Below are 57671 nucleotides of genomic sequence, written 5' to 3'. Positions count from 1 at the left end.
ATGTGAGGGGTGTTTGGGTTTTGAGATGATAAAAGGGCACGGATCTTGGAGATGCTCAAAATGTGGTCACACTAGCAAGAAAGCGCACATAAAAGCGTTAAAAGATTACAGTATGCTGTATCATTCTACTATCAATAATCAACAAGCAAGGGATTTTCTATTAGTTAACTCAATCTCAATTGCTTCTAAGCTCCTCGTTTCCATGAACTTACCGTATACCGGCACATTTAAAGATAGAAAGTACGACCTGCGGACATTGTTGGATGTAGAAAGTTAGATTTACTGTCCAGTTTTGAGTAAATACTGTCCAGTTAACTTAATTTACTGTCCACTTTTTGAGAAATACTGTCCACTTTCCTGAATTTACTGTCCACTTCTGAAAAAATACTGTCCACTTGCACCTTCTGCTCGGACCACACATAACAAACAAAAAAACACCCAAATTAATGGATGCTTTTCGACGTGCGGCTCACTGATTTACGTTCCCGCTTCTTCTCTTCCACAGTTTCAGTCTCATTCATCCCATAACCAAGCGAAGGATACAAGTTACCCGGTGCTGGATCTACAAACTGAGTCTGATTAAAGTACACGTGCGGTGTCTTCCATAGTGCAACAAGTGCTTTCCAGTGCGGCATCTCGTGATAGCGCTCTGGCCACATCTCTTTAATATGCTTTTTCACGAGCGGGTAATATTTTGGACTCATACCAGGGAACAGATGATGCTCCGTATGGTAAGAGAAGTTAAAATGAATCACATCGATCCATTTTGGAACTGTAACCGTTAAGCTGTTCGCTAACGGATCGTTCACGTCTGTCATTGGGTTCAAGCGGTGGTTAGTTGAGATATAGCTCATTACGATCGCGTTGGCGATCAATAACGGCAGCAATACCGCAAAGAACCATTTAACCGGTCCAAGCCACGCCAGCAAGCCTAGCCACATCGCCCACGGCAATAACAACTGAATCCACACAGAAGGACGTTTGCTCGGTTTGAACTCCGTAATAAATCGTTTGAACATGAAAAGTCCGTGAAGCGTAAACGAGACAGACAAGAAAGCAAAGCTTACGATCGAACGCATCCACATCGGAAGCTTGTACACTTTTTGAAGCAATGGTTTGTGAGACAAGTTCTCTAACGTTGGCCACGCATCCGGGTCTTTCCCGTCGTGCTGTGTATGAACGTGATGCGTCGTATTGTGCCACTTTCGCCAGAGCTTCGGTCCAACACTTAACGGCCAGAAAGCTACTGCTCCTAAAAAGTCACGAAGCCACGGCTTTCGAATAACTGTGCCGTGCAGAATCTCATGGCCTAAGAAGCCCATGCCTGCGAAACACGTTCCTAATATTACGGCGATTCCAATGCCTAACCAAGGGTGAAGATTATTCAATAACCCGATAACTAAAATACCGGCGATTGCGATCAATAGATAGACAAGCCCACCCCATAATCTTGAAGGCACTGGCTTAAAGGCTTCTTTAGGCAGCTTTGGAGCGATCTTTGCTGCATACCAGCCAAACGATTGTAGATCCTTCATTTGCTCAACTCCTCTAATCTGACTCTTTCGAATTCTCGTACAATATAATCGTAACAAGGTTTGTTTTATGAAGCAACCGTTTTTGTTACCTGGTAATAATAGTTGGTATTATATACCCACAAAAAAGGAGCCATCCTGAAGGATAGCCCACTTTTTAAAGAAATAATCTTACATATATTCAAGTTTTAACACGTTTAACTTTTGATTCGTTTCTCGTTCGATAACCTGCAGCAAACGTCTGTCTTTCTGCGCTACAAACGTCACCGCGAGTCCTTTTCCTCCAGCACGTCCCGTTCTTCCGATTCGATGAATATAGCTTTCTGCATCAAGCGCGATGTCGTAATTAAAAACATGCGTGACTCCATCAACATCAAGCCCGCGTGCCGCCACATCCGTTGCTACAAGGTATTGGATCTCCCCTTCACGAAAGCGTCGCATCACGTCCTCTCGCTTCGCTTGAGAAAGATCGCCATGCAGTTCATCAGAGTTATAACCCATATTTTGCAGCGCTTCGTTCAACTTGCTGGCTCTTCTTTTCGTTCGGCAAAAAATAATCGCTAAATACGGACGCAGCAGTCTGATCGTTTGAACGAGATCGTTCTGCTTCCCTCGATCTGTTGTTTCCACGATTCGCTGACGAATTTCCTTTAACGTTATTTGCTTCGTTTTCACATGAATGTCTTGAGGGTCGTTTGTATACGTTTCAGCTAGCTTTTTCACTTCATCAGGCATCGTCGCGGAAAAAAGTAACGTTTGACGATCCTCAGGCACCTCATACATGATGTCTTCTATATCATCTAAAAATCCGATATGCAGCATCTGATCCGCTTCATCAAGCACGAACGTTGAAACATGAGATAAATCGATTGTCTCTCGTCGAATATGATCGAGCAGCCTTCCAGGTGTTGCGACAACAACATGTACCTTGCCCTCTAGCTTATGCATCTGCGCGATCACGTCCTGCCCACCGTAGACAGCAAGCACGTTGATCTCACCGAGAGCTTCTGTAAGTTTGCGTACTTCAGCTGTGATCTGGATGGCAAGCTCACGTGTTGGTGCGACGATCAACCCTTGAATCGCATCACGCTCAGCATCAACTTTTTGCAGAAGAGGAAGCACGAAAGCAAGTGTCTTTCCCGTACCCGTTTGAGCTTGTCCCACGACATCTTTACCTTCTAAGATGACAGGAATCGTTTCTTTTTGAATCGGTGTTGGTTCACCGATTCCGTTTTGAAGCAAAATCTCTATCAATTCATCATGAATCCCTAGTTCTTTAAAACCCATCTACTTTTTCCCCAGTTTCTTTACTTTTTCTGTACAGCTTTCCATCGCTGCTAACACCGCACCACGAAAGCGTTCTTGCTCAAGCGTTGCGACGGCGGCAATCGTTGCTCCACCTGGAGACGTTACTTGATCTTTTAACTCACCTGGATGTTTTCCTGTTTCAAGCACCATCTGCGCTGCTCCTAAAACCGCTTGTGCGGCTAAACGATAGGATTGATCGCGGGACAAGCCTTGAACGACGCCTCCGTCTGCCATCGCCTCAATCATCATGTACACGTAAGCTGGTGAAGAGCCGCTGATCGCAGGAATCGCATCCATCTGAGATTCTACGATTACCTCTACTTTACCGAAGCTGCCGAGCAACTCCTCAACAGTCTGTAGTTCGTCATCCGTTATCTCATCATTAACAGAAACAGCCGTCATACCTGCTCCGACAAGTGATGGTGTGTTTGGCATCGTCCGTACCACCTTTACCTGCTTCCCGAAAGCAACTTCAACGTCTTCTGTTGTAATTCCCGCTGCAATCGTTACGATGATCGCATCAGATTTTACAAATTCCTTTACCTCTTCAATCACTTCAAAATAGGAATATGGCGCAACCGCAAGAAACAGCACGTCAGCCGCTTTTGCAACGTCACTATTAGAAGAGAACGTGTGAATACCATATTGTTTCTCGACGTACAGGCGTGTCTTTTCCGTTCGCATGCTCGCGATAATCTGATCAGGACTGATCAAGCCTGAACTGATCATACCTCCTGCCATCGCTTGCGCCATCTTTCCAAACCCGATAAAACCTATTTTTTTCTCCATACTCTATGCACTTCTTTCTATCTTTTATAAAGGGAAATATCTACTTATACAGAATACACATACCGATAGCTTTACCTTTAGTAAACCACAAATACATAAGGTGTGTGAAATGGATGGAGAAGTTCACTCCTAAAGAATGGCATCGCAAACAAGCTGTAGACAATTTTAATAAAACGTGGGACTTGATCGAAAAAGAGAATCGGAAAAAAGAAGATGACCTAGAGATGATACACACCGCTCACGCCTCGCGCTTTCATTGGGGACAAATCGGAGAACCTCTCCACTTCGCACGTGGAGAATGGCAGCTCTCAAGAGTGTACGCGCTACTAAACATGAGCGAGTCCGCGCTTTTTCACGGGAAACACTCTCTCGAACTCTGTTTGGAGAACAACGTAACCGATTTTGATCTGGCTTTCGCGTATGAAGCTCTTGCACGTGCATATCTAGTAAAAAATGATGAAACCAGTATGGAAGAGTATTTTGCTCTAGCGCTACAAGCTTCTCAGCAGATTATGAAAAAAGAAGATAAAGAATATTTCATTTCCGAGCTGAACTCCATTAAACTAGGAAGTAGAACATAACGTACATAAGGAGGATTTTTGCTATGACAGATAAAATCGTAAATTACTTAAAAGAAAATCGTGACACGCATTTGCAAGAGTTAACAGACTGGCTCGCTGTTCCAAGTGTGAGTGCACTGCCTGAGCACAGAGAAGACGTTCGAAAAGGTGCAGAATGGATCGCAGATAGCCTGACAAATGCCGGTATGGAAAACGTAAAGATCTATGAAACAGACGGACACCCTGTTGTTTATGGAGACTGGTTAAAGGCAGAAGGCAAACCGACCGTACTGGTTTATGGCCATTACGATGTACAGCCTGTTGATCCGATCGAGCTATGGGAATCTCCTCCTTATGAAGCAACCATTCGCGATAACAAACTTTACGCGCGCGGAGCTTCAGATGACAAAGGCCAAACGTTCATGCACGTAAAGGTTTTACAAGCCATCCTTAAATTAGAAGGTACACTGCCTCTTAACTTCAAGTTCTGTATTGAAGGTGAAGAAGAGATCGGCAGTCCAAGTCTTCCAAAGTTTATTGAGGAAAATAAAGACTTGCTAGCAGCAGACGTTATCGTTATTTCGGATACAGGCATGCTAGATCGCGGAAAACCAGCAATCTGCTACGGCCTTCGTGGCATGTGTGCGATGCAAGTGGATGTTACGGGACCAAACAGTGATCTCCATTCCGGTCTATATGGTGGTGCTGTTCAGAACCCGCTGCACGCGATCACAGAGCTTCTTCAATCGTTCCGTGATGAAAACGGACGCATTTTAGTAGATGGCTTCTATGATAATGTACAAGAATTGACGGAAGAAGAAAGAGAAGCATTCCGCGCTCTTCCTCTAACAGAAGAGGCGCTTAAGAATCAGCTTGGCGTAACAGAGCTCACAGGTGAAGAAGGTTATTCTCACATCGAACGTACATGGGCCCGCCCAACATTAGAGTTAAACGGTGTATGGGGAGGCTTCCAAGGGGAAGGGATCAAGACCGTAATCCCTGCAAAAGCACACGCCAAGATCAGCTGCCGACTCGTACCGAACCAAGAACCAGATGAAATCATCGAAAAAGTAAAAGCACACATTGAAAAGCATAAACCTGCGGGCATTGATGTGAAGGTTACCCTTTTCGATAAAGGAGCTCCATACGTAACGCCGTTCGATCACCCAGCCATCCAAGCGGCTGCACGTTCTTATGAAAAAGTGTACGGTGTACCAACAGCATTCACACGTGGCGGCGGATCGATCCCAATCGTAGCAACGTTCGACCAAATGCTGAATATTCCCGTCGTATTAATGGGCTTCGGACTATCAACAGAAAACTTCCATGCACCAAACGAGCACTTCCACCTCGAAAACTTCGACAAAGGCATGGAAACACTAGCAGACTACTGGTTCGAACTCGAAAAATCCATCCAAAAAGAAACAACAACAAAATAAAACAGATGAAGCTGACAGGAAAGAAATCATGTCAGCTTTTTCTTTATATTTGGTATGTGTGGTTGCAAGGAAATTGTCCTTCAATTTTTTAACACCTTTGCAAGTTGATTGGAGTGTAGGGTGCGAGACTCCTGCGGGACAAGCGGTCAGGTGAGACCCTTAGGGCGCAAAGCGGCAAGGGGCTCACCGCCTGCCCCGCGGAAAGCGAAGCACGTGAAACGGAGATCAACTACTTCCAAAACAACCTGTTTATCCATATAACCATTTTTCCCCTTACAGTTTCCCCTGAGACCTTTTCGTTTTCACCACTCAATGTGATATAATCAACCAATCACAACAAAGAAACGGAGAGTATAAACATGCTTTCATTTGAAGATAAAATTGCTTTAATCGAAGAAAACTTCCCAGAGCTCGACATGCACGAAGTATCCCTTGGCCGCTTGAACTTCCACTTTGAAGAAAGTGTACAAGACAAAAAAATCGTCGTGTACCACCTTCACCCGAACGGAAACGGCTTCGTTTATGGTGGACACCTACCACAGAGCGTAAAAAACGATAAAGGCTATGTAAACATCCGAGACTACGAAGCAGAAGAACTCATTGCTCTGATCCAAGACTCCATGGAGTTCTTATCAAAAAAACACGGCTGGCAGCAGCCGAAGAAAGATCGTTCTGATGATGAAGAACGTAAAGAAGAACACTGGTACAGCCACAGCCACGAAGAGATTCGACTCGTAGGAGAAGATGGCATGTGGTTCATCTTTGATGAAGATGATGCACTAGAAGCTGCATTCGAAACATATGCAGAAGCAGAAGGTTATTTAAAAGAAGCAGATTTTAAAAAGAAAAAATAGAGGTGACGAAGATGGCTGAGGAGAAAAAGAAATTAAGCTTTCAAGAAATCGCGAAACAGCGATTAGCTGAAAAGAAAGCACAGCAATCAGGGGGAACATTCAGCAAGGGGCCAGTGAAAGTAGCCAACCAGCTTAAGAACCAACAAACCAAAAAAGCAAACAACCAAGCGCGGAGAACAGGTGTTTAATGCATCGTAAGCGAGCGAATATCACCCCTGGTCTTCCTGTGAACGTGATTTTAAAAGCAGATCAGCGTTCTGGTAAAAAAACAAAAGGTATCGTAAAAGATATCTTAACAAACTCACCTACTCATCCACACGGCATTAAGGTACGCCTTGAAGACGGTCAAGTTGGACGAGTCATTGACATTCTGAATGCATAAAACAAAAGCGGTCACCTCCTCGGGACCGTTTTTTCTGTACATGGAATACATTGGATATCCGTATACTAATTGATAGATTTTTTAAAGGAGTTCTCTTCATGAACATAGATGCTCTAAAAAAACGAATTGATGTTAGTACAAAAAGAATGCCAGCAGATGTTGTAATCAAGAACGGAAAAATTATTGATGTATTTAATCTTGAAATCATTGAAAGAGATATTGCGATCGTTGACGGCTATATTGCGGGTATAGGGCAATACGAAGGACATGAAACCATTGATGCATCAGGTAAATTTATTTCCCCTGCCTTCATCGACGGCCATGTTCACATCGAGTCGTCTATGGTGACACCAGCAGAGTTCAGCAAAGTGTTGCTCACCCATGGCGTTACAACCGTAATAACGGACCCTCATGAGATCGGTAACGTTTCAGGAGCTAAAGGTATCTCTTTTATGCTGGATCAATCTGAAGGGCTTCCTCTAGACGTTAGAGTGATGTTACCTTCATCTGTTCCTGCTACTCCTTTTGAGAATGCAGGGTCTGTCTTAAAAGCATCTGACCTAGAGCCCTTTTTAACTCATCCACGTGTTCTCGGTTTAGCGGAAGTGATGGATTTTCCTGCTGTTTTTAGAGGAGATGAGGATATGCTTCAAAAGATCGTTTCAGCAGCGGCTAAAAACGGCAAGATAGACGGTCATGCAGCAGGACTAGACGCTGATGGAATCAATGTCTATCGCTCTTCACTGATCACTACGGATCACGAATGCACGACGAAGGAAGAAGCACTGGAACGGATCTCTCGAGGGATGTATGTGCTAATACGTGAGGGATCTGTAGCAAAAAATTTAAAAGCGCTCATAAAAGCAGTAACGCCGAAAAACGCTCGCCGCTTTCTATTCTGTACAGACGATAAGCACCTGGATGATTTGGTAGCAGAAGGAAGCGTAGATCATAACGTGAGGCTCGCTATTCAAGAAGGTATGGATCCTTTACAAGCGATTCAACTCGCAACCTTGAACGCAGCCGAATGTTACGGCTTAAAAGAAAAAGGCGCAGTGGCACCCGGTTACAAAGCGGACGTTATCTTGCTTGATGATGTAAATTCTGTAGCCATTTCCAATGTTTTTGTAGGAGGAAAATTGGTCGCTCAGGACGGGAAGTACAAAGGTGCAGAATCTAGAAGTGCGCAGCCATCAGCCGCTTTAACACAGTCGGTAAACATGACGGCGATAGATTCCGAAAAGCTAGCGATTCCTATTACGAATGGTAAGCCCATGCATGTGATCGAAATCATCCCGAACCAAATAGTAACGAGAAAGAAGATATTAGCGGCAACAGCAGAAAACGGAAAGTTCACACCTTCTCACACGAACGATTTATTAAAAATGGCTGTGATCGAACGCCACAATAAGACTGAAAATATAGGACTCGGCGTCGTAAAAGGTCTACTTATCCAAAACGGCGCGATCGCTTCAACGGTTGCACATGATTCACATAATCTTGTTGTTTCCGGAACGAATGATGAGGATATGTTGGTCGCGATTGACGCAATCCGTGACATGCAAGGCGGCTATGTAATCGTGAAAAACGGAGCAGTGCTCGCGTCTGTACCGCTTCCCATTTCGGGGTTGATGTCAGATCGACCATTTACAGAAGTCAACGACCAAATCATTCATCTAAAAGAAAAGTTAAAGGAAATCGGATTTCACGGAGATTTTGATCCGTTCCTGACCCTATCCTTCTTAACTCTTCCTGTAATTCCAGAGATAAAGCTTACAGATCTTGGTCTCTTTGATTTCAAAACCTTTCAGCATATCTCTGTGCAGGCAGAATAAAGCGAATAAAGCGTTACACGAGTGAATGGTTGAAGGCATAGATAACAGCTTGCGTACGATCTTGTACATCCAGCTTACTTAAAATATTACTCACATGTACTTTGACCGTTTTTAAAGCGATGAACAGATCATCGGCAATTTCTTGATTCGTCTTTCCTTTCGTCATCAACAGAAGAATCTCCATCTCGCGCGCAGTCAGCTCTTCATGTGGCTCGCGCGTTTGTTTTTTACGCATCTTGCTCATCATCTTCCCCGTTACTTCCGGTTCAAGAACGGACTTCCCATGATACGTATCGCGAACAGCTTGAGCGATGTCACTCGCTTTTGACGTTTTTAACATATAACTCGACGCACCCGCCTCTAGTGCTGGATATACTTTCTCGTCATCAAGAAAACTCGTAACCACGATGATCTTTGCTTCTGGCCATGCCCCCGTGATCTCTCGTGTTGCTTCAATTCCATCCATCTCATCCATAACAAGATCCATGAGGATGATATCCGGTTTCAGTGCTAGCGCCTTCTCTATCGCAACTTTTCCGTTCTCCGCTTCATCTGTTACCTCGATATCAGGCTGCGCAGAAAGGTAAGCCGCAACCCCGATACGCACCATCTCATGATCATCCACTAATAATACTTTGATCATTGCCTTCATCCCCCGCTTTTAAAATAGGTACTTTTACTTCAAGCCGCGTTCCTTCGCCTGGCAAACTCACAATCTTCAGTGTTCCGCCAATTTCCGCTGCCCGTTCATGCATGTTCTGCAGGCCATAGGAACCTGTTTTTTCTTGATCCATCTTAAAGCCCACACCATCATCTTCAATGCGAAGGATAATCAGATCATCTCTTTGGACGAGCAAGATCTGCGCTTTATTTGCCTGTGCATGCCTTAAAATGTTCGACACCGATTCTTGTAGAATACGAAACAGGTGATCTTCGACTCCTTTAGCAAGAGGAATCGTTTCAATCTTCCATTTTAGTTCGATTGGAACCTTTTGCAGAAGCTCTTGTAAAAGCTCTTCCATCCCCTTCTGCAATGATTTTCCGTTTAATGCAGCAGGACGAAGGTGCAGAAGAAGTGCTCTCATCTCAAGCTGTGTTTGATGAATCGTTTCCTCTACAAGCTTTAACTGTTTGGATTCACGTGAGTCTTCTTCTCTTCGCGTTTCATTTACAGCAGACATGATCATGCTTGCAGCAAACAGCTGCTGCGAAACAGAGTCATGGAGTTCCCTCGCCAAACGATTTCTTTCTTGGGAAATAATCTCTTGAATCCGTTTCTCTTGATCCACCGCTTTTTCCGTAGCCATCTTCTGAGACTGACGAATCTTTTCCCCTAGTTGCTTCTGAATACCTTCCATCCGCTTCTTAATCGTTCGCAACTCAAGACTGCTGACTTCTTTCATGTCTACTTGCCTACCGTCTTCAATGGACTTCAACGTACGATTGATGGAGTTTAGTTGTTTGCGAGACGTGATGCCTGAATTTAAACCAAAGAAAGCGCCCATTATGAACACTAAAAAAGGCAAGATGAAAGCAACGGGGATATCAAGCAAGTGTTTTTGCAATAAAAAATCCCAGTTGTCGATCGGAAAAATCGTGTAAACTATAGTACCTATAAGAATTGCTACAGCAAATGCCGCTACGATCCCGGAGAACATATGACGTAAAACAGTACTCATACCCGTTTCACCTCCAGACTGCCGGCAAACATACTTGTAACAATTTTTATTTTTTTCTCAGCCTCTCCATACCCTTTTGTTCGGTAAAAAAGCGTTTGGTTGAAAAGCTTAGATTCACTTCGGTCAAAAATCCTTGAATTCCCCATAATCATAGAATGGCTGACTGCTGCCTCCATCTCGTAAGGAACATAGATCGTGATGTTCCCGATCGTACCACGGATCAGAATTACCGATTCCCCATCCGGTAAGATGGTCTGATTCAAGTCGATGATCGTATCACCAGGACCACATTGGATGTTAATATCGTTCCATTCATACACATGCTCTGGTGTTTGTTGTGTGCCAAGCAGAATGTTTTTTAACAGCGTTTCTTTTCTATATATATCATCTTGTGACCTAGTAGCATTCGGTACAAACTGAGGTGTAACAAAAACCGGGTTTTGTTTCGTTTGATAAAATTCATAGATCACATAGATGACGAATGCGACCAATAAGAGCTTAAAGGTGAACATGCTTAATACGTTCATGACTGCGATAAAAACACCGAGCCAGAACATGATCTTGCCGGAGCGCTTCGGCATTCGTTTTTTTCCAAAAAACAAGAGTGCAGCACTAAATAAGAGGGAAAATAAGATTCCTCCTCCGTTTAGAGTTGCTTCTAATAACACCAAGACAACCGCTATTAAAAGCCCCCAACTTATGAAATCACTTCTTTTCCGATTCAGCATCTGCACTCACTCACTTTCTGTCATAAACGAGGTAAAAGGCGCAGCAATTTGCGCCTTGTCTCTTATTTTATCGTATCACATACTGCCTCAAACGGTAGTAGATGATTCTTCCTTTTTCCAATCTTTTTCAAGTTTAGCCAGCTTCGCTTCCATCGAACTCGCATGGTAATCAGCGTTTACCTTCTGTTCAAGACGATCCATATAATGTTCTAGCTCATCAAAACGAAAAGCCGATTTTTTCATGGAATGAGACGGATCGATCACACGGTCCATCTTCTGGTGTGCACGTGCTACATTCTCACGCCCCATTAATTCCATACGTTTAATCTGCATATCTTTTAGCTTATGTTTCATCTGCTCATACTTTTGCTCAAGCTCTACAAGGTCCTTTTCTGCTTGAAGCGTAGACTCTTTTAAGTGGGCTGCACGTAATGCATGCTGTTCTTTTTCTTGGACTGCGAACTGATACAGCTCTTGTTCGTTCGCTTGCTGAGCGATTTCAGCTTGATGAGCACGTTTAGCTGCTCTTGCCTCGGCCTCTTCCATCTCACGTACGAACTGCTCTCTTAACAGCTGTTGACGTTCTACTAACTTATGGGCTTTGTTCACTTCTAACTCACACTGTCTTAAATATTGGTTCAGAAGGGATAACGGATTCTTATCCTCTTTTTGATCTAAAAGCTCATGTACATCTGCTGAGATTGAGTTTTTGATGCGTTCAAATAAATTCATAATGATTCGCTCCTTTTAACGTTTGTTTTTAGCTATTTTTAAGTTTTGCCCATTCTCTTTCAAAATTGGTGAAAGGGTCATTACTGTCGTTCTCCTCTAATACCGCTGATTGGTTCCATTTCTTATAGACCACGTAAAGAACATAGATCGCGACAGCGCCTAATATGGCAGGAAGGTTGCTAACGGATACACAGAGTCCTACTACCGATAGAGCACCCCACCAAAATTTCTTTCCTCCACTATGTGCAGCCATCGCCTTCTTAAATGCGTAATACATGACAGCCAGACCGATCCCAAGACCTACCATCGGGCCAAGATTTGCGATCAAAACGATTGCTGCAATTCCTCCAACTACAAGCAAGCCTAATTTTTTCATATTGGCTTCCTCCTTTCGTATCTTTAGCTTACCTTCCTCAGCATTTTCTCAAAACTGGCCGTAGCTGTATCTTTAGATAAGCCTCGAGGCTTAGTGGGGTCTGACCCCACACAAATACAAACACCCCACTTTGTACAAGCGGGGTGGACACTAACATTTACCTGCACGTTACTATCCCTTGAGACGAGTATGAATGATCAGACGGGTTTCCACTTCTTATTTTTCTGCATAGGCTGAAGAGATAAATTGTAAGGGGTGGGTAGTTTTGAAACATAATGATTGCGGAGATGGCTTTCAACCGTTTGTTAGCCCTAATCCGAAGACGACATTTAATCCAATTCAGATTTCACCAACCATTGATCAAAGTTCATTTTTAAGTCCTTTTACTAGCGTAATCGGTGATGTAAGAATCCAAGAGAACGTATATGTTGCACCACTCGTGAGTATTCGCGCAGATGAAGGAACACCATTTTATATCGGCTCTGATACGAACCTTCAAGATGGCGTCATTCTTCATGGATTAACGAATCAGTTCGTCAAAGTTGATGGCCGAAAGTATTCCATATATATCGACAATGAAGTCTCTGTCGCACATGGTGCTCTCGTTCATGGGCCGTGTTTTATCGGAGAAAAGGTATTCGTAGGCTTTAAAGCGATTGTATATAACGCAACAGTCGAAAAAGGAAGCTTTATTTCCTACAATGCAGTAGTGACGAACGGAGTGCGTATTCGAAAGAATCGGTTTGTCCCGCCTGGAGCTTATATCGATTCTCAAAAGAAAGCCGATGCACTTTCCCGAGTACCAACGGATGTAAAAGAGTTTGCACGTGGCGTACAGGTAGTCAACCAAGAGTTCCCGGCTGCTTATCATTTATTGTTCGGTGATAGTCGCTGCTCTTGCGGATTAGCTTATAACAATAACAGCAGTGAAGAAGAATCCGATTAATAATTGGAGTAAAAAAAGGTAAGCAGCGTAAGGTTAAACACACTTTAACCTCTCTACTTACCTTTTCTTTTTAAGAACGGTTATCCACTACAGGAGATTGACCTACTAAGAAATAATCCGGCTCAAAAGAACCTTTCTTCAGCTTTTCCTTCACCACTTGGGGATACAACACATACTCATTTAACTTTTCCAACGGGACCCACTTAAAGACAAGCCGATCTGCTTCTAACACAGTAAATTCCTCTCCATTATGAAGCGGCAACGCTTTATTTTCTGTGATTTTAAAATATAATCCAACTTCGTGAATCTCTTTTTCTGCATATGTAAAAAAGTTTTCAACTGTCCATAAGAAACCATCAACAGTCACGTTTACATCCAGTTCTTCTTTCATTTCACGCTTCAAACTTGTCTGCGCATCTTCACCAAGTTTCACCCGTCCTCCAGGCAATGACCAATTTGTTTCTGCTTTCGCTCGATGCATGAGAACTCGACCTTCTTTAATCATAACGGCAGCCACACGATAATTAAAAACTTGATGTTCCACATGAAACACTGCGTCCATTTTATCTTCCCCCTTCTAGTTAGCTCCTTATTTTACCACTTCGAGCATTTTCAGTGAAAGCCATTCCATTTACAGGTACACTAATAAAAAATACGTAAATAAGGAGCTTGAGAAAATGTCTGTATACGATTTTTCAGTTGAAACGATCAAAGGCGAGAAAACGAACCTAGACACTTACAAAGGCGATGTGCTCTTAATTGTAAATACAGCTAGTAAATGTGGCTTTACCCCTCAGTACAAAGGCCTTCAATCCATATATGAGAGCCATAAAGAGCAAGGATTATCTGTTCTTGGTTTTCCATGTAACCAATTCGGAGCTCAAGAACCCGGTTCAAGTGACGAGATCATGGAGTTCTGCGAGTTAAACTATGGCGTTAACTTCCCGATGTTCGCAAAAGTAGACGTAAACGGTGATGGAGCGCATCCTCTATTTAAATACTTAGCGGCAGAAGCTCCTGGAATTTTAGGATCTAAAGCGATCAAATGGAACTTCACTAAATTTTTAGTAGACCGAAACGGACAAGTTGTTAAACGCTTCGCACCAACGGACAAGCCCGAAACCATTGAAAAACATATACAAGAACTTTTATAGCATCTAAAAAAAGCTGTTCAGAGAAACGACTCTCTGAACAGCTTTTGTTTAAAACATAAGGTGTGCCATTCCCACTACAATCGGAAGTGAGATGAATGTACGCAAGAAAAAGATAATAACTAGTTCTTTAAAGTTAACAGGAATCTTTGAAGCTAGCAGCAATCCGCCAACTTCAGACATATAGATCAATTGGATGACTGACATTGCCGCAATTACGAAACGAGTCAGTTCACTCTCAATTCCTGCTCCGATGATAGAAGGAAGGAACATATCTGCAAATCCGATTACGATCGTCTGCGCTGCATCTGATGCATATGGTACTTGCAGGAACTCTAAGATCGGTACAAAAGGTGCTCCTAGGTATGTGAAGAAAGGTGTGAACTCTGCTACCATCAGTGCAGATGTTCCGATCGCCATTACGATTGGAACTACACCCATCCACATATCAAGAACGTTCTGAATGCCTTCTTTTACTAACGGTGCCGCTTTTTTATTTTGATCAGCGCGTTCAACCGCCTTTTTAAGACCAAATCTAAAAGGTGTGTCACCCTCTGGAATCACTTCATCCGCTACATTTTCTTTTGCGCCTTCATAATACGTATCAGGCTTTCTAGATAGTGGCGGGATGCGCGGGATAATAATCGCACACACGAGCCCAGCTAATACAACCGTCAAATAATACGGAACGATCATGTGAGCGAGATCGACTTGAGCAAGAACAACAATCGCGAACGTTATGGATACAACAGAAAACGTTGTACCAATTACAGCTGCTTCACGTTTCGTATAATAACCTTCTTCATACTGCTTGTTTGTCAAAAGAACGCCAATCGTTCCATCACCAAGCCATGATGCTAAACAGTCGATAGACGAACGTCCAGGCAGTTTAAAAACAGGTCGCATCACTTTTACGAGTAGAGCTCCACAAAGCTCTAATAAGCCGAAATTGAATAACAAAGGTAAGAACAGTCCGGCGAATAAGAATACGGAAAACAATACAGGAATTAAATCAAAGAGTAGAAGCTGTCCTGTATTTTCAGACCATACGGCTTCCGGCCCAAGCTTGAACAGAGTCATTACAGCAAAAACTAACCCTATTAAACGAATCAATTGCCATACGATATTTACATTAAACAAAGTGTTTAAAAATGGTTTATTGATAATAGCTTTCGGTTTGAAAAAGTATGTTCCTAAAGAACCTACGACCGTAATCGCTATGATAGCCGTCATGATTTTCGGAATGTACGCACCGATTCCATCCTGTAACATACCTGCTAAAATCGCTACAGGAATGGTAATTTCTCCATTATACGAGATGGGAATCATGAATAAAAATATACCGATCAAAGACGGAACAATAAATTTAATCAAACTTGAGAAATTCGTTCGCTTCATTTCATAATCCATTTGTTGCTTTGGTAAACCCATGATGTTATGCCTCTCTTTCTACGATGTAAAGCGCTTTCATACACTTTCCATTACAAAGTATATGTGTATTCTACAATTTTCGCAATATTGTAAGAAATGCTAGAATTCTTATAAAATACTAGTTTTTCTTTCCTTTTTTACTAAATCTCTAAACCTTTCTTGAGTTCAATAAGCTCGTCATCCCTTAAATAACGCCACTTTCCGACATCCAATGTATGAAGATGTATATTCATAATGCGTATACGCTCTAGCTTCTCCACTTCATACCCGAGCGTTTTACACATACGCCGAATCTGCCGGTTCAGTCCTTGCGTAAGTGTGATTCGGAAAACATACTTGCTTATGAGCTCTGTTTTCGCAGGTTTGGTTACTGAATCTAAAATGAAGACGCCTTGAGCCATTTTTTCAAGAAACAACTCGCTAACAGGTTGATCGACTGTCACTTCATATTCTTTCTCGTGCCCATAATCGGCCTGCGAGATTCGATTGGCTAACTCCCCGTCATTCGTTAATAAAATCAAACCTTGAGAAGCTTTATCTAACCTTCCAACAGCGAATACGCGCTCTGATAAATCGATATACGCTAGAATGTTTCCAGCAATCTCAGGATTAGATGTGGTCGTGACTCCCACTGGTTTATTAAAAGCGAGGTAGACCGCTGACGTTTTTTGAGGAATGACTTTCCCATCAATAAGGACAGTATCTGTCTCATGTACAAAACTATCTTTATTAGCGATCTCTCCATTTATAGAAATCCGGCCACTGTTCAATAGCCGATTCGTCTCTCTTCTAGAGCAAAAACCCGTTAAACTAATATATTTATGAATGTGCATGCTAATCCTCACTTCAACGTTGTGAATATGCACAACGATTTATAATTATAACTCCAAATGAATATAATTTCGATAGTTTTTATAAATATCCATTATTTTTCACTTCTCTATTCATACTACCATTTTTATTTAAAGCGTTTATGCATGCTTTTTTAGTGAAAAACTTTTCAACTCTCTCGCCGAACTTGTAGTATGGAGAAGTAAAGGGAGGTCGTTTAAAAATGGAACTCAGAGTATTATTAGAATCAGAATTCGAAAAATCCATTCAGCTTTCTCAATATGCTTTTCAGTACATCGTAAAGAAAGAAGATCTGCCAAAACGATATGAAATGATGAAGAGACAAGAGATCTGGGGAGAGTTTGAGAACAAAGAGCTTATCTCGAAGCTTCACATTCATTCTTTAGAAATCTCTATTGAAAATCAGCGTTTTTCGATGGGTGGGATCGCAGGTGTAGCCACTTGGCCAGAACATCGCCGAAAAGGATCGGTCACTCGTCTATTACAACAAGCACTTTTAAGAATGAAGGAAAATGGTCAAAGCATCAGCTTGCTTCACCCTTTTAACATTCAGTTTTATCGCCGTTTCGGATGGGAGCTAACAGCCTCCGTGAACAAATATACACTCAATAAAAGTGATCTCGTGCGATATAAAGATGTCCCTGGGACCATTTCCAGGTTAACGGAGAAAGATGGAAATGAGTTACTGAATACGGTTTACGAAGGTTGGTTCCGTACATACAATCATCTGCTTGTTCGTTCAGACTATTGGTGGAACTATCATGTGTTTACAGAAGGTTATAACCGAATCCTCTATAAAGATGAAAACGGGGAACCTAAGGGATACTTATGCTGCAAGGTCGCAGATAAATTGCTGGATGTTCAAGAGTTTATTTATGTAAGCGATGATGCACGTCGAGCTTTATGGAATTTTATCTGTCAGCACGATTCGATGGTAGACAAAGTGAAAATCATCGCACCATCCAATGATCAGCTTCCGTTTTTATTAAACAATCCACGAATCCACCAAGAGCACTATCCATACTTCATGGCACGTATTGTGGATGTAGAAAACTTTCTAAAGCAATATCCGTTTAAAAAGGTAGAAGGTTCACTTACACTATCCATTACAGACGAAAAAGCAGAATGGAACAACGGTACGTTCACAATCGATGCAAATGGCATCACGAGGGAATCAAAGACAGTAGCAGAAGCATTAGCTATGGATGTACAAACCCTGGCAGCAGCACTTCTAGGCTCACAAAAGCCCCAGTTTTTATTTACATGCGGAAAAATCAAAGGAAACCAAAAAGACGTAGAACGATTTGAAGAAATCATTACAAATAAGCCCGCAGCGTTTCTGGATTTCTTTTAATAGGTTACTGCTAAAAGTCAGTGGCTTATAGATGTTTTTTCTCATCTGTTGCATGTTGATTGTAGCGGAAGGTTGCCGACTCCTATGGGACGAGTGGACTGGTGGAGACTCCTAATGGCGCAAAGCGGCAGGAGGCTCACCGTTCGCCCCATGGAAAGCGTGCAACCTGGAGCGGAAATCAACTACTTTCAAGCACAGCCTTTTCAAAAGCCTTATCCACCATCGGATAAGGCTTATTTTAATTCAGCATGTTTCAGGGAAAACTGAGAGGGAAAAGGATAAATAGACCCTTTTTCTAAAATAGGAGGTATCCATTCATGAGCGACAAAACAGAGAAACAAAAGCAATCAGAAGACATCGCAGAGAAAAACTTTGAACTTGATAAGAAAAACAAATCTAAAACAGATAAGGAATTAGAAACCGTTCACGATCAGATCAACGATACATTTAACGAAGGTACCATTGATCAAAAAGAAAAAACCAAAAAAGAAAAAAAGGATTAATAACGAAAAAAGCCTCCCATTCGAGAGGCTTTTTTCTTATAAGGTTCTAAATGAGTCTGGAAACTGCTTCATGATGCCATTCGTTATTTCATCGGCAAACATCACCATATGGTTCTTATTCTTATCAAAGATCACAATCTCTCCTTCATAATCTTTTTTAAGCCTTGCAACTACTTCATCCGTGACATACTTCAAATGTGTGTAAAGCATATCTTTGACTTGTTGCTCTGACCAGTTCGGATTCGCCTTACTCATAATTTTGGCTATATCATCTGCGTTACGGTACCAATTTTTATTGATGATCGCCGCTTTTGCCGAATCTCCTTTTTTAACAGCATCCACCAACTGCCCTGCAATCACAATATGCTCTGTTAATAATTTTCCGAGTTCGTTCCCGGCTTTATCTCCATAATAGGGCTTGATTGAGTTACCAATATCGGTTTGATTCTGCAATAGCCTCTTTAACACAGCGTCTTGATCTTTGGCCCCTTCAGTAGCACTCACAATATAGCTTCTTGTCCAATAAACATGATCTTTCCACAGTCTTCTTTGCAACGAATACAGATCGATCGCGTTTTGGTTAAAACACGGTCCCTGCACTCTTTGTTTTGCTTTTGCTTCAGCTGTTAAGGATGGACCAAAAACCGGAAACACTATAGCAAGCACCATAATCATGGTTAGTATTTTTCTGTACATATGAAATCTCCTTTATGTTCGTTTTCATATGTAGTTTGTATCTTTGTCATCATTTCATTCCTAAGACAAAAAAAAAGAACAGTGAACACTTAGGCTCACTGTTCTTTCATCCCTAAACTTGACGGTTCCAATGGCGGTGTACGGAAATGGCTTCCGTAAAGTTACTTACGAAATCATCTTTTCCATCTTCACTAACAACACCAGGCTGTCCGGTCAGTTCTGCTTCAATCAGCCATTGCTGACCTTCATGAGTGCCACCAATCGGTTTGAAGTGCGCAAAGGCTTCGTTAACAAAGTGCAGAGCATTCTTCTTAAATGCAGCATCATCACTTCCACCTACGACGTAAATCGCGTCAAAGATGACAGACGTTGCGGTCAAGAACGTATGCATGACCTCTAGTTCTGATCCATCATCCGCTGTGCGTTTACCTAACTTATCACTAATACATTCACCCTGAATACCACTGTCTTTTAACGAGTTCAATATCTCTGCTACTTCGCCACTCACAGTAGACCCAACAATTACCCCTACTTTTCTTGTTTTAGGGCTTTTAACCGTATTTAGCTGGCTGAGAGCTGGTGAAGACTTCGTAACGGAAGAGTCTTCACCTTGAGGAGGGACTGCATCAATTGCTTCTGCAAAAGCAGTCGCAAGCTCCAAGCTCACGTTTCCAAACATATCTACGACTTGCTGTTGGACGGATTTACTCTTCACTTTACCGAGCTCGAAGCTAAAAGCATTCTTAAGATGCTGTTTTTCCGGTTCGCTCATACTGTTCCAGAAGAGAGTGGCTTGAGAGAAATGATCTTTAAAGCTCTCGCTTCTGCTTCTGATTTTTCTTCCATCTACTTTTTCTTGATAATGAACATATCCGCCTTCTGCTTCAGGAGTAGGTGACGGCGTGTTCGCTGCAAGTGAATTTTTATAATAGCTCACTTGTCCTCTATTGATCGTATGTCTTGAAATGCCGTCACGCTGATTGTTATGAAACGGACAAACCGGTCGATTGATCGGAAGTTCGTGGAAGTTTGGTCCTCCAAGACGAGATAGTTGTGTATCTGTATAGGAGAACAAGCGTCCTTGTAAAAGTGGATCGTTAGAAAAGTCGATTCCTGGTACAACATGTCCAGGATGGAACGCAACCTGCTCCGTTTCTGCGAACACATTATCAACGTTACGATTCAACGTCATCTTGCCGACAATTTTTACCGGCACATCCTCTTCTGGCCACAATTTCGTCGGATCAAGAATATCAAAATCAAAGTTAAATTCATCTTCTTCCGCAATGATTTGAAGTCCTAGCTCATATTCAGGGTAATCCCCATTTTCGATCGATTCCCAAAGATCTCTTCGGTGGAAATCCGGATCTTTCCCTGAAATCTTTTGTGCTTCATCCCACACGAGTGAATGTGTTCCTAAGACTGGCTTCCAGTGAAATTTAACAAAATGCGCTTTTCCTTCGTCATTCACAAGTCTGAACGTATGAACGCCGAACCCTTCCATCATACGAAAACTACGTGGAATCGCTCGGTCAGACATCGCCCACATCACCATATGTGCCGACTCTTGGTTGTTGGCTACAAAGTCCCAAAACGTATCATGCGCGCTTGCTGCTTGCGGCATCTCGTTATGAGGCTCTGGTTTTAACGCATGAACCAGATCAGGGAACTTGATCGCATCTTGAATAAAGAATACCGGAATATTGTTTCCAACAAGATCGTAGTTTCCTTCTTCCGTATAAAACTTAGTAGCAAAACCGCGCGCGTCACGCACTGTTTCAGCAGATCCACGTGAACCTGCTACGGTCGAAAAACGCACGAACGTTGGTGTTTTTTTAGAGGTGTCGTTTAAGAATTCCGCTTTTGTGTATTCTCCTAAAGAATCATATAATTCAAACTCTCCATGAGCTGCGAATCCACGAGCATGTACGATACGCTCAGGAATTCGTTCATGATCAAAGTGAGTCATTTTTTCCCGAAAATGAAAATCTTCCATAAGGGTTGGACCACGTTCTCCCGCTTTTAGTGAGAATTCGTCTTCAGCAACTTTTAACCCTTGATTGGTCGTTAACTTTTTGCCTTTGTCATCTGCACGATACTGTTCCAGCTGTTCATTCTTGCTGTTGCCGTTCACTTTGTTCTGATCGCTCATTTAACTAATCCTCTCTTTATGTATTTTCACATCATAGAGAGACCTTTCCCTACCTATGTTGGAAGCAAACTGATTTTTATAAAAGTCCTACGCCCTTAATAGTTACTGTTTCGTGTACCGAAACTGGTCGTAACATATACCTATATGGGTATTTAACTCGTTCAATCCAGAAGTTTTGGAACGCAATCCAGAAATTTCGGCTGTTTATCCACGAGATTAGTCACTCACTCCAAAAGTTTTAGTCTTTTATCCGCAAGTTTACAATCCTCGACAAATTACGCATCTTAATTTCTCTCACATACCCCGTAGATGAAAGCTCACTTTTATCAAAAAAAACGCAGCTGATAATTCAGCTGCGTTTTCGAGTTACTTATTCATATGTGCTAGGAAATCCCCAAGCAAATCTTCCATTTCTTGTTCGGGGCTTACTGATTCTTCTTTTTCTTCAGGCTCGTCTCGCTTTGCGCTGTCCCAATCAAATTGACTAAGATCATCATCGTCAAAGTCATCGGTTGAATGCTCGGTCTCAACTGGATTTTCATACTGATCCAATGAATCCTCGTCGCGCTCTACATCTTCCTGCAGATAAAGGGCTTGGTCTATATCAGTTGCGTTGCTGTTTAAAGCCGCCAGTAACGATGCTGTTCTTACAGGATTGGATATGAGCTGATACAAAATATTGCCTAACAAGGCCTCTGAATGTTCATGCTTCAACCAATCACGCTGCATCTTACTTAAATTTTTCGGCAACGGTATCGTAATCGTTTCTCGATCTCTTTGGATGTCTTGTCCAACACCTTGAAGAACATACTCTGAAATCTTGCTCGAAAAATTGCGCCTCTCCGTCTCTTTCAGCTTTTGAAGCTGTTTGATGACGTGATCTGGGGTGTCAGAGGGGATACGAAAAGCAATCGTTTTTCCTCTTGTAATCTCATTGGATGCTTTTTTGTCCATTTCATCACCCTTGTTTAAGCTTTAACGGCTTTTTTGTCTTTATCCTCGCTCTTTTTCTCTTTTGGCGCAGTTCTTTTTAAGTGATCAGAGATCAGCTTATAATAAGCGTTTGCCATCATCCAGATGCTTTCTTTTTCATCTTCAAAAAAGTCGATGTTGTAGCCATCAAGGTTATTGTTTAACGTCTTAATATAATCTTTAAGTACCGCAGATCCTCCACCTACAAAATAGCAGATTTCAGTTTGCGAATTCTTTTGCCACACGTTGCGAAGAAGACGGTATTGCTTTTTCGCCAAGTCTACTAAAATGCGATCCGTAATATCGTGAACACTCGTACGGCTACCGCGAACCATGATGTGGTTTCGGTTCGTCTTTTTCGTAATGATATCTACTACATCACGTCGGCTGTCTAATTCCACGCCATGCTTAGAGCGTATTTCTTCTCTAATTTGTTCTAGCGCTTCAGAAACACCAAGATTAAAGCCTTGAGCTTTGTCATCATCAACGTTTCTATTCTTGATCACTGCGATATCTGTAGATAGACCGCCAATATCTTGAATTAGGATTGGTTTATCGATCAGATCTTTATTAATAATGTTCAGGTCGTTATCCATAACAAGGTTAATAAAAGCTGCGAATCCTTCAGGATAAACTTTTACTTCTTCAAACTTCAAGTTTACTTTAATCCCTTGATATTTAGGCGTTACTAAGAACTCTACTTGGTGAACTGATCCTAGTAGTTTTGAACGGTAACCCGCGTCCTTACCTTCTTTCACTTCGCGTAGAGGAAGTCCTGTACCTAAAATGTAGCTTGTATCAATCACATTGTTGTTTTTCGTAAATGTTTTAGCATTATCTTCATTTACAGCATCAAGAGCTAATGCAGCAAAAAGCATGATCAATGTTTGATCTTCTTCTGATTTACTGCTTCCTGGATCTAATTCAGTAGAGTTATCGCTCTTAGCAGCAAGCTGACCCACACGATAAATAACATTGTTTTCTTTTAGGGCAGGGGAGTGAACTCTAATATGTATGCCTTCTAAAGGATCTTTGCTGTCTAACTCCTCAATCCCGATAACAGGACGATCCTCAATATCTCTAGCAATTACGTTAGGGATGTTTAATTCATGTTCTAATGTACCGAAAATCCCTTTTAGTGAATCGTTACCTACATCAACTGCAGCAATTCTAGAATTACTCATGGGCGTACATCCTTTCTTTTTTCAAATCTATATTTTGTTGCTATATAAATAGATTAGAGGGTTAATTGAAATTAAACAATGCCTATTTTTCTTTTTAATACATTTGTAAACACGCAAACATTTTCTGTAAACTTGTAAACATCATTGCAAACAAACCACTTAATATGAAACAAACCCTTGTATATCAACATGTAAACAACTTTGCAAACTTGCAAACAAATAAGCAAACAATCGTAAACGTATTTGTAAACTTGTAAACAAAAATGTTTGCATCCAAAAAATAGGTCCTTAAAATGTCTCTCCCCTACTTCTCTTACATGTTGATTATATTATTTTAGATAGGGAAATCATGATTTATAATCTATCTTATAAAATTGAGGTGATCGTCTTGATGCTTTCATTAGATAAACAACATGATCCACTTACAAACAAAAACTTAATAAAACAAATGAGAAAGAAACATGCTCATACAGAATCTATTGATTTAAAAACTTCAGAGAATCTGTTTAAAGATTCGTCTAAAAAATATAGTGCACAGCAAAGAAATTCTCTTGAATGGATCAAATACGCGACAAAAAGCATGGTAATAAAAAAAGCTCCCTATTACGACGTTGATACCACGGATTGGGAAAAAGACGAGCAAGACAATATCTATCCAAGATGGATCTTAAAGCTAAATGGGCAGTACGAGATGCTTTATCGTTATATAAAAGAGGAAGTAAACGTAATTGACTATGGAGCTATTGGAGACGGAATAGCCGATAATACGGAGGCTTTTAGAAAAGCAATCGGTAAAGGAAGAGTCATCGTACGAATTCCAGAGGGGAAATTCGTAACAAAAGGCATTAAATTGCCTTCGTGGACGATACTTTTAGGGGAAGGAAAAGGGAAAACGACCCTACAACTGCATGATGATTGTCCTAAATCAGAATGGCTGATCACGAACAAGAATCACTTTAAAGGTAACCGAAACATAGCCGTAAAAGGAATGACTCTGGATTGGAACATTGAACGGCTAAATCCTGAAGAAAAATCAAGTGCAGGAAACAATCGATCAAGCTGTATGACCTTCGCAAACGTCACTTATGGATGGATGTTTGACCTAGAAGCTGTTAATCCAGGGCTGCACGGGTTTGATGTGTCTTCTTCGCTATATACTTACCTCGGGGACGGTACTCGTTCAAGAGGAGGAAGTAAATACATCTGGTTAGACAATCTCAATGGCTACGGCTTTGGGGATGATGGTATTACCACACACCACAGTGAGTATATCTTTATTTCGAATTCCCATATGTGTGACCCAAGCGGAAGGTCCCATAAGAAAGGATTTTCGAACTCTAATGGCATTGAAATCGATGACGGTTCTCATAATGTTTGGCTACTAAACAACTCAACAGCACGCTGCTTTGGGGGTGTTGAGATTAAAGCACATCATAACGCTTCTGCCGCTTCAAACGTACACATCTATGGTCACTTATCCGTAAATGATAACCGATCCTACAACTTTCGTCATATCGGCCATCATAAGGATATAGATCCTGAATCGAAAACAGCTCATCATATCTCTGCAACTAATCTCTTTAGCATCGCTCCTATTTATACTGAGCTCTATAAAGAATCAACACCTCGTAGCCTTGTGGTATCAGGATATAACCATGTTGTTATCAATGGTTTAACGGTACTCGGTGATCGGACATATAACTATGATGGACACCCGCTAATCGCCATTCAATATCGTGCTCACAACGTCATTCTGAACGATGTTGTCGTAAAAGATTTTACAACCTCTGGACCTGCAGTAAAAGTATACGGAGGACCGCATCGGGCCAATGATGTAACGCTAAAAGGCATTCGTTGCGATCACCATATTATTAAGGCGATAGATATTGCTTCAGACATCGAGAAAGCTGTAACTGATGAGATTGTTATTGAAAAAGAGACATCTAGCAGTACCTAGATGTCTCTTTCCCTTTGTTATAGCGCTTTTTCAAGTTGAATGTCTAATGGCTCTCTTTTGAAGATACACTCATTCACTTCTTCTGCTGGAGAGCACCCTACAGCGCGATAAAACGATTGTGATTCAATAGACGGATGCGCTGCAATATAGAGTTTCTTACCACCTAACCTCTTCGCTTCTTGGCAGCAAAGAGAAAAAAGCTTCTTCCCTATCCCCATACCCCGTATCTCATTTGTGACATGTAGGTATGGCAGCTCTACATATTGCGCTTCGGAACCAAAGCGTTCACTTTCAATATTCGCAAAGCCCACTAACTGCTTCTGTAGCCATGCTGCCACAACCACTCCCCCGCTGCTTACACATCTTCTTAACTCTGCGATGACCTGAATCTTCCTTTCAGGCGACCAGTCATCAATAAAATCATCATCCTTCAGTTTGAATGCTTTACCCTCAACAAACCATACTTGTTTTGTTACTTGATATCTATTGAATTCGTTTAAAAAATTATCCGTTAGTTCCATAACGCCTACTACCCTACACGTGACAAGGTTCTTCATTTAGATCCCTCACTTAGTGATCTTCCCTCTCGATAGAAAGACCTTCAATATGTCGCTTATTCATGGAATTGTTCTTTTTCCTATTTTCTTTTGATTCAAATACAATGTCCATATCATAATTGTCTGGATACAGCATTTTACTCTCAATTTGAAGTTTTAGGCGCTTTTTGTGAATGATATGTTTACTTTCTCCGACTAAAACACCTAGTTCCCCATGGTCGTTCTCCAGTTTATAAACGATTCCTGCAGCCTTTAAACTTGAAACAAACACGCGATCACCAATATGAAAACCTTTCCCTAATTGCTCTCCCGTTTCACTTGGTTTCTCCTGATGTTTTTTTACTTTCGACTGAGCTTTATTACGTAACTCATCTATTCTCCTGAAATCCTCTGTGGAAAACACAGATTCATCACCTTTATCCACATGTGGATAACTTTCTTTTCCTGTAATGAGTTGTGCACGGTGGATAATTTCATCGTCCATCCCCAATTTCTTTGCGATCGAGAAAGCCTGACTCTTCCCTGCTTTGCCTATAATTAAAGAATACGTTGGTTGAAGCGTCTCAAGGTTAAAATCCATCGATCCGTTTTCAAATCCAGGTGTAGCAGAAGCAAATTCTTTTATTTCACTATAATGAGTGGTTGCTAAAATCATACTTCCCTTGCTGTACAATCTTTCAAGAATAGCAACGGCAAGCCCCATTCCTTCAGAAGGATCCGTTCCCGCACCTAGTTCGTCTAAAATGACCAAATCCTGTGGTCCTGCATCTTTTAAAATGGAAATAATCGTTGTCATATGAGAAGAAAACGTACTTAAAGATTGTTCGATGCTTTGCCCGTCTCCGATATCGACAAAAACGTCTCTAAATACGGCAAATTCACTTCCTTCATCAACAGGTACGTGGAGCCCTGTTTGAACCATTAGAGTTAATAAACCAACTGTTTTGATAGCTACCGTCTTTCCACCCGTATTAGGTCCAGTGATGATGAGTGACTGATAGTTTTTGCCAAGATTAAAATGCAGTGGTACACATTTTTCACCGATTAGAGGATGTTTGCCGTTTACAATGTTTATTCTGTTCTCTTGATTTAACGCTACTGATTTCGCATCTAGCGTTCTGCTATACTTCGCTTTTGCAAAGATAAAATCGTAATGAATCATCGCTTCAATCGTAATGTGCAATTCCCTCTCATAACTCGCAACCATACCTGTTAGCACGCCTAGAATCATAGAGATCTCAATCTCTTCTTCCGCTCTAAGCATACTGATCTCGGTTTGAAGTTTACGAATATCATGAGGTTCAATATACACGGTAGCGCCACTTGAAGAACTATCGAGTATTTGACCGTCGATATTACGCTTGTATTTGCTCTTAACCGGAATAACATAACGACCATCTCTCATGGAAACGATCTGATCTTGCAGCATATCACGGTAAATAGAGGACTTCATCATGTTATCAAGCTTGGATTTAATTCTTTCTTCGACAACAGTGATCTTTTTTCTTACTTTCAACAAAGCTTTACTAGCATGGTCATCGACTCCACCGTTACGAATACACCGATAGATCTCCTCTTTTAAATCACTTAGGTCAAACATAGAGTACGCATAAGAAGAGACGCCGGGTCCTACAGAAGTTTTGTCTCTCATGAATCGCTGCATCCGGCTCACGTTTTCTAAAAGTCCAAATATTAATGTGAGTTGTTCGGGAGATAGATTCAATCCCTTCTTCTGTATCTCTAGAACTTGCTCCAAACCGTTTAAATTAGCGATTGGAACACTAGCACTCTTCTCAAGAATGTGTTTTGCCTCTGTCGTATCAAGCATCCATGATTGAATCACAGAAAGGTTTGAAGAAGGTTGAAGTTTTTCTATCTGTTCTTTTGTTACTCTATTTAATGCAAAAGACGCAAGTTGTTCTTTAATTTTGTTATATTCAAGCATGTTTATGGTTTGTGTATTCAATGGAACTACCTCCAAAATTTTTTTATGGCGAAAACAAGTGAATTAATGAATCGTTTATTATCCCCCCTCTTAACAGAGGCCAGGAACGTGCCAATAAAAAAAGACAGAAATGAACTTGTCATTTCTGCCTCATAGATAGACTTCACCCTTAAAAAATGCATAAAAAAATCGGCTCATAAGAAGAGTCCGCAGCATCAAGGGATTGAGTATGATGGCTTGTATCTGACCGCTGTTCTTAACTATTGGTGGCAAACAAAAGACATAGCAAATAAACCGGACAAGCCGTTTCATTTTTTCTTTTGTAGACCGATATCCAAATTGTTTTAGTTAAGAACGACAACGCTCACAAACACACCATCCCTTCCATTGAATTACCATCATCATATGTAATTGTTTTACAGTTGTCAACTTAATAAAAAGAGACCGGTTGAAAAACCGGTCTCTTTTCATTAGGCTGTTTTCGAATTCAATGCTGCTTTTGAAATATATAATTGGACAGATTAATCTTCGAATCAGACAGATTACCGTCACCATCAACAAAACTACCTCTACATAGGAGCATATGGGTAGCGTGCAAACCCCTCAAAGTGTGCTTACTGTCCGCTTTTTAGAAAATACTGTCCACTTTTTGAGTTTTACTGTCCACTTTCGATGAAATACTGTCCACTTTTACACATTTACTGTCGACTTCGCCATTTTTACTGTCCACTTCCATTCACCACGCACTTTTAGGAGTAAACAGCTTTCCATTAAGACTTAATCGATTGATTCTTATCCTTCTTAATCTGTTTACTTCTCAACTGGCCGCAGGCTGCATCGATATCTGTACCATGCTCTTGACGAATCTTACAATTGATTCCGTTCTTCTTGAGCGTATCGTAAAACGCTAGAACCGATTCTTGGTCACTTCGCTGATACTGGCTATGCTCATCTACTGGATTATATGGAATTAAGCTAATATATGTTTTTTTCTTTTTATCTTGGAAAAGAGCTGCAAGTTCTACCGCTTCTTCAACATGATCATTTACATCTTTTAATAAAATATATTCAATCGTAATTCTTCGATTTGTTTTCTCGATATAATAGTTGATCGCATCCATCAACTTTTCGACAGGGAAAGCTCGGTTGATCTTCATAATTTTTGTACGCAGTTCATTGTTCGGTGCGTGAAGGGATAAAGCAAGATTTACCGGGATATTCACATCTGCAAACTCGTACATTTTGTTGACGATACCGCTTGTAGAAACAGTAATGTGTCGTGATCCGATCGCTAGACCTTTTTGATCGATCATGATTTTAAGAAAATCAATCATGTTCTCAAAGTTATCGAAAGGCTCACCAATTCCCATAACAACGATATGACTTACCTTTTCTCCTTCACCTACAGCGTCTAAATGATGCTGCACATTCATAATCTGTTCTACAATTTCCCCACTCGATAGATCACGTGTTTTCGTTAACAGACCACTTGCGCAGAAACTGCAACCGATGTTACACCCAACTTGAGTGGTTACACATACAGATAAACCGTATTTATGTCTCATCAGTACGGTTTCAATTAAGTTGCCATCATTCAATTTAAACAGAAATTTAACCGTCCCATCAGAAGCTTCCTGCTTAACGTGCTCCCGAAGCGTTTGAATCGTAAAGTTTTCGGTTAATAATTCAATACAGTCTGCTTTAATGTCCGTCATTTCCGTAAAAGCGGTTACCCGTTCTCTATATAAATAGTTCCATACTTGTGAAGCACGATATGGTTTATAGCCATGCTGTCCTAGCCATTCTGTAAGTTGTTCAATCGTTAATCCATAAATGGAATTTTTGTTCATGTAAAAAGACCTCTTTTCACTACCTGTAAACTTATTCTTCTATAGTACTAAAAATTTCACTATGTACACAATGGTTGAACCTCTTTCCCAGCACCTTACAATTTTTTTGTTTTTTTGAGCATAATACGTAAGTAAATTTTCGCACTACTTTTATACACCTTTTATAACCGATTTATGCATAGATATAAGCCATTATGCCCATATAGGGTGTAATTTCCATTTACGTATGCATAAGAACCTGTAATAATAGATAAGCCGAAAACTTTTGACAATAATAAATATTTCAAAGTATTATATTTAATGTACTAAGAGGAGGTTGTCATATGTCAGACATCAATAGACAGAAAATTGTGGATAGTGTCCCGCAAAAAGGATTCTTTGGACACCCTAAAGGATTATTCACTCTTTTCTTCACAGAGTTTTGGGAGCGCTTTTCTTACTACGGAATGCGTGCAATCCTAATTTACTACATGTACTATGAAGTTTCAAAAGGTGGTCTAGGGATAGAAGAGTCCACTGCACTCGCAATCATGTCCATTTATGGTTCACTTGTATATATGTCCGGTGTAATCGGTGGTTGGTTAGCAGACAGAGTTTTTGGTACATCTAGAGCGTTATTCTATGGTGGTATTTTGATCATGATTGGTCATATCGTCCTAGCTGTATTACCTGGCGATCTGACTATGCTGTTTATTTCCATGGTCTTTATCGTTATTGGTACAGGTATGCTAAAGCCTAATGTATCCAGTGTTGTAGGTGATATCTATGCACCTGGCGATAATCGCCGTGATGCAGGATTCAGTATCTTCTACATGGGGATCAACCTTGGTGCTTTCATCTCTCCATTAATCGTTGGGGAAGTTGCTAAAAAGAGCTTCCACTTAGGTTTCGGGATCGCAGCAGTTGGTATGTTATTAGGACTGATCGTATTTACTCTAACAAAGAAAAAGAATCTTGGTCTTGCAGGTACGTATGTGCCTAACCCATTAACTCCAGCTGAGAAAAAGAAAGTATCAATCATCGTTGGTCTTTCTGCTGTTGTACTAGCTGTATTCTTAGGTATAACGATTCCAGCAGGTATTTTTACACTTGATGTATTCATTACGTTAGTCGGTATTTTTGGTATCGCGATCCCTACCATCTACTTTGTGGTTATGTACCGCAGCCCAAAAACGACTTCCGAAGAGCGTTCACGAGTTATCGCTTATATTCCGCTATTTATCGCTGCTGTTATGTTCTGGGCGATTCAAGAGCAAGGTTCAACAATTCTTGCATCATATGCGGACAAGCGTACAGATTTAACATTTGCTGGACTTGAGATTTCGCCAGCTTGGTTCCAATCTCTTAACCCGCTATTCATCATTACTTTAGCTCCAGTATTCGCTTGGATTTGGGTGAAACTTGGAAACCGTCAGCCGACTGTACCTAAGAAATTTGCGTTAGGTTTGTTATTTGCTGGATTATCTTTCTTAGTTATTCTTCTTCCTGCTTACTTTGGTGGAGAAGGATCTCTAGTAAGTCCATTATGGTTAGTGCTTAGTTACTTTATCGTTGTTATCGGTGAGCTTCTATTGTCTCCAGTAGGACTTTCTGCAACAACGAAACTTGCTCCAGCAGCGTTCTCTGCACAAACAATGAGCTTATGGTTCTTAGCAAGTGCAGCTGCACAAGCGATCAACGCACAAATCGTTAAGTTCTATTCTGCAGAAACAGAAATGATGTACTTCGGTACGATCGGTGGAGCTGCGATTGTGTTATCACTTATCCTTTTTGTCATCTCACCTAAGATCCAAGAGAAGATGAAAGGTATTCGTTAATCAAAATTTAAAACCACTGATGTGATGGTCCTCCATTACCTCAGTGGTTTTTTTGTGCTGAGAAGTAATTGATCTCCGTTTCAGGGACTCGCTTTCCAGGGGATGTGCGGATTAATCCTTCGTCTACAAGCAATGCTACAGTTGTGAGCTTTCTCGTCACTTGACTTGCAATTGTGAATTGGATTTTTTTGCAACCATTTTTAAAAATTGTCCAAACCATTAAGACAAGCTTGCGTAAGATAGAGTAGAGAAGAAAACAAGAATCATTGTTCTTTTTCTCAACAGTTCGCTTATAGAAAGGGGGGGTCTATAGTGAGCTTAATCGGTAGCCTATTAGGATTTAAGAAAAGAAAAAAAGGTAAGAAACATGCAGCATAACTAATAAAGCCGGGGATTTCTCCTCGGCTTTTAACTATTTTTAGAACTCTATGTTACATAGCGCCTTTTTCAATGAAATTAGGAGGATATCCAAACCCTTTCAAGGACAAGCACATATAGTACAAGCAAGGGGGATTTTTAATAAATAATAGTTATGTTCGATGTAAACTAAGTGTTTCTAAAAGTGAATCATCTTCTATTTATTTCTTTGTATCTTCCCTTCGTAAAGTAATATAAGGGGGAATATCATTGTATATTCGCAAACGGGTTCCTGGAAAGGACGATCCTTTTTTAGTAGATATGGTAGTAAGTAATTTTCAAGTCCGTAAAAACGTGATTGAAATGATTATAAACATGGCGAATGAGGTTATGATTGTCTGTGACAGCAATGACACGATCATCGGCTTTGTATGTTATCGTTTCAGAATTGGACCTACAATCTTTGTGGACTATGTCGTGTTAGATACAAAACATCAAGGAAAAGGCATCGCTACCTCATTTCTTCCCGTATTTGAGAGTCACCTTATGAAACAAGGAATTCGCAATGTATTTGGTACGGTTGATGAAGAGAATACAGATGCTCTAAAGACATTTCAGCATTGGGGCTTTAAAGTTCACGGCCAGCTAGGTTCTAGCATCGTTATCCAAAAAGAGCTTACGTCGTCTAATTCTATTTCAACGCCGACTGGTGTTCGTACGAAGTCAAGTGTAAGAAAGCTTGCTACTCCTCCATCGCTTAGCTAAGTCATGGAAAATATTTAAGCAGATCTTCTATGTAAGATCTGCTTTTTGCATTCCTATGATGTTTTATTTCAATGCTGCTCTTAGAAAGTAGTCGATTTCCGCTCCATGTTGCGCGCTTTCCAGGGGGCGAACGGTGAGCCTCCTGCCGCTACGCGCCATTAGGAGTCTCCACCTGACCGCTCGTCCCATAGGAGTCGGCAACCCTCCGCTCCTATCAACTTGCATGGAAGGTGAAATAAAAAATACACTGTCCGATAGTAATGTTATTTAAAACATTGTGCTTTCATTGTCTTCTTGAATCTTTGATTGGAGTGTAAGTTGCTAGACTCCTACGGGACAGGCGGGCAGTCCTAAATGTGAAAGTGGCTCGTTCAGCCCCGACAAGCAAAAGGTAAATAGGCAAGGAAGGTGTTCTTTACCTTCATGATCTATTTACCTTTTGACCTCGAGGGGCTAGTCACTGCAACTAGACAGGTGAGACACTTAAGAGTGAAACGTCCGAATGTGGCTCACCGCCTGCCCCGTGGAAAGCGAGTATCTGCAACGGAGATCAATACTTCCAAAAGTAACCTTTAAAAAAATGCTATTAAAAAAGAAAATAAAAAAGCCAACTCATGATTTGATCAAAAGTACAAATCAAAAAGTCGGCTTTGTAACATTTATAGTAAGAATGAATAAGTCTTATTGTTCTTACAGGTCTAAGAGATTTTGTTGACGTCTCGTCTTCTTCGATCCATTCACCTGATGGTTGTTTGGATTGAAGATTTCTTCGATATATCTTTGATTCCAATCACTAGTAAATTCTTTATCAGAACAGATACATCCACTTAGATCATATCGGAAAAGGCCACAGTGCGGGCAGTTACTCATACTAATCCCCCCTTGAGTCAACATAACATATTCTATGAACATCTAAGAGAGTTGGCAACGGCATTCGTACAGCTTTTCCAGCACATAAAATGCTGATTTTTATTGAAATTACTTATTCATCCAATCTGGCTTATGAAACTCTTCGAAATCACTTTGAATGACCTTCTTAAATGCATCTGACTCTACGGCAGCTTTTAAATCTTTTGCGAGCTGTGAATTCTTATCTTTTTCAAGTACAACAATTCGATTGATGATATCTTCTGGAAGTTTATCTTTTACTAGCGCATCCTTTAAATCTAGACCTGATGATAGAGCAAAGTTTCCGTTAACTGCCGCTAAATCTACGGAGTCTAGTGTTCTTGGTGTTTGAGCGGCTTCTACAGGTTGGAACTTTAAGTTCTTTGGATTTTTCGTGACATCTTTTTCCGAGACTCTGAGTGGATTTGCGGAAGAATCGATTTCAATCAGTCCATTGTCTCTCAGAACAGTAAGGCCTCTTGCTAAGTTCGTTGGATCATTCGCTAGAGAAACCGTGCTTCCGGGCTTAATCTCGTCTATTGACTTGTATTTCTTAGAATAGATACCGATTGGCGCAGTAGGCACCGTAATCACAGAAGCTAGTTTCATATCATTCTCTTCTGAAAAAGCATCCATGTACACTTTATGTTGAAACAAATTTGCATCTAACGAACCACTCTTTAAAGAGATATTCGGCTGTACATAATCATTGAATTCTTTTACTTCAACTGCGTATCCTTTTTTCTCGAGATATGGCTTTACACCTTTTTCTAGCATGTCGCTGTAAGGCACGGTTGCGCCGAGTGTTATCTTCTTCTCACTCTCACCTGAAGCGCCACACCCTGCTAGAATACCGATTAAGAGCGCTGCTGATATAAAGACTTTGAATCGTTTCATAAGATTTCTCCTCCACTCTCCACTTATTTACTTTCCGTTAACACCGGTCTAAATCTAGCCGCTGGATGATCATTAGGCAGCAAAGGTTGTCCAGGTGTAAACAATTTTTCACGAAGCGTGCCCCTGTTGTACTCTTTTTTGTATAGTCCTCTTTCTTGAAGAACAGGTACAACAAGCTCTACAAAAGCTTCTAAGTCTCCTGGTGTTACAAGGTGATTTAGGTTAAAACCGTCTACGCCAGACTCTTCAAACTGCTTTTGAATACCATCCGCTACCTCTTCAGGGTTCCCCACTATGAAACTACCTCTGTCAGGAGACTCGAAGCGATTCAATACTTCTCCCACTGTTAACGGTTTAGGCGCATCCGTAGTGAGTGTGGCGGCTTTATAATGTCCGCCCTCTGTTGATTTGTTGTACGAGAATGGAAGTTCCGGATCTAACTCTTCATACTCCGCGATATCATAACCGCTCGCTCCATACTGCGCTTTTGCAGCATCCGCGCTCCAAACACTTGCATATTCTTTGAATTTCTCCTCCGCCTCTTCAGTCGTTCTCCCCACCACCACATTTAAAAATGAAAAGATCTTAAGGTTTTCTGGGTTTCGGCCATGTTTGATAGCGCGTTTACGAATGTCGTCCGCATAAAAACGAATTCTCTCTGGTGTTGGACCACCTACAAAGATGCATTCAGCATGCTTTGCCGCAAAGTCTCGTCCTCTCTCAGACGTTCCCGCTTGATAGATAACAGGTGTGCGCTGCAGAGATGGTTCACTTAAGTGAGGTCCTTCCACGCTAAAATATTGTCCTTCATGATTGATCTCATGAACTTTTTCAGGATCCACCAGTTTATTGTTTTCAACATCTTCAACAACGGCTCCGTCTTCCCAGCTGCTCTCCCAAAGTTTATAAGAAACATCTAAATATTCATCTGCGATGTTGTATCGTTCATCGTGTTTAATCATATTCTGCAGTCCAAAATTCCTTGCCGCATTCGGCAGATAAGAGGTGACTACGTTCCAAGCAATTCGGCCATTCGTTAGATGGTCTAGCGTAGAAAAGCGGCGCGCGTTCCCAAACGGCTGTTCATACGTTGTGCTTACCGTCACGGCAAAAGATAGATTTTCTGTTACGCTCGCCATAGCCGATACAAGAAGTGCGGGATCATTTAAAGGAACTTGAAGTCCATCTTGAATAGAAGGTGTCTTGCTTTGTCTATAAACGTCATAAACGCCCAATACATCTGCAAAGAACACAGCATCAAACTTCCCTCTTTCTAAAAGCTTCGCATACTCAATCCAGTATTTTAGATCTTTATAACCTCTATGTCTCTTGTTCTCCGGGTGCTTCCAAAGGCCATGAGAATTGTGCATGGCACTCGTCATCTCAAACGCGTTCAACAAAATTTCTTTACTCAACATACATTCCTCCGTATCCAATTTTTTCGTACCCGTTCCAAGAGAAAATAAAAAACCTCTTCAACTATGAGAAGAGGTTAAAAAATACGTGAAATAAACATACGTATATAGATTTCCTCTTATCTTTCAAGCTTTCGCCTGCTGGAATTGGCACAGTCCTAAAAATAGTTGTTGCCGAGGCTTCAAAGGGCCAGTCCCTCCACCTCTCTCGATAAGAAATCGATATGATTCAATTTAATAACGAAATATACAGGATTAAAAATAGCCTGTCAATGCAATTTAAAAAAATAAAATAATTTTCTTAACAATCAGTTTTTAGTTGACAGTGGTTGGCATTATCCTCTATAGTGATGACTAATAATTAAATATTTTCTTATCAAGAGTCAGGGGAGGAACTGGTCCTACGATCCTGCAGCAACCGCTTTGTTCAAAAGAAAGGTGCTAATTCCAGCAGATGTTTTTTTAATGTCTGAAAGATGAGAGAGCGTGTTAGCATATGGAATCTACGTCCTCTTTCGTCTTTGAAAGAGGGCTTTTTTGTTTTTCCTTCGCTGTTCTTGTGTGTAGTTGATTTCCGCTCCAGGACGCTCGCTTTCCGCGGGGCGAGCGGTGAGCCACTTCGCGCTTCGCGCCCTTAAGGGTCTCACCTGCTCACTCGTCCCGCAGGAGTCTAGCACCTTGCGCTGCAATCAACCTATCGAAGAAGACTTATAACAAAACCAATCCAAAACCAAAAACCACTTACAGATAAAAAAATTAGGAGGGAACTATGAGCATTCCATTGAGAAAAACCACTGAAATAGATCATTTTGAAGAAGCGATAAATACCGCACTAGCACTAAAAGAAGTTTTCAAGAAACGGGCAGAATTTGTAGATCGAGAAGGCGTTTTTCCTTATGAGAATTTCCAAGATTTAAAGGATGCTGGCTTTCTTTCTCTTACCATTCCAAAAGAATATGGCGGTAAAGGGTTAAACCTAGTTGAATTCTTAACCATTCAAGAACATTTAGCGGAGGGAGATGCTCCTACTGCCCTTTCTCTTGGGTGGCATTTGGGTACTTTTTTAGAGGCGGCGGAAAACCAGCATTGGAGTGGTGATGCGTTCGCTGATCTTAGCCGGAAAGTAGTGGAACAAAAAGCACTCATCAACTTGGCACAAACAGAGCGTGCGACAGGAAGTCCTTCTCGCGGAGGTATTCCTACAACAACCGCTGTTAAGAAAGCAGATGGATGGTTGATCAACGGAAGCAAAGCTTTTACTTCTATGGCAGAGGCCCTTGATTACTCGGTCGTAACCGCTACCATTTCAGAAACTAACCATAAAGGATTTTTCTTAGTGAATCATCGTGAAAAAGGGGTTTTTGTAAAAGAAACATGGGACAGTATCTCTATGAGAGGCACAAAAAGTGACGATCTCCTTTTGAAAGATGTTTATGTGTCCAAGGAAAACCTTCTTGTTGTTGAAGATGAGAAGAACATCGTTCCGAAAGGCTGGTATCTTCAAGTCCCTGCTGTGTACTTAGGTATCGCAAGAGCTGCGCGGAATTATGCAATTGAATTTGCGTCAGAATATAGCCCTAACACGTTATCAGGACCTATCTCAGAAGTACCTGAGGTGAGAAGAAAGATTGGCAAGATTGAACTTGAGCTATTCCAAGCGAGAACAATTCTTCATGCCGTTGCTGAAAAATGGGTAAATCAGCCTGAACAACGTAAGAATCTAGGTACAGAACTTGCGGCCGTTAAGCATTCTGTAACGAACAGTGCGAATAGAGTCGTTGATCTTGCCATGAGAATCGTTGGGGCGAGAAGTCTTTCTGTACAAAATCCGCTTCAGCGGCATTTCAGAGATGTGAGAGCTGGACTTCATAATCCACCAACAGATGATGCAATCGTTTATTCTTTGGCGGATGCAGCGCTGAAATAAATGAAGTCAACTGACAGATTCATGTTAAACTCAACATATTTTTGTATGATGAGATTTGGATCACCATAGGTTATTATGGATACAATATATTTCCATATCAATCAATAAAAGGTGGTCTACTCATGAGAGCGCTTCTTACATTCACTTATTTACAAGCTCTTTCTTGCATCTTCCCAGTCATCATCTTTGGGGCGTTAGCTCTTTCAAAGTTCTTCAGCATTCCGTTCATCCCTCGATACGATTTCATACTTCTTTTATGTCTCATCACACAAGTTGCTATGATTCTAACGAAACTTGAAACGATTGATGAACTTAAAGTCATCTGTGTCTTCCACTTGATCGGACTTGCTCTAGAACTATTTAAAGTTCATATGGGGTCTTGGAGCTATCCAGAAGACGCTTATTCGAAAATTTACGGTGTACCTCTTTATAGCGGTTTTATGTATGCAAGTGTTGCGAGCTATATTTGCCAAAGCTGGAGAAGGCTCGACCTACAGATAACGGGTTGGCCGTATCCTCTCTTTTCTTTTGGTATTTGTGTGCTGATCTATTTAAACTTTTTTATCCATCATTACTTGTTTGATGCCAGATGGATTCTGATTCTGCTTTTATTTCCTATCTTTTATAAGACCGTTGTTCATTATACGATCAACGAGCGTGTCTATAAGATGCCGATCCTTCTTTCCTTTTTGTTGATCGGATTTTTTATTTGGATCGCTGAAAACATTACAACGTTTCTAGGTGCCTGGCAGTATCCGAATCAGGAAGCCGCTTGGTCACTCGTTCATATTGGTAAGATCAGCTCTTGGTTCTTGCTCGTGATCATCAGCATCATTATCGTGGCACAGTTAAAACGGATAAAAAGTCACCAAGACGAGATTTTCACGCATACGAAACACCTTTAAGCTACCTTTAGCTTTCAGGTGTTTTTTTGTTATGCCCCTTCGTAATAAATCTGCATGTTCAAGATGTCCCCTCCATATGCATACAGAGATGACGTTTAAACCTTCTAAAAGAGAGGAGCTCATCACATGGATAAGAACCCTAAAGATCAACAGCAACGAAGGCAAATGCAGATTCCTCAGCCGATTCGCAGTGATGGTGCGGGTGCTACCGACTTAGGACCTCGCGACATCATGCGTGACATACAAAATCCGGATATGCTAGTTTCACCTGCAACAGATGCGGGAACTGTGCCGAATTTGCGCTTTTCCTATTCAGATACACATATGCAATTAAATTTTGGGGGCTGGTCGAGAGAAATTACGGTTCGTGAGCTTCCCGTCGCCAAGACGCTTGCCGGAGTAAATATGCGACTTACCCCAGGCGGTGTGAGAGAGCTGCATTGGCACCAAGAAGCGGAATGGGCTTATATGATTTTAGGCCGTGCTCGGATTACCTCGGTTGATCAAAACGGCAGGAATTTTATCGCCGATGTGGGTGAAGGTGATCTTTGGTACTTCCCGCCTGGCATTCCTCACTCGATTCAAGGGCTTGAAGAAGGCTGTGAGTTTTTACTTGTTTTTGATAATGGAAATTTTTCTGATCTTAGTACGTTTTCTATTTCAGATTGGTTTGCACATACACCAAAAGAAGTACTCTCAGCCAACTTCGGTATACCGGAGAGCGCGTTTGCGAACATTCCGACTGAACAACGTTATATTTATCAGTCTACCGTTCCCGGTCCGATTGAAACACAAGCTGTACCTGATCCCTATGGAACAGTTCCGTTAAGCTTCACACACCGTTTAATGGCACAGAAACCTCTCGTTACTCCAGGTGGGACCGTTCGTATCGTTGATTCTACTAATTTTCCGATTTCACAGAGAATCGCTGCTGCTTTAGTTGAAATAAAACCTGGCGGAATGAGAGAGTTGCATTGGCATCCGAATAATGATGAGTGGCAATATTATTTAGCCGGTCAAGGGCGCATGACCGCTTTCGCTGGAAATGGCACAGCACGAACGTTTGATGTAAGAGCTGGAGACGTGGGATATGTTCCGTTTGCGTTCGGTCATTATGTACAAAATACCGGAAATAAGAGCCTCTGGTTTTTAGAAATGTTTAAAAGTGACCGTTTTGCAGATGTTTCTTTAAACCAATGGATGGCTTTAACGCCTAAAGAAATCGTGCAAACGAATGTGAACGCTAGTCCTGAGCTCATGAACTCTCTTAGAAAAGAAAAATGGCCAGTTGTGAAATATGATTAAATGCACGATCATACCTATTAACGGCGATTAGAAACTACTAATCGCTTTCTTTCATTCTTTCTAGTAAAACTACTTCCCCTACCTCTATGCATACACACCACTTACACCTTGTCCGCATAATCTACTAGTAATAATCTGATAGATTATTCTCTGATTTAGATTCTAGTTCAGAGTGAAAATAGGAGGGAAAGTTTGTATGTACCACCATTATGATCAGAATCCTTACGCACATATGAAAAGAGACTGTGAGTGCAAGCATAGAAAGGTTCAGCCTTGCCAGACAGTTTCTGCCTTTAAAGCAGTTAAAGATCTGTTTCAATTTATTTTAGGCTCCACACCAAATCAAGTCATTTATCCGGTAGAGGTTTTCGATAGTAATAATGAATACAATCCAGATACATCAACGTTTGTTCCAAAAAGCAATGGCATTTATACGTTTACAGCTAGTATCTTTTTGCCGATTTATACGGGAACACCGTATTCTGCATTCGTTGGCATTCGTGTAAACGGCGAGATCGTTGCAGGAAGTCAAGAAACGATTACATCGCCAAACGCGATCGTAGCGACATCATCGCTCGTCGAGTTAAGAAGAGGCGATGAAGTTCAAGTCGTTGCTTCAAGTCCCTCAGGCGCAACGATTGAAATTGAAGTAAACCCAATCGCAACTCGTTTTGAGGGTGCGAAGATCGGTTAAATAGGTTTTATTACAGACATGCATAAATAAACCGCAACGGACCTTGTTGCGGTTTATTTATGCTATATTTAATCAATGTCTATTAATTGTTATTAAAGCTTTTAATGGAGAAATATATTCCTTACTACATATCGAAAAATCCGATTGATTACGATTAATTTCCACATACTGTACAACCTTTTCGTTATGAAGAAAGACTAATAAATAGATATCATCTCTGCTATAAATTTTACTTCGGTCTTTAAAATTAACGCCCATTTGTTTCTCCATACTTTCTTCCGTTGTATATGGGGTAAATAAAAATCCTTTGTCCCATTCAAAATTTGCTAAAGAATCTATTTTTATTTGAACTTTATTTTTGTCTTTTACAATAGACTGAATGGAATTCTCCAAATCCGTATTATGAGTTACTCTGCTACACCCTGTTAGCAATAGTATGATAAGAATTAAAATTGCAATTGTATTTCTCCTCAATAAATCATCCCACCCTTACATTTTTTCCATAGATTTACTTTAACATGATCCGGTCATACTTTATTGTTTCATGTGGAACATTGATTAAAAAATCTTTATCAAGGTTTCAATGAATAAGGTATAATTTCCCTATTATTATCTCTTTTAGGAGCAATCTAATGACAGAAAGAAACGTACGCAAGTCAAATTACATCCTTCATGCAAAGAGCGCTCAATTTCATTGGGATGGCACTGGACTTCTCTCTATTAAAACCTTTTCGAACGGAAAAGCTTATTACAAAACGAATCGTGGGTATTTTGCAGTTGACGAAGGGAACTATTTGTTACTCAATCAAGGTTCCTACACCATAACCATAGATGAACAAAAAGAAGTGGAATCGTTTTGTGTCTTTTTCCAAGAAGATTTTGCGAACGATGTATTCCGTAATCTGTCCACTTCCGAACACCAACTGTTAGATGATCCTTATACGACTCATACATCAGCTTCCTTTTTTGAAAAAACGTATGAACAGAGTCCCATTCTCACTCACCAATTGAACCTTTTAAAATACAAGACAGATCAGTATCAAAATGATTCTAGCTTGTTAGATGAACAGTTTCATTCCATTATGGACTCTCTATTAAGAGAACAAATGAAGGTCTTTAAAGAGATCAATCAACTAGATTTAGTCCGAAAATCGACTCGTGAAGAAATTTATAAACGAGTTAGTACAGCACATGAATACATAAGAGCTTTTTATGATAAACAGCTTACACTAGATGAGATTGCAGCAGTGTCATGCTTATCTCCTAATCACCTGTTAAGAAATTACTCAACCATCTACAAAAAAACGCCTTTTCAGCATATTGCAGAGCTAAGAATTGCTAAATCAATAACTTTACTAAAGACAACCAAATACTCCATGACTGATATTACCTATGAAATCGGATTAAATAACCCTGTTTCATTCAGCAGATTATTTAAACAACATATGGGCATCTCTCCCCTTCAATATCGCAAAAAGGTGATTTCAGATAAGAAATAACTATTATTACTGGTTATGATGAAAAAGAGAAGAATAAGGGAGAGGTTAACATGACGATTCAAACAAATAGCATTCAAAAAGTTGGACAAGTTGCAGTACCTGTTCAAGATATTAAACGCTCCATTCACTTTTATAAGGACGTATTAGGATTACAACTTCTTTTCAACACTGATCATATGGCATTCTTTGATTGTGACGGACTAAGAATCATGCTCAGCCTTCCTGAAAAAGAAGAATTCGCAAGTGCTAGCTCAGTTATATACTTTCAAGTGGGAGACATCGCAGAATCTTATAAGGAACTTAAACAGAAAGAAGTTGCTTTCCTAGACGCTCCTCATATCGTTGCTAAGATGGAAAATACGGAAACATGGATGGTATTCTTTAAGGATACAGAAGGGAATACTCACGCTTTAATGAGTGAGGTTGTAACATCATAAGTTTTCTAGAAAAGATGCCTTTATACAGAAGGCATCTTTTTTCTGCTGTAACTTTGCATCGCTTTTCCCTCCATCATTGTGAAGTTGGTTGGAGCGTAAGATGCGCGACTCCTCGAAAATTAAACTTCAAATTTTCTTCGTGCGATGTGTCGCTGCCGTAGCCTTTCTTGTCCTGCGGGATCAGTGGGACAGTTGAGACTCCTAACAGCGCAAAGCGCTAGGAGGCTGAACGTACACCCTGCGGAAAGCGAGCGATCTGAAGTAGAAACCAACCACTTTCAAGAGCTCCGAAGCATATGAGAACCAATTAAAAAAATACACATCCTAGAAAATATCCAAGTTTTGCTATAGACTAAAAAACATATCAAGTAATGATGTGGTGATAAATGATGTTTAAAATTTTGCTTATAGAAGATGATGCGACGCTATTCGGCGAGATCAAGGAGCGATTGTCTCAATGGTCGTATGAAATGTATGGCATTACAGACTTCGGACGAGTGATGCAGGAGTTTACAGAGATTAAACCCGACCTGGTTGTCATCGATATTCAGCTACCAAAGTTTGATGGCTTTCATTGGTGCCGAAATATTCGATCGCATTCAAACGTGCCGATCATCTTTTTATCTTCGCGTGATCATCCGAGCGATATGGTCCTATCCATGCAGCTTGGTGCGGACGACTTTGTTCAAAAACCATTTCATTTTGAAGTATTGATCGCCAAGATCCATGCGATACTCAGGCGCGTTTATAATTACAATACAGATACCGTTAGTCTCAAAACGTGGTGCGGCGCTCAAATCGATTATGAAAAGAATATCGTAACGAACGAAAAAGGTTCCGTTGAACTGACTAAGAATGAAGTATTTATTCTGAAACTCTTGATCGAGCAAAAGAATAAAATTGTAAGTCGTGATAATCTCATCAACAGCTTATGGGATGATAAAAAGTTTATTAGTGACAATACCCTCACAGTAAATGTGAATCGCTTAAGAAAACGTCTAGAGGAAATCGAACTCGGACAATTTATTGAAACGAAAGTGGGACAAGGCTATCGTGCAATAGAAGAGGATTCTGTATGATCAAACGCTATTTGATCGAACGCAGCAGCTGGATTTTTTTGTTTTTATTACAACAGCTGATCCTTCTCTTGATAGCCTATCTAGATCCAGCAATCCCCCTTTCTGCTGTTGGCTATATCGTTTTTATTTCACTTATTGTCTTTGTTATCTTTCTTTTTTATCGGTATCAGAAGGAGACAGCCTTTTTCCGCCAACTGAAAGAGAGAGATAATGATTTTGATCTTTCTAATCTGTCACCGCCTTTATCACCTTTTGAACATATTGTTGAAAACAGCATCATGAAGCAGACCAAGCATTTAAAGCGAACAGCAGCAGAAAACCGTATGCTGGTTGAACAAGAAAAAGACGATCTTTTAGCCTGGATTCATGAGGTTAAGACACCGCTGACGGCGATGCATCTCATGATTCAACGGATGGAAGAAACGCCTCTTAAAGGAGACCTGACCTACGAATGGCTCCGTATCCACCTTTTGCTCGATCAACAGCTTCATCAAAAAAGAATCCCGTTTATTAAAAACGATCTTTATATGGAAGTAACGGAACTCGAGATGCTGCTTTTTTCCGAGCTCAAAACGCTGCAGTCGTGGTGCATTCAAAAAGGAATCGGCTTTGATTTTAACCTTGAAGTCACCCATGTCTTAAGTGATGCCAAATGGCTAGCATTTATCATTCGTCAGATCTTAACGAATGCTGTGAAATACAGCCATTCATCAGAGATTATCATCAACTCTTATAACATGAACGACAGAAACTATTTAAGAATTCAAGACTTTGGTCGAGGAATTGATGCAAAGGATATGCCTCGTATCTTTGATAAAGGGTTCACGTCAACGACAGACCATCAGGATCAAGCTTCCACCGGCATGGGCTTATATTTAGCCAAAAAAGCGGCAGACTCCCTACATATTCAACTCTCTGTAGAGTCAAAACGGAATGAAGGAACAACGGTCACGCTCGCTTTTCCAAAAAGAAATGAGTTTGATGAAACGATGGGCATGTGACGAAAGTGTCACATGCTTTTCTGTTTTGTTCGTTGAACAGAAGGAAAAGAGCTGAAATGCTTTCTATAATGAAAGTATCAGAGAGGGGTCATCAATCATGAGTATATTGAAAGCAGTTAAGCTTCATAAGAGCTATGGAAATAGAAATAATAAACAGCATGTCCTTAAAGGCATCGATCTTTCCGTTGAAAAAGGTGAGTTCATCAGTATCATGGGTGCATCTGGATCCGGTAAAACGACGTTATTAAACGTTCTTTCTTCCATCGATCAAGTGAGCGATGGAACGATTCAAATTAACTCATTTGAGATGACAGCTATGAAGGAAAAACAGCTGGCAGAATTCAGAAAGAACAACCTTGGTTTTATCTTTCAAGATTACAACCTATTAGATACGTTAACGGTTAAAGAAAACATTCTTCTGCCGCTTTCGATAACGAAAACACCGAAAAAGGAAGCTGAAAAGAAATTTGAAGAAGTGGCGAATGAGCTCGGTATTTCTGAGATAAAAGATAAATATCCGAACGAGATCTCAGGTGGTCAAAAGCAACGAACATCTGCTGCTCGTGCATTCATTCATGAGCCGAGTATCATCTTTGCCGATGAACCAACCGGAGCTCTCGATTCTAAGTCTGCGTCTGACCTTTTAAACAAATTAAGCGGTCTTAACGAGAACAGACAAGCAACCATTCTTATGGTAACGCATGATCCTGTAGCAGCAAGCTATTGCAGCCGCGTTGTGTTTATAAAAGACGGACAGATCTACACGCAGCTTATGAAAGGAGAGCAAGATCGACAAAGTTTCTTTAAGGATATTATGAAAACGCAAGGTGTTTTAGGTGGTGTTCATCATGAACATTAATCAGCTCATCTTTCGCAACTTAAAGAAAAACTTAAGAAACTATTACCTGTATGTTTTTGCTTTAGTGTTCAGTTCTGCGCTTTATTTTGCATTTGTAACGCTGCAATATGATCCTTCTATGGATTCTGTGGAAGGTTCTGTAAAAGGTGAAGCCGCGATTCGAGCCGCTTCTATCCTACTTGTCGTAATCGTATCGTTCTTTTTACTTTACGCGAACAACATCTTTATCAAGAGACGCAGCAAAGAAATAGGGCTGTTCCAGTTGATCGGAATGACGAAGGGAAAGATCTTTCGAATTCTTTCAATCGAAAATTTATTCCTCTACTTCGGTTCCTTATTGATCGGAATCTTTGCTGGATTCTCGTTCTCAAAATTAATGATTCTCGTATTGTTTAAGACGGCGGGTGTTAATTCAGTCGCATCACTACGGTTTTCACCACAAGCCCTTGTACAAACGGTTATCGTTTTCACAGTCATCTATCTGTTGATCATGATCATGAACTATACATTCATTAAAAGACAGACCATTCTATCCCTATTCCGTGTGACTTCTTCAACAGAAATCACAGTGAAAAAACTATCTCGCTTCGAGATGGTGATGGGAATCGTGGGTCTCGTTCTGATCACGACAGGATACATCGTATCTTCCAAACTGTTTGGCGGCGATTTTACAACGATGCCTCAATTATTTGGAGCAATGATCTTTATTTTGGCTGCCGTTATTTTAGGTACGTATTTCTTTTACAAAGGCTCTGTCAGTTTTCTGCTGAACCTAATAAGAAAACGAAAAGGTGGCTATCTATCGATCAACGAAGTGATGTCGCTCGCATCCGTCATGTTCCGTATGAAGTCGAACGCACTTCTGCTTATGATCATCACCACCGTTTCAGCGCTTTCAATCGCTTTGTTGTGCCTTGCATATATCTCGTATTATTCGGCAGAGAAAACGGCTGAAAAAAATGTTCCGCATGACTTTTCAATCATTGATAGAGAATCAGCTGATACGTTCCAATCCGCTTTAGAGAAAAACAATATTCCGTATTCGGAAAAATCGATTGAAGTGGTCCAGGTGACGGTGAATGCTTCACAGCTTATTGATCGAAGCTTAGAAGAACTCGTGATCGATCCAAAAGCGATGCCACTTCCTTTAATCAGTGAAAAGTCAGTATCCGGCATGGATGTTTCACGGGATGAAGTGGTCTTTACCGGCTATGACGACCTGCTTCAAAAGTTTATGCCATTAAAGAGCTCTGGTTCTATTAAGATCAAAGGAAAGACAGAAACGCTCACTCAACGTTATGTAGGCTTAGAAGATATTTATCCCGTATCCTGGTATTTCACAGCTGGAGGCGTTCCTACAGCGATCGTGGATGATGCCATTTTTACAAAGATGCAAAAAGATATCGATCCTAAGGTACAAAAGGAATCCAGCCTCTATATTGGGGTTGACATAAAAAATAAAGAACAACTTGAAGAGGCAGATAAACTGTTTAAATCAACCGAAACGTATAAAAAGCTATACAACGAATCACGTCATGAGATCAGCACGAATCAAAAGAAAAACATGGGACTCATAATGTTTATCGTAGGTTTCCTAGGACTAACTTTCCTCGTTACCTCAGGGTGTATCCTCTACTTCAAACAGATGGACGAGGGTGAAAGTGAAAAGCCGAACTATATGATTCTGCGAAAACTAGGTTACACGCAAAGTGACCTGTTAAAGGGTATTCAGTATAAGCAGCTCTTTAACTTTGGAATTCCACTCGTGGTCGGCTTGCTTCATAGCTATTTCGCCGTACAATCCGGTTGGTTCCTATTCGGAGCTGAACTCTGGACACCGATGATCATCGTTATGGTCATGTATACGATCCTCTACTCGATCTTTGGCGTGCTATCTGTTCTTTATTATAAGAAAGTGGTTAGGGAAGCACTGTAGATACACTCAAAAACGCTCCACCTAAAAATCCGGAGGAGCGTTTTTGACTTTCTTAAAATGATTTTGACTGAAAAGATCAGTAAGTGTATGTTGAGTAGCCATACCATTAATTGAAACCACACCATCACTACCAATACGTATCTCAACTTTATTTTGAATGGATTCCAACTCGTTCTCTATATGTTTATACACTTTCGTTAAAAAATGATACCGCTGATTCGAAGAACCCACCCAAGGACGTGTTAAGTCTAACTTGTCTTTAATAAAAGGACCGTCAATCAGTAAATCTGCTGCATTAAGAAGATTCTGTGCTTCTTTTCGTTCTTTAAGATTCTCATAAAGGTATCCAGAAAACACCATTACGGTTAATCCAATCTCCTTAACCATGACAGCAAGTTCTCCTAAAGGTTCTGCTTGGTCAAACGGTTCTCCACCAAGTATTGTGATACCTTCTATCCTGTTATCCTGTTTACTTCTTTTTATTTCCTCAAAGAGATCAATAACGCTTACTATCTTTCCGTTTTCTTTTGACCATGTCCATGGAACGCCACATCCTTCACAACGAATGGAGCACCCTTGTACCCATAGACAAAATCGTTTACCTGGACCTTCAACGGTTGTAACTGGCAAAAATCGATGTATAGTAAGTTCCATCAGAAATCGATGACTCTTCCTTCCGTTTTTTTGGCTGATACTACCACAGGTTCTTTCTCTGGAAACAAGAGATATGGTCTTATTTTTTCAGCCAAATGTGGTTTAACAGAAAGTACCTCAACAAAGTGATTAAAAGATTGAAACCCATTTTCCTGACTTCGAGTAGAAATGATCTTCTTAGCGAACAAACCTCCAATGCCTGGGACTTTCGCTAACTCCTCCTCAGTTGTTTCGTTGATCATAACTTGTTCTACCCTCATTTCTTTCTCTTCTTTAAATTTTATTTGTTCATCTACAGTTTTAGATGGTAAAACAGGTTGCTTCTCTATTACCGAAGCAGCACCATACTCTCTAGCGATTGTCTTTTTCAAATAATCTATTTCTTTTTCTTTATACCCAGAAGAAAGTTTGGCATCAAGTCTTAGCAAATATTCAGGACGTATTTTAATTACATGAAGGATAGAAACAATATATCCAATTATATAACTCATAGTTCCAACATCATTTAGCCAAGTATCACTTAAAACCGTATCAGCAGTAATCATCATCAATATAAATGGGATTGAATACAGAATCCCTGCTACAAACCATTTTCTTTGTTTTACTTTATAAGAAACATAAAAGAATGAAATATAATTAAAAAAACCAAACGTAAGAAAAACCCAAAGCATCCATATTGAATTTTTCATCTCCCAAAACTTTCCTCTGTCCGTAACTGAAGCCATTTTATTAGTCTCCCTTCACTGTTTGTTGCTGTTCTTGGAAAGTTTGTATTTCTGTTTCGTGGTATTCTTCCGTAAAAGTTGAATCGACCGTTTCTGCATCAAGCAATTCTTCTAACATTTTTATATATGACAAACAGGAATTCCCTTTAATACCCATTGTTTCTGCGTAAAATTTACCGTCTTCTGCTATGCGAATCTGAATCTTCTTCATCTTTCACCACCTACATTCGCGACATTAAAGGTTAATAGAATTGAACGATCTTTCTGTATTTCTTCAGATTCAAGTATCAGTCCTTTATCTTTCGCTTTTATCAGGAGCGCTTTATACGTTTCTTGTTGAATTAAATATTTATACTCGGTATGTAAATTTTCTATAAACTCTATAGCGTCATTTGCATCTACACTTTCATCAAAAACAGCTTCAAAGATCCCTTGCTCGTCTTGTTGGAAATAAATTTTAATATCTCCTATTTCTGTTTCATAGTTTTGCAGAGTAAGTTCATTAACCTTGCATCCATATTGCTCAATGGCTCTTTGTAATAAGTGATGTCGTTTCATTACTGTTTTTATCGTATACGTTTTTTCCTTAAATTTGTGTTTTTCAATCATAGAGCCCACAGATTGTGCAACAGCGATGCCAACAGGAATTAGTACTAATTCGATACTCATATCTATCACCCTTTCTTATTCATATCTTAGAAATCAATTGTACGTCCGCCTCGAGACGCTTTGATGTCAAACTCAGGGTCTGAATCCGCATTTTCAAAATACTCTTTTCGATCTTCACGAGGTGTTGCCGTTACTGCTCTTACATTTGCCCATTCACGGACCTTTTTGATCTGTTCTGCTTGAGTAACAGATAACGGAATGAATTGCTTACACACTTTTTCGAAATCACTGAGTCTCACACTTCGATCCTCGTAATAAGCTTCAAATAATCCATTAATCACGACCTGTTCAATTTCAGCACCCACAAATCCTTCCGTCAGTTCTGCCAAATATTCTAAGTTATAATCAGAGATATCGAATTCTCCTATAACTTCCTGTGCCTTTAATCTTTTCTTTAAATGGACTCTAAAAATATCAATCCGTTCCCGGTGAGTTGGCAGATCTACAAAAAAGATTTCATCAAACCTTCCTTTGCGCAACATTTCTGGAGGAAGACTGGAAATATTATTTGCTGTGGCAATAACAAAAACTGGCTTTTCTTTTTCTTGCATCCAAGTTAAGAACTGCCCAAAAATTCGGGAGCTTGTCCCGCCGTCTCCGGTAGAGTTTATCCCGCTAAAGCCTTTTTCAATCTCATCGATCCAGAGTATAGAGGGGGCTATGGCTTCTGCAGTTTGAATTGCTTTTCTCATGTTCTCTTCACTGCTTCCTACAATGCCGCTAAATATTTTCCCTATATCCAGCCTCAATAATGGCAGCTGCCACATTTCACTAATTGATTTACTTATTAAGCTTTTTCCACAACCAGGCACCCCTGTAATGAGCACCCCTTTTGGAGAAGGCAATCCATATAGTTGAGCCGATTCCAGCCAGGACTTATTTCTTTTTCGAAGCCACCTTTTTAAATTTTCCAATCCACCGATGTCTTCCATGTTCAATTCATTATTTACAAACTCTAAAATACCCGTTTTTTTAATGATTTGTTCTTTTTCTTCTAATATCACTTCTACATCATCGACAGATAATTTCCCATCTTCCACCATAGCACGTGCAAAAGCGTTTTCCGCTTCTGATAATGTTAATCCTAGTGCTGCTTTAACCAGCTTTTCAATTTCTTCATCAGACATATTAATTTCAATACGACCTCTTTGCTTATTAACTGCAATCATCTCTTCTAAACTATTCTTAATCTCTTTAAACGTTGGCAGATTGAAGTCAAAGATGGTAATATCCTTTTCCAGCTCAAGAGGAAGTTTTAAAATCGGGGATAAAAAAACGACGTTCTTTGGGTTTTGACTTTGTTTAAGATTGGATAATAGGTCTCTCAATTTACGAATGATTTGATAATCAGGAAGCTGGCCTTGATTACCAAAATAAACATGAAAATCATGTAAAATAAAAATAGCAGGGTCTTGGAACTTTTCGATGTATTCCAAAGCTCTTAACGGAGATTTAGTATCTGTAATACTCAAATCATCTCCTGATATGCCATTGGTCACTTTCCAAGTAATTAATTTTCTTGGTGTTTTGATTAATTCATGATTTGAAGCAATAGAGCGTATGAATTCAAGTGCCCTATCCTCTTCCCAAGTAGACAAGTAAAGGAAAGGAAAGCGTGCTTTAAAAAGATCAGCCATTAGTTTTTTTCTATTCAAATTTTTATCCATCGTAGCCACCTCAGTATTATTCAGTTATCTATCTATAAATGCTTACTAATATTTTACATTATAGTCCTATTAAATGGGACATGTTTATACAGACAGAGAGAGTTTATAAACACAAAAAAACCCCAGCCAATATTCATGACTGAGGTTATTAAATCTGAAATTATTGAGCTGTATAACCGCCATCGATAACGATTGCTTGTCCTGTTACACTCTTCGCTTTGTCACTTGATAGGAACATCGCATAGTCTGCAATTTCACTAACTTCTAACAAACGTTTTTGTGGAACAAGTGGATAGATTACTTCTTCAAGTACTTTATCAAGTGATACGTTTCTTGTTTTCGCTAAGTCTTCCATTTGACCGCGAACAAGTGGCGTATCTACATATCCTGGGCAAAGTGCGTTAACTGTAACACCTTCTGCTGCTGATTCTAATGCTGCTACTTTTGTAAGACCGATTACACCATGTTTCGCACTGTTATAAGCGGCTTTACCAGCAAATCCGATCAAACCATTGATGGATGAGATGTTGATGATACGGCCGAAACCTTGCTGCTTCATGATCGGCATCACGTGCTTCGTTGCGATAAATGGCGCTGTTAGCATGATTTTGATCATAAGTTCGAATTTAGCTGTTGGAAACTCTTCGATTGGAGAAACGTGCTGAAGACCAGCGTTGTTGATCAGAACGTCAACACGGCCATACTCTTTGTGTGCTGTTTCGATCATACTCTTGATGTCTTCTTCACTTGTAACGTCGGCTTTAAGACCGATCGCTTCTAGTCCAAGACCTTTTAGTTCTTCTGCAGCCTTTTTAACGCCTTCTTCATTAAGGTCTGTTAAAACTACTTTGCTTCCGTTTTGAGCGAATGTTTTTCCAATTTCAAATCCGATACCACTTGCAGAACCTGTAATAACGACTACTTTATTTTCTACCATACTATACTCACTCCTAAAAAGTTTTTATATAATTCCCATGCTTGCCATAATGATTCCAACAATTACGGCAATGGTAGGGATGATTAAAGCGACAACAAATACATCTTTGTACGTTTCCTTGTGCGTTAACTGCGTTACCGCAAGAAGCGTTAACAATGCTCCGTTATGAGGCAAGATTGATGCTCCGGATGCAATGGCTGCCATCCTATGGAACGCCTCCGGACTCATGCCTGTTGACTGAGATAAGTCATAATAGGTTCCACCAAGAGCTTCTAACGCGATTCCCATACCACCAGAAGCTGAACCTGTGATCATCGCTAAAAGCTGTACGACTAAGGATTCAGATACTAGTGGGTTGCTTGAGATTCCTAACAGCATATCTGTGATTCGGTCAAAGTCAGGTACACTCGTTACAACTGCACCGAAACCAACTGCGGCACTCGTGTTGATGATCGCCATAACAGAACCTTTAGCACCTTCGTTCATAGAAGGAATGAACGTTTTGTATTGCTTGATATTGATAAGAAGAATAGCTAGAATTCCAGCTAACAATGAAGGAATTGGAGCGATTTTTAAGAAATTAAGTAAAATAACAACAACGATTAAAGGGACTAATGAAAGAATCCAGTTTGGAAGGTTCTCCTCATCTTCATCTTCATTCTCTTTTGACTTATTTGGTTCTGTATATTTTTCGCCAGCTGCCGTTAATCGGTTTTCTCTGAACTTCAGCCAGAAATACCCGCCAACTGCCATGATCAGCGTAGCGACAATACCGATAATGGTACCCGCCATTGGGGTCGTCTTAAACGTGTTCATCGGTATTAAGTTCTGAATCTGCGGTGTTCCTGGTACAGCAGTCATCGTAAATGTGAATGCTCCAAGAACGATCGTAGGTGCGATCAATCTTCTAGAGATATCTGCTTTTTTAAACAATGCCAACGCGATCGGATAGATGGCGAACACAACAACAAACAAACTTACGCCACCGTATGTTAAGACAGCTGATGCTACCAAAACTCCGAGAATGGCACGTTTTTCACCTATAAACTTCGTGAACTGAATCGCAACCGATTTAGCAGCGCCCGTATCTTCCATCAATTTACCGAGTACGGCTCCTAACAAGAAGATCGGAAACCACGCTTTTGCGAAGTTTACAAAGCCGGTCATATACGTATTGGTATACGCGTCCATCAAGTCTAAACCACTCATCAGAGCAACTATACCTGCTACGATTGGAGCGACCCAAATGATCGACCAGCCCAGGTAGGCAAAAAACATGAGTAGAGCCAGACCTATAATGATACTAATCAAAATCTTTCCTCCTTTTTTATATAGAAAGAGTGCGCTTTCATCTATTAGCACTTACTTTTCAAAAGTTTTCATTGCACGAAGGACATTTTACTCCTGTGTATTTATTAAGTAAAATGAATTATAACTATAGATAGTATGCACAAAAGTTATAGAATGGAGATTTCCATATGGATATTCGACAATTGACCTATTTTCACGCTGTAGCCAAACATAAAAGCTTTACGAAAGCCTCAACCGACTTGCATTTATCTCAACCTAGTCTTAGTAAAATGGTAAAAAGTCTAGAAGACGAACTCGAGATGGAGCTGATCGATCGCTCTTCGAGACAAATCGAACTAACAGAAGCCGGCGAAATTGTGTTTGAACAAAGCAAGATGATTCTAGAGTCTTTGGACAATCTATCATCAAACCTTTACGACTTAATGAACTTAAAAAAAGGGAAAATCAAAATTGGAATTCCTCCGCTGATCGGCTTCTTATTTTTCCCTAAAATCATCAAGAAATTCAAAGCATCTTACCCTGAAATACAGATTCAGCTCGTGGAACATGGCGCAAACCGTGTGCAAAGAGAAGTGAATGACGGTCTTTTAGATCTCGGGGTTGTAGTCATGCCCCTAACTGAAGATAAACTCGAAATTGTTTCGTTCTTAACCGAGCATCTTATGTTGTTTGTTCATCATTCACATTCGCTAGCGAATAGAGAAAAAGTATCGATGAAGGAATTAGAGAATGAATCTTTTATCATTTTTAAAGAAGGCTTTACCCTGCATGACAGAGTGATCAATGAGTGCCTAGCAGCTGGTTTTCAGCCTAAAATTTCCTATGAAAGCTCACAATGGGACTTCATCAGCGGCATGATCGGGGAGAACTTAGGGGTTTCTATCTTTCCAGAATCCATCGCAAAAAAGGTAGATCAAACGTTGGTTAAAGCCATTCCGATCGTTGATCCTTCACTACCTTATAAGCTAGGTATCATAAAAAAGAAAGATAAATACGTTACGTATGCGACTCGAGAATTCATTAACATGCTTTCGCCATTTAGTGAATAACATATAACTAAAATGCATAATTTAGATATTATTATATGTATTTTAAGAACAGGTTGAGTTGAGATAAAGTAATTCCTATACAAATAATAGGAGGTACTACTCATGGAAAAAGATCGTTTTCAAAATGGATTAGATAAATGAATGGAGTACACGCTAACGGATAACAAAGACACTTCAACACACTTAAAAATCTCAAATGATTTGCAAGATATTGCGCCAGATGTAGGAACATACATTATTGAATTTGCGCACGGAGAGATCTATTCACGAGCAGGACTGACGAACAAGCAAAGAGCGCTAGTAACCATTTCTCCTCTTGTGACACAAGGAACAGAGCCGCAAATGGAGCTTCATATCAATACGGGGCTGACGGCCGGTTTAACAAAAGAAGAGATCGTGGAGAGTATCACACACTTGATTCCGTATACAGGTTTTCCAGTGTGTTAAACGCTCTAACCGTTGCAAAGAAAGTTTTTTCAATGCGAGAGGAAGAAGGAACTGAATCATAGGCACATTAATAAAAGTAGCTATCCTTTTACAGGGTAGCTACTTTTTTTGTTATGTCTAGAAGATTTGAACGAGGTTGCTTTGCGCTCCAGGATGCTCGCATTCCGGGGGGCGTGCGTTGAGCCTCTTAGGGCTTTGCGCTGTTAAGAGTCTCACCTGTCCCGCTGATCCCCCAGGAGTCTCGCACCTTGCGCTCCAATCAACTTATCAATGAAGTCTTATAAAAATCTATGTCTAAGCACTGATTTAAAACCTTTTAGTTTAGCATTTACAAGAAATCGCCTTCATCTGTTTGCTCCAATTGTTCAGAATTACTAGGAGCGTCTTTATATTCGATGTCGTATTTTTTGCTCAACAATTCCATTTCTGCGTGATAAGCGTCTACCAATTGGAAGTATTCTTCTAATTTTAAATTAGACTGCGTCATGAGGTTTTCATCTTGTTGTTCTAACGCTTGTCTTTGAAGGATTAAGCCTTCGTAAAAAGTTTCGGTAGCTTTTACGATTTGCTTCTTCATTCCTACTAATTCTTCTCCTTGAACATCGATCGTTTTCGCTTGAGACACTGCTTTTTCATAGGCAGGAATCGTCGTTTCCACTAACTCCAAATACATAGTCTCGTCATCGGTATAATTTGCACCTGAAACACTAGCTAAAGATTCAAAGGCTTGTACTTCGTAAGTAGATACCGCTGCCACGTCCACATTGATAAATTGTAAAACAGCATCTTGCTGTTCTTCCGTATTGATCGGCTCAGAAAAGCTCTGTGTTTCCTCTTCATTCTGCGTTACTTCATTGCTCGTACGATTTAAGGCCATTTCGCTCGAGTTCGCACTTGTCACTATAGAACTCACTAAAAAAGAAACTAAGAAAAGTGTATTCACGCTGTCAGCTCCCTCAACATTTTGTAAGTATTAACCAATACCCGGCTTGTTCAGGGGTTATGCCCCATAACTGTAAAAAGAGAGTGTTTGATGATTCGTTTACTGAAAGCACAACGAGTAAAAACCCCGCTATTTCCATAACGGGGTTTATGTTTATCTAAACTTTTTTTACAATATGTTTCTCTTTTTAGATGGAGCCCATCTTATCTTAGAAGAAGCAAACATTCTTCCACTCTTCGCCACTTTTTTACTTCTAAAGAAGTCTGCAATGATGTCTTTGTCAGAGTGAGGAATCTTCTCGCCTTTTACAATTTGAGCACCATTGATGCAGCCACTTGTGAGGAGGACGATGTCATTTTCTTCACTCAAAGACAATGCCTTGATCACCGCATCATGCCGTGTAAGTTCTGAGTGAATATTAGGGGCGCCTGGATTTTTGAACCCTTTCATCACGTGACCAACGATCTCACTCGGATCGTTATATCCTGGATGATCGACAGATACGACGATTTCGTCTGCTTGGTTCTCAATCGTTTCCGCCATTTTTGGCATCTTCTCTTTATCTCTTATGCCAATACCCATGACTAACACAATCAGTCGACTATATGGCAGCTTTTTCACTTCTGTTACTAGGTTTTGTAACGCAACAGGAGTGTGTGCGTAGTCCAGAATGATCTTGCGTTTTTGTTTATGAATGATTTCAAATCTTCCTTCAGGTCCCGTCATTTCGGGTAGAACATGAAGCATTTTTTCTAATGAAATTCCAATATGCAAACCTGTACAAATTGCAGAAAGGAGATTCGCTATATTATAAGTTCCGTAAAATGGTGTTATGACAGAATAATGTTTTCCGTAAACGGATAAAGTGAATGAAGTACCGTTTGCTACCTGCTTAACATCCGTCGCGATCACATCTGCACCGCTCTCTTCATTCATGCTATACGTTAGCAAAGGACCTTCAAATAACTCAACGATTTCTTTCCCCATGCCCTCGTCATCAATGTTCACAACCGCTTTTTTTGCTTGTTTAAATAATTTCAACTTCGCTTGTTTGTAGTTTTCGAATGTATGGTGAAACTCTAAATGTTCTGGCGATAAGTTTGTATGAATCGCAACATCAAAACAGATGCCCGCTGTTCTTTTTTGTTCAATTCCAACAGAAGTAACCTCCATCGCAGCGAGTTGATCTCCATTTTCAACAAATTGTTTGAAGATGTGATGAAGATCAGGTGCTTCAGGCGTTGTTGGCGTGGACTGTTTCATGTTTAAGTTACCTGTAGAGGAAATCATGCCTGTTGTTCCAATCGAACCCGCTTTCACACCACATAAGTTCATTAATGATCTGACATAAGCGGCGACCGTCGTCTTTCCGTTCGTGCCGGTAATGCCCACTGTGATCAATTTTTCATGTATACGTTTATTAAATAGGATAGATAATTGAGCCATAAATACGCGAGCATCCTCAACAAGTAAGAATGTACGATCCCTATAGATTTCGCTCGCCTCTTTTAAAATCGTTTTATTTTCACCGGCCACCACAATAGCACCGTTCTTGATGGCACTCTCAATAAAGGTGTGACCGTCAAATTGTTCACCTGTTATACAAACAAAGGAAGAGTTATTCGTTACGTTTCTGGAATCAAAGCAGACAGAAGAAATGGTTTGCTGTTTGCTTCCCCAAATTTCCCGAATACCTAATTGCTGCTTTTTTTGTTCAAAATGTA

At 40.4% G+C, this 57671-nt stretch carries 56 protein-coding genes, 1 pseudogene and 2 riboswitches (2 of these 59 cut by a window edge); of the genes and pseudogenes, 26 read left to right on the top strand and 31 right to left on the bottom strand.

From position 1 onward, the window contains the following. On the top strand, positions 1-277 hold the 3' portion of the coding sequence (locus ACFS5O_RS04360; protein WP_205724843.1) for a nuclease-related domain-containing protein. 707 nt of this gene lie to the left of the window's left edge; the window shows 277 of its 984 coding nt (coding positions 708-984); its start codon lies beyond the left edge, outside the window; the stop codon is at positions 275-277. Positions 278-443: 166 nt separating this feature from the next. Here ACFS5O_RS04360 and desB read toward each other — a convergent pair whose 3' ends face one another. The 3 genes from desB to proC form a co-directional block, all read right to left on the bottom strand. Next, positions 444-1535 carry a Delta(10) desaturase DesB gene (gene desB / locus ACFS5O_RS04355; protein WP_205724842.1) on the bottom strand — a complete coding sequence of 364 codons (1092 nt, stop codon included), beginning with the start codon at positions 1533-1535 and terminating at the stop codon, positions 444-446. A 168-nt stretch (positions 1536-1703) separates the two neighbouring features. Further along, a complete protein-coding gene (locus tag ACFS5O_RS04350) occupies positions 1704-2819 on the bottom strand; it encodes a DEAD/DEAH box helicase (protein WP_205724841.1) in 1116 nt (371 codons plus the stop codon). Then, positions 2820-3629, bottom strand: a complete 810-nt coding sequence (gene proC / locus ACFS5O_RS04345; RefSeq protein WP_205724840.1) for a pyrroline-5-carboxylate reductase — start codon at positions 3627-3629, stop codon at positions 2820-2822. It abuts the gene before it with no gap. A 113-nt stretch (positions 3630-3742) separates the two neighbouring features. On the opposite strand from proC, the gene ACFS5O_RS04340 reads away from it, so the two are divergent. The 6 genes from ACFS5O_RS04340 (at position 3743) to ade (ending at position 8699) form a co-directional block, all read left to right on the top strand. Then, positions 3743-4210 carry a hypothetical protein gene (locus tag ACFS5O_RS04340; protein WP_205724839.1) on the top strand — a complete coding sequence of 156 codons (468 nt, stop codon included), beginning with the start codon at positions 3743-3745 and terminating at the stop codon, positions 4208-4210. Between the two features lie 23 nt (positions 4211-4233). Next, positions 4234-5628 (top strand): dipeptidase, encoded by a 1395-nt coding sequence (locus ACFS5O_RS04335; protein WP_205724838.1) that lies wholly within the window; start codon positions 4234-4236, stop codon positions 5626-5628. Between the two features lie 359 nt (positions 5629-5987). After that, on the top strand, positions 5988-6482 hold the full coding sequence (locus ACFS5O_RS04330; RefSeq protein ID WP_066399317.1) for a hypothetical protein: 495 nt from the start codon (positions 5988-5990) through the stop codon (positions 6480-6482). 11 nt (positions 6483-6493) lie between these two features. Further along, positions 6494-6670: a hypothetical protein gene (locus ACFS5O_RS04325; RefSeq protein ID WP_205724837.1), complete on the top strand. Its 177-nt coding sequence runs from the start codon at positions 6494-6496 to the stop codon at positions 6668-6670. Beyond that, positions 6670-6864, top strand: coding sequence for a YwbE family protein (locus ACFS5O_RS04320; protein WP_066399319.1), 195 nt, complete (start codon positions 6670-6672; stop codon positions 6862-6864). Before ACFS5O_RS04325 ends, ACFS5O_RS04320 begins: the two co-directional genes overlap by 1 nt. 98 nt (positions 6865-6962) lie before the next feature. Continuing rightward, positions 6963-8699, top strand: coding sequence for an adenine deaminase (ade, locus tag ACFS5O_RS04315; RefSeq protein ID WP_205724836.1), 1737 nt, complete (start codon positions 6963-6965; stop codon positions 8697-8699). A gap of 13 nt (positions 8700-8712) precedes the next feature. On the opposite strand, the gene ACFS5O_RS04310 is transcribed toward ade, so the two are convergent. From ACFS5O_RS04310 to ACFS5O_RS04290, 5 genes are all read right to left on the bottom strand, one after another. Beyond that, the gene (locus tag ACFS5O_RS04310) at positions 8713-9342 is read right to left on the bottom strand and encodes a response regulator transcription factor (RefSeq protein WP_205724835.1); all 630 of its coding nucleotides are present in this window, start codon (positions 9340-9342) and stop codon (positions 8713-8715) included. Beyond that, positions 9317-10378 carry a sensor histidine kinase gene (locus tag ACFS5O_RS04305; protein WP_205724834.1) on the bottom strand — a complete coding sequence of 354 codons (1062 nt, stop codon included), beginning with the start codon at positions 10376-10378 and terminating at the stop codon, positions 9317-9319. Before ACFS5O_RS04305 ends, ACFS5O_RS04310 begins: the two co-directional genes overlap by 26 nt. After that, a complete protein-coding gene (gene liaF, locus ACFS5O_RS04300) occupies positions 10375-11106 on the bottom strand; it encodes a cell wall-active antibiotics response protein LiaF (protein ID WP_205724833.1) in 732 nt (243 codons plus the stop codon). The genes ACFS5O_RS04305 and liaF overlap by 4 nt, the downstream gene beginning before the upstream one ends. A gap of 87 nt (positions 11107-11193) precedes the next feature. Further along, positions 11194-11838, bottom strand: a complete 645-nt coding sequence (locus tag ACFS5O_RS04295) for a PspA/IM30 family protein (protein WP_318300097.1) — start codon at positions 11836-11838, stop codon at positions 11194-11196. Positions 11839-11866: 28 nt separating this feature from the next. Continuing rightward, positions 11867-12214, bottom strand: a complete 348-nt coding sequence (locus ACFS5O_RS04290; RefSeq protein ID WP_205724832.1) for a lmo0954 family membrane protein — start codon at positions 12212-12214, stop codon at positions 11867-11869. A 265-nt stretch (positions 12215-12479) separates the two neighbouring features. Here ACFS5O_RS04290 and ACFS5O_RS04285 point away from each other — a divergent pair, with 265 nt between their 5' ends. Beyond that, positions 12480-13160, top strand: coding sequence for an LbetaH domain-containing protein (locus tag ACFS5O_RS04285; RefSeq protein ID WP_205724831.1), 681 nt, complete (start codon positions 12480-12482; stop codon positions 13158-13160). A gap of 70 nt (positions 13161-13230) precedes the next feature. Here ACFS5O_RS04285 and ACFS5O_RS04280 read toward each other — a convergent pair whose 3' ends face one another. Continuing rightward, the gene (locus ACFS5O_RS04280; protein WP_205724830.1) at positions 13231-13722 is read right to left on the bottom strand and encodes an NUDIX hydrolase; all 492 of its coding nucleotides are present in this window, start codon (positions 13720-13722) and stop codon (positions 13231-13233) included. Positions 13723-13837: 115 nt separating this feature from the next. On the opposite strand from ACFS5O_RS04280, the gene ACFS5O_RS04275 reads away from it, so the two are divergent. After that, positions 13838-14314 carry a glutathione peroxidase gene (locus ACFS5O_RS04275; protein ID WP_205724829.1) on the top strand — a complete coding sequence of 159 codons (477 nt, stop codon included), beginning with the start codon at positions 13838-13840 and terminating at the stop codon, positions 14312-14314. Positions 14315-14362: 48 nt separating this feature from the next. Here the strand turns inward: ACFS5O_RS04275 and ACFS5O_RS04270 are convergent, their stop codons facing one another. Together ACFS5O_RS04270 and ACFS5O_RS04265 are read right to left on the bottom strand one after the other, a co-directional pair. Further along, positions 14363-15742 (bottom strand): YjiH family protein, encoded by a 1380-nt coding sequence (locus ACFS5O_RS04270; RefSeq protein WP_318300096.1) that lies wholly within the window; start codon positions 15740-15742, stop codon positions 14363-14365. Positions 15743-15882: 140 nt separating this feature from the next. Next, positions 15883-16575 (bottom strand): pseudouridine synthase, encoded by a 693-nt coding sequence (locus tag ACFS5O_RS04265; protein WP_205724828.1) that lies wholly within the window; start codon positions 16573-16575, stop codon positions 15883-15885. Positions 16576-16796: 221 nt separating this feature from the next. Between ACFS5O_RS04265 and ACFS5O_RS04260 the strand changes: the two genes are divergently transcribed. After that, positions 16797-17948 carry a GNAT family N-acetyltransferase gene (locus tag ACFS5O_RS04260; protein WP_205724827.1) on the top strand — a complete coding sequence of 384 codons (1152 nt, stop codon included), beginning with the start codon at positions 16797-16799 and terminating at the stop codon, positions 17946-17948. A 317-nt stretch (positions 17949-18265) separates the two neighbouring features. Then, positions 18266-18451 (top strand): DUF4025 domain-containing protein, encoded by a 186-nt coding sequence (locus ACFS5O_RS04255; protein WP_205724826.1) that lies wholly within the window; start codon positions 18266-18268, stop codon positions 18449-18451. 36 nt (positions 18452-18487) lie between these two features. Here ACFS5O_RS04255 and ACFS5O_RS04250 read toward each other — a convergent pair whose 3' ends face one another. The 4 genes from ACFS5O_RS04250 to ACFS5O_RS04235 all read right to left on the bottom strand — a co-directional run bounded on the left by ACFS5O_RS04250 (position 18488) and on the right by ACFS5O_RS04235 (position 23455). After that, entirely contained in the window at positions 18488-19147 is a 660-nt protein-coding gene (locus ACFS5O_RS04250) for a glycosyltransferase (protein WP_318300095.1), read from the bottom strand. Positions 19148-19259: 112 nt separating this feature from the next. After that, a complete protein-coding gene (locus ACFS5O_RS04245; RefSeq protein WP_205724825.1) occupies positions 19260-21299 on the bottom strand; it encodes a catalase in 2040 nt (679 codons plus the stop codon). 366 nt (positions 21300-21665) lie between these two features. Then, positions 21666-22253 carry a hypothetical protein gene (locus ACFS5O_RS04240; protein WP_205724824.1) on the bottom strand — a complete coding sequence of 196 codons (588 nt, stop codon included), beginning with the start codon at positions 22251-22253 and terminating at the stop codon, positions 21666-21668. A 14-nt stretch (positions 22254-22267) separates the two neighbouring features. Further along, the gene (locus ACFS5O_RS04235; RefSeq protein ID WP_205724823.1) at positions 22268-23455 is read right to left on the bottom strand and encodes a ParM/StbA family protein; all 1188 of its coding nucleotides are present in this window, start codon (positions 23453-23455) and stop codon (positions 22268-22270) included. Positions 23456-23846: 391 nt separating this feature from the next. Between ACFS5O_RS04235 and ACFS5O_RS04230 the strand changes: the two genes are divergently transcribed. Further along, positions 23847-25412, top strand: a complete 1566-nt coding sequence (locus ACFS5O_RS04230; RefSeq protein ID WP_205724822.1) for a glycosyl hydrolase family 28-related protein — start codon at positions 23847-23849, stop codon at positions 25410-25412. 17 nt (positions 25413-25429) lie between these two features. On the opposite strand, the gene ACFS5O_RS04225 is transcribed toward ACFS5O_RS04230, so the two are convergent. The 3 genes from ACFS5O_RS04225 to rlmN form a co-directional block, all read right to left on the bottom strand. Next, positions 25430-25969 (bottom strand): GNAT family N-acetyltransferase, encoded by a 540-nt coding sequence (locus ACFS5O_RS04225; RefSeq protein WP_205724821.1) that lies wholly within the window; start codon positions 25967-25969, stop codon positions 25430-25432. Positions 25970-25982: 13 nt separating this feature from the next. Beyond that, positions 25983-27935 carry an endonuclease MutS2 gene (locus ACFS5O_RS04220; RefSeq protein WP_205724820.1) on the bottom strand — a complete coding sequence of 651 codons (1953 nt, stop codon included), beginning with the start codon at positions 27933-27935 and terminating at the stop codon, positions 25983-25985. A gap of 749 nt (positions 27936-28684) precedes the next feature. Then, a complete protein-coding gene (gene rlmN / locus ACFS5O_RS04215; RefSeq protein ID WP_205724819.1) occupies positions 28685-29764 on the bottom strand; it encodes a dual-specificity RNA methyltransferase RlmN in 1080 nt (359 codons plus the stop codon). A 323-nt stretch (positions 29765-30087) separates the two neighbouring features. On the opposite strand from rlmN, the gene ACFS5O_RS04210 reads away from it, so the two are divergent. Together ACFS5O_RS04210 and ACFS5O_RS04205 are read left to right on the top strand one after the other, a co-directional pair. Then, positions 30088-31581, top strand: a complete 1494-nt coding sequence (locus tag ACFS5O_RS04210; RefSeq protein ID WP_205724818.1) for a peptide MFS transporter — start codon at positions 30088-30090, stop codon at positions 31579-31581. Between the two features lie 627 nt (positions 31582-32208). After that, positions 32209-32703 (top strand): GNAT family N-acetyltransferase, encoded by a 495-nt coding sequence (locus ACFS5O_RS04205; RefSeq protein ID WP_205724817.1) that lies wholly within the window; start codon positions 32209-32211, stop codon positions 32701-32703. Between the two features lie 690 nt (positions 32704-33393). Here the strand turns inward: ACFS5O_RS04205 and ACFS5O_RS04200 are convergent. From ACFS5O_RS04200 to ACFS5O_RS04190, 3 genes are all read right to left on the bottom strand, one after another. Further along, positions 33394-33573, bottom strand: coding sequence for a hypothetical protein (locus ACFS5O_RS04200; protein WP_205724816.1), 180 nt, complete (start codon positions 33571-33573; stop codon positions 33394-33396). A gap of 108 nt (positions 33574-33681) precedes the next feature. After that, positions 33682-34488, bottom strand: coding sequence for a MetQ/NlpA family ABC transporter substrate-binding protein (locus ACFS5O_RS04195; protein ID WP_066399390.1), 807 nt, complete (start codon positions 34486-34488; stop codon positions 33682-33684). A gap of 23 nt (positions 34489-34511) precedes the next feature. After that, on the bottom strand, positions 34512-35903 hold the full coding sequence (locus tag ACFS5O_RS04190) for an LLM class flavin-dependent oxidoreductase (RefSeq protein WP_205724815.1): 1392 nt from the start codon (positions 35901-35903) through the stop codon (positions 34512-34514). Positions 35904-36019: 116 nt separating this feature from the next. After that, positions 36020-36121: riboswitch (SAM riboswitch) on the bottom strand. A gap of 152 nt (positions 36122-36273) precedes the next feature. After that, positions 36274-36386, top strand: a riboswitch (SAM riboswitch). Between the two features lie 286 nt (positions 36387-36672). Here ACFS5O_RS04190 and ACFS5O_RS04185 point away from each other — a divergent pair. The 4 genes from ACFS5O_RS04185 to ACFS5O_RS04170 all read left to right on the top strand — a co-directional run bounded on the left by ACFS5O_RS04185 (position 36673) and on the right by ACFS5O_RS04170 (position 40734). After that, complete coding sequence (locus ACFS5O_RS04185) at positions 36673-37830, top strand: acyl-CoA dehydrogenase family protein (protein ID WP_205724814.1); 1158 nt, start codon at positions 36673-36675, stop codon at positions 37828-37830. 122 nt (positions 37831-37952) lie between these two features. Next, positions 37953-38735 (top strand): DUF817 domain-containing protein, encoded by a 783-nt coding sequence (locus tag ACFS5O_RS04180; RefSeq protein WP_205724813.1) that lies wholly within the window; start codon positions 37953-37955, stop codon positions 38733-38735. Between the two features lie 126 nt (positions 38736-38861). Then, on the top strand, positions 38862-40040 hold the full coding sequence (locus ACFS5O_RS04175) for an oxalate decarboxylase family bicupin (protein ID WP_205724812.1): 1179 nt from the start codon (positions 38862-38864) through the stop codon (positions 40038-40040). A gap of 196 nt (positions 40041-40236) precedes the next feature. Continuing rightward, entirely contained in the window at positions 40237-40734 is a 498-nt protein-coding gene (locus tag ACFS5O_RS04170) for a C1q-like domain-containing protein (RefSeq protein ID WP_205724811.1), read from the top strand. Between the two features lie 72 nt (positions 40735-40806). On the opposite strand, the gene ACFS5O_RS04165 is transcribed toward ACFS5O_RS04170, so the two are convergent. After that, positions 40807-41208 carry a hypothetical protein gene (locus ACFS5O_RS04165; RefSeq protein WP_205724810.1) on the bottom strand — a complete coding sequence of 134 codons (402 nt, stop codon included), beginning with the start codon at positions 41206-41208 and terminating at the stop codon, positions 40807-40809. A gap of 158 nt (positions 41209-41366) precedes the next feature. Here ACFS5O_RS04165 and ACFS5O_RS04160 point away from each other — a divergent pair, with 158 nt between their 5' ends. From ACFS5O_RS04160 to ACFS5O_RS04135, 6 genes are all read left to right on the top strand, one after another. After that, positions 41367-42233: a helix-turn-helix domain-containing protein gene (locus tag ACFS5O_RS04160; protein WP_205724809.1), complete on the top strand. Its 867-nt coding sequence runs from the start codon at positions 41367-41369 to the stop codon at positions 42231-42233. A 56-nt stretch (positions 42234-42289) separates the two neighbouring features. Then, entirely contained in the window at positions 42290-42670 is a 381-nt protein-coding gene (locus ACFS5O_RS04155; protein WP_205725460.1) for a VOC family protein, read from the top strand. 389 nt (positions 42671-43059) lie between these two features. Then, positions 43060-43749 (top strand): response regulator transcription factor, encoded by a 690-nt coding sequence (locus tag ACFS5O_RS04150; protein ID WP_205725459.1) that lies wholly within the window; start codon positions 43060-43062, stop codon positions 43747-43749. Further along, the gene (locus ACFS5O_RS04145) at positions 43746-44750 is read left to right on the top strand and encodes a sensor histidine kinase (protein WP_205724808.1); all 1005 of its coding nucleotides are present in this window, start codon (positions 43746-43748) and stop codon (positions 44748-44750) included. The genes ACFS5O_RS04150 and ACFS5O_RS04145 overlap by 4 nt, the downstream gene beginning before the upstream one ends. Before the next feature lie 76 nt (positions 44751-44826). Continuing rightward, the gene (locus tag ACFS5O_RS04140; protein ID WP_318300144.1) at positions 44827-45609 is read left to right on the top strand and encodes an ABC transporter ATP-binding protein; all 783 of its coding nucleotides are present in this window, start codon (positions 44827-44829) and stop codon (positions 45607-45609) included. Further along, positions 45599-47545, top strand: a complete 1947-nt coding sequence (locus tag ACFS5O_RS04135) for an FtsX-like permease family protein (protein ID WP_205724806.1) — start codon at positions 45599-45601, stop codon at positions 47543-47545. The genes ACFS5O_RS04140 and ACFS5O_RS04135 overlap by 11 nt, the downstream gene beginning before the upstream one ends. Before the next feature lie 21 nt (positions 47546-47566). Here the strand turns inward: ACFS5O_RS04135 and ACFS5O_RS04130 are convergent, their stop codons facing one another. The 7 genes from ACFS5O_RS04130 to ACFS5O_RS04100 form a co-directional block, all read right to left on the bottom strand. Next, entirely contained in the window at positions 47567-48199 is a 633-nt protein-coding gene (locus ACFS5O_RS04130) for a 4Fe-4S single cluster domain-containing protein (RefSeq protein ID WP_205724805.1), read from the bottom strand. Then, positions 48199-48924, bottom strand: coding sequence for a ComEA family DNA-binding protein (locus tag ACFS5O_RS04125; protein WP_205724804.1), 726 nt, complete (start codon positions 48922-48924; stop codon positions 48199-48201). Before ACFS5O_RS04125 ends, ACFS5O_RS04130 begins: the two co-directional genes overlap by 1 nt. Positions 48925-48928: 4 nt before the next feature. Then, entirely contained in the window at positions 48929-49135 is a 207-nt protein-coding gene (locus tag ACFS5O_RS04120; protein ID WP_066399423.1) for a DUF2997 domain-containing protein, read from the bottom strand. Continuing rightward, positions 49132-49593, bottom strand: coding sequence for a hypothetical protein (locus ACFS5O_RS04115; RefSeq protein ID WP_066399427.1), 462 nt, complete (start codon positions 49591-49593; stop codon positions 49132-49134). The genes ACFS5O_RS04120 and ACFS5O_RS04115 overlap by 4 nt, the downstream gene beginning before the upstream one ends. A 26-nt stretch (positions 49594-49619) precedes the next feature. Beyond that, positions 49620-51260 (bottom strand): AAA family ATPase, encoded by a 1641-nt coding sequence (locus tag ACFS5O_RS04110; protein WP_066399429.1) that lies wholly within the window; start codon positions 51258-51260, stop codon positions 49620-49622. A 160-nt stretch (positions 51261-51420) separates the two neighbouring features. Next, positions 51421-52197 (bottom strand): 3-hydroxybutyrate dehydrogenase, encoded by a 777-nt coding sequence (locus ACFS5O_RS04105; RefSeq protein ID WP_066399431.1) that lies wholly within the window; start codon positions 52195-52197, stop codon positions 51421-51423. A 24-nt stretch (positions 52198-52221) separates the two neighbouring features. After that, positions 52222-53508, bottom strand: coding sequence for a GntP family permease (locus ACFS5O_RS04100; protein ID WP_205724803.1), 1287 nt, complete (start codon positions 53506-53508; stop codon positions 52222-52224). Positions 53509-53675: 167 nt separating this feature from the next. On the opposite strand from ACFS5O_RS04100, the gene ACFS5O_RS04095 reads away from it, so the two are divergent. Both ACFS5O_RS04095 and ACFS5O_RS04090 read left to right on the top strand, forming a co-directional pair. Further along, on the top strand, positions 53676-54557 hold the full coding sequence (locus tag ACFS5O_RS04095) for a LysR family transcriptional regulator (protein WP_205724802.1): 882 nt from the start codon (positions 53676-53678) through the stop codon (positions 54555-54557). A gap of 141 nt (positions 54558-54698) precedes the next feature. Continuing rightward, positions 54699-55066, top strand: a pseudogene (locus ACFS5O_RS04090) (carboxymuconolactone decarboxylase family protein). A gap of 266 nt (positions 55067-55332) precedes the next feature. Here the strand turns inward: ACFS5O_RS04090 and ACFS5O_RS04085 are convergent. Together ACFS5O_RS04085 and ACFS5O_RS04080 are read right to left on the bottom strand one after the other, a co-directional pair. Further along, entirely contained in the window at positions 55333-55947 is a 615-nt protein-coding gene (locus ACFS5O_RS04085; RefSeq protein WP_205724801.1) for a hypothetical protein, read from the bottom strand. A 168-nt stretch (positions 55948-56115) separates the two neighbouring features. Next, positions 56116-57671: the 3' portion of a UDP-N-acetylmuramoyl-L-alanyl-D-glutamate--2,6-diaminopimelate ligase gene (locus ACFS5O_RS04080; protein ID WP_205724800.1), read on the bottom strand. It continues 7 nt past the right edge of the window; only the last 1556 of its 1563 coding nucleotides appear in the window; its start codon lies beyond the right edge, outside the window; the stop codon is at positions 56116-56118.

Source organism: Fictibacillus nanhaiensis (genome assembly GCF_042686385.1).
Classification (GTDB): Bacteria; Bacillota; Bacilli; order Bacillales; family Fictibacillaceae; genus Fictibacillus; species Fictibacillus nanhaiensis.
Note: the sequence above shows the minus strand (reverse complement) of the source record. Positions and strands in the feature narration are given on the sequence as shown.

Coding starts and splice junctions, on each gene's coding strand:
- ACFS5O_RS04170 (WP_205724811.1), top strand. CDS start 40,237: ATGTACCACCATTATGATCAGAATCCTTACGCACATATGAAAAGAGAC.
- ACFS5O_RS04305 (WP_205724834.1), bottom strand. CDS start 10,378: ATGAGTACTGTTTTACGTCATATGTTCTCCGGGATCGTAGCGGCATTT.
- ACFS5O_RS04255 (WP_205724826.1), top strand. CDS start 18,266: ATGAGCGACAAAACAGAGAAACAAAAGCAATCAGAAGACATCGCAGAG.
- ACFS5O_RS04235 (WP_205724823.1), bottom strand. CDS start 23,455: ATGAGTAATTCTAGAATTGCTGCAGTTGATGTAGGTAACGATTCACTA.
- ACFS5O_RS04280 (WP_205724830.1), bottom strand. CDS start 13,722: ATGGACGCAGTGTTTCATGTGGAACATCAAGTTTTTAATTATCGTGTG.
- ACFS5O_RS04125 (WP_205724804.1), bottom strand. CDS start 48,924: ATGGCTTCAGTTACGGACAGAGGAAAGTTTTGGGAGATGAAAAATTCA.
- ACFS5O_RS04225 (WP_205724821.1), bottom strand. CDS start 25,969: ATGAAGAACCTTGTCACGTGTAGGGTAGTAGGCGTTATGGAACTAACG.
- ACFS5O_RS04265 (WP_205724828.1), bottom strand. CDS start 16,575: ATGCACATTCATAAATATATTAGTTTAACGGGTTTTTGCTCTAGAAGA.
- ACFS5O_RS04340 (WP_205724839.1), top strand. CDS start 3,743: ATGGAGAAGTTCACTCCTAAAGAATGGCATCGCAAACAAGCTGTAGAC.
- ACFS5O_RS04335 (WP_205724838.1), top strand. CDS start 4,234: ATGACAGATAAAATCGTAAATTACTTAAAAGAAAATCGTGACACGCAT.
- proC (WP_205724840.1), bottom strand. CDS start 3,629: ATGGAGAAAAAAATAGGTTTTATCGGGTTTGGAAAGATGGCGCAAGCG.
- ACFS5O_RS04095 (WP_205724802.1), top strand. CDS start 53,676: ATGGATATTCGACAATTGACCTATTTTCACGCTGTAGCCAAACATAAA.
- ACFS5O_RS04275 (WP_205724829.1), top strand. CDS start 13,838: ATGTCTGTATACGATTTTTCAGTTGAAACGATCAAAGGCGAGAAAACG.
- ACFS5O_RS04295 (WP_318300097.1), bottom strand. CDS start 11,838: ATGAATTTATTTGAACGCATCAAAAACTCAATCTCAGCAGATGTACAT.
- ACFS5O_RS04120 (WP_066399423.1), bottom strand. CDS start 49,135: ATGAAGAAGATTCAGATTCGCATAGCAGAAGACGGTAAATTTTACGCA.
- ACFS5O_RS04250 (WP_318300095.1), bottom strand. CDS start 19,147: ATGTACAGAAAAATACTAACCATGATTATGGTGCTTGCTATAGTGTTT.
- ACFS5O_RS04195 (WP_066399390.1), bottom strand. CDS start 34,488: ATGAAACGATTCAAAGTCTTTATATCAGCAGCGCTCTTAATCGGTATT.
- ACFS5O_RS04290 (WP_205724832.1), bottom strand. CDS start 12,214: ATGAAAAAATTAGGCTTGCTTGTAGTTGGAGGAATTGCAGCAATCGTT.
- ACFS5O_RS04185 (WP_205724814.1), top strand. CDS start 36,673: ATGAGCATTCCATTGAGAAAAACCACTGAAATAGATCATTTTGAAGAA.
- desB (WP_205724842.1), bottom strand. CDS start 1,535: ATGAAGGATCTACAATCGTTTGGCTGGTATGCAGCAAAGATCGCTCCA.
- ACFS5O_RS04130 (WP_205724805.1), bottom strand. CDS start 48,199: ATGGAACTTACTATACATCGATTTTTGCCAGTTACAACCGTTGAAGGT.
- ACFS5O_RS04110 (WP_066399429.1), bottom strand. CDS start 51,260: ATGGATAAAAATTTGAATAGAAAAAAACTAATGGCTGATCTTTTTAAA.
- ACFS5O_RS04245 (WP_205724825.1), bottom strand. CDS start 21,299: ATGAGCGATCAGAACAAAGTGAACGGCAACAGCAAGAATGAACAGCTG.
- ACFS5O_RS04135 (WP_205724806.1), top strand. CDS start 45,599: ATGAACATTAATCAGCTCATCTTTCGCAACTTAAAGAAAAACTTAAGA.
- ACFS5O_RS04200 (WP_205724816.1), bottom strand. CDS start 33,573: ATGAGTAACTGCCCGCACTGTGGCCTTTTCCGATATGATCTAAGTGGA.
- liaF (WP_205724833.1), bottom strand. CDS start 11,106: ATGCTGAATCGGAAAAGAAGTGATTTCATAAGTTGGGGGCTTTTAATA.
- ACFS5O_RS04330 (WP_066399317.1), top strand. CDS start 5,988: ATGCTTTCATTTGAAGATAAAATTGCTTTAATCGAAGAAAACTTCCCA.
- ACFS5O_RS04210 (WP_205724818.1), top strand. CDS start 30,088: ATGTCAGACATCAATAGACAGAAAATTGTGGATAGTGTCCCGCAAAAA.
- ACFS5O_RS04160 (WP_205724809.1), top strand. CDS start 41,367: ATGACAGAAAGAAACGTACGCAAGTCAAATTACATCCTTCATGCAAAG.
- rlmN (WP_205724819.1), bottom strand. CDS start 29,764: ATGAACAAAAATTCCATTTATGGATTAACGATTGAACAACTTACAGAA.
- ade (WP_205724836.1), top strand. CDS start 6,963: ATGAACATAGATGCTCTAAAAAAACGAATTGATGTTAGTACAAAAAGA.
- ACFS5O_RS04150 (WP_205725459.1), top strand. CDS start 43,060: ATGTTTAAAATTTTGCTTATAGAAGATGATGCGACGCTATTCGGCGAG.
- ACFS5O_RS04230 (WP_205724822.1), top strand. CDS start 23,847: ATGCTTTCATTAGATAAACAACATGATCCACTTACAAACAAAAACTTA.
- ACFS5O_RS04175 (WP_205724812.1), top strand. CDS start 38,862: ATGGATAAGAACCCTAAAGATCAACAGCAACGAAGGCAAATGCAGATT.
- ACFS5O_RS04145 (WP_205724808.1), top strand. CDS start 43,746: ATGATCAAACGCTATTTGATCGAACGCAGCAGCTGGATTTTTTTGTTT.
- ACFS5O_RS04320 (WP_066399319.1), top strand. CDS start 6,670: ATGCATCGTAAGCGAGCGAATATCACCCCTGGTCTTCCTGTGAACGTG.
- ACFS5O_RS04105 (WP_066399431.1), bottom strand. CDS start 52,197: ATGGTAGAAAATAAAGTAGTCGTTATTACAGGTTCTGCAAGTGGTATC.
- ACFS5O_RS04325 (WP_205724837.1), top strand. CDS start 6,494: ATGGCTGAGGAGAAAAAGAAATTAAGCTTTCAAGAAATCGCGAAACAG.
- ACFS5O_RS04180 (WP_205724813.1), top strand. CDS start 37,953: ATGAGAGCGCTTCTTACATTCACTTATTTACAAGCTCTTTCTTGCATC.
- ACFS5O_RS04115 (WP_066399427.1), bottom strand. CDS start 49,593: ATGAGTATCGAATTAGTACTAATTCCTGTTGGCATCGCTGTTGCACAA.
- ACFS5O_RS04350 (WP_205724841.1), bottom strand. CDS start 2,819: ATGGGTTTTAAAGAACTAGGGATTCATGATGAATTGATAGAGATTTTG.
- ACFS5O_RS04310 (WP_205724835.1), bottom strand. CDS start 9,342: ATGATCAAAGTATTATTAGTGGATGATCATGAGATGGTGCGTATCGGG.
- ACFS5O_RS04240 (WP_205724824.1), bottom strand. CDS start 22,253: ATGGACAAAAAAGCATCCAATGAGATTACAAGAGGAAAAACGATTGCT.
- ACFS5O_RS04270 (WP_318300096.1), bottom strand. CDS start 15,742: ATGGGTTTACCAAAGCAACAAATGGATTATGAAATGAAGCGAACGAAT.
- ACFS5O_RS04260 (WP_205724827.1), top strand. CDS start 16,797: ATGGAACTCAGAGTATTATTAGAATCAGAATTCGAAAAATCCATTCAG.